The 57,671-nt window shown below is 41.8% G+C and carries 51 protein-coding genes, 1 tRNA gene and 2 pseudogenes (1 of these 54 running past the window's edge); 29 read left to right on the forward strand and 25 right to left on the reverse strand.

Features of this window, described 5'->3' with window-relative positions; translation table 11 throughout:
* Positions 1 to 619: 619 nt before the first annotated feature.
* The 6 genes from HWQ43_RS05040 (at position 620) to namA (ending at position 5,327) form a co-directional block, all read left to right on the forward strand.
* Positions 620 to 868: a helix-turn-helix transcriptional regulator gene (locus tag HWQ43_RS05040; protein ID WP_292730900.1), complete on the forward strand. Its 249-nt coding sequence runs from the start codon at positions 620 to 622 to the stop codon at positions 866 to 868.
* A 275-nt stretch (positions 869 to 1,143) separates the two neighbouring features.
* Entirely contained in the window at positions 1,144 to 2,325 is a 1,182-nt protein-coding gene (locus HWQ43_RS05045; protein ID WP_292730901.1) for a DUF5050 domain-containing protein, read from the forward strand.
* A 593-nt stretch (positions 2,326 to 2,918) separates the two neighbouring features.
* Positions 2,919 to 3,152 carry an FAD-dependent oxidoreductase gene (locus HWQ43_RS05050; protein ID WP_366932784.1) on the forward strand — a complete coding sequence of 78 codons (234 nt, stop codon included), beginning with the start codon at positions 2,919 to 2,921 and terminating at the stop codon, positions 3,150 to 3,152.
* Between the two features lie 136 nt (positions 3,153 to 3,288).
* The gene (locus tag HWQ43_RS05055; protein ID WP_292730902.1) at positions 3,289 to 3,441 is read left to right on the forward strand and encodes a hypothetical protein; all 153 of its coding nucleotides are present in this window, start codon (positions 3,289 to 3,291) and stop codon (positions 3,439 to 3,441) included.
* Positions 3,442 to 3,562: 121 nt separating this feature from the next.
* Entirely contained in the window at positions 3,563 to 3,769 is a 207-nt protein-coding gene (locus tag HWQ43_RS05060; protein WP_292730903.1) for a hypothetical protein, read from the forward strand.
* A gap of 487 nt (positions 3,770 to 4,256) precedes the next feature.
* Positions 4,257 to 5,327 carry an NADPH dehydrogenase NamA gene (gene namA / locus HWQ43_RS05065; RefSeq protein WP_292730904.1) on the forward strand — a complete coding sequence of 357 codons (1,071 nt, stop codon included), beginning with the start codon at positions 4,257 to 4,259 and terminating at the stop codon, positions 5,325 to 5,327.
* Between the two features lie 276 nt (positions 5,328 to 5,603).
* Here namA and HWQ43_RS05070 read toward each other — a convergent pair whose 3' ends face one another.
* Positions 5,604 to 7,061 (reverse strand): DUF2252 family protein, encoded by a 1,458-nt coding sequence (locus HWQ43_RS05070; protein ID WP_292730905.1) that lies wholly within the window; start codon positions 7,059 to 7,061, stop codon positions 5,604 to 5,606.
* A gap of 101 nt (positions 7,062 to 7,162) precedes the next feature.
* Between HWQ43_RS05070 and HWQ43_RS05075 the strand changes: the two genes are divergently transcribed.
* On the forward strand, positions 7,163 to 7,843 hold the full coding sequence (locus HWQ43_RS05075) for a RibD family protein (RefSeq protein WP_292730906.1): 681 nt from the start codon (positions 7,163 to 7,165) through the stop codon (positions 7,841 to 7,843).
* A 124-nt stretch (positions 7,844 to 7,967) separates the two neighbouring features.
* Here HWQ43_RS05075 and HWQ43_RS05080 read toward each other — a convergent pair whose 3' ends face one another.
* The 5 genes from HWQ43_RS05080 to HWQ43_RS05100 all read right to left on the reverse strand — a co-directional run bounded on the left by HWQ43_RS05080 (position 7,968) and on the right by HWQ43_RS05100 (position 10,123).
* Positions 7,968 to 8,318: a histidine triad nucleotide-binding protein gene (locus HWQ43_RS05080; RefSeq protein WP_094351513.1), complete on the reverse strand. Its 351-nt coding sequence runs from the start codon at positions 8,316 to 8,318 to the stop codon at positions 7,968 to 7,970.
* 283 nt (positions 8,319 to 8,601) lie between these two features.
* Positions 8,602 to 8,675, reverse strand: a tRNA-Pro gene (locus HWQ43_RS05085).
* Between the two features lie 50 nt (positions 8,676 to 8,725).
* A complete protein-coding gene (locus HWQ43_RS05090; RefSeq protein WP_292730907.1) occupies positions 8,726 to 9,091 on the reverse strand; it encodes a DUF1818 family protein in 366 nt (121 codons plus the stop codon).
* Positions 9,092 to 9,156: 65 nt separating this feature from the next.
* Positions 9,157 to 9,696, reverse strand: a complete 540-nt coding sequence (locus HWQ43_RS05095) for a hypothetical protein (RefSeq protein WP_292730908.1) — start codon at positions 9,694 to 9,696, stop codon at positions 9,157 to 9,159.
* 190 nt (positions 9,697 to 9,886) lie between these two features.
* The gene (locus HWQ43_RS05100; RefSeq protein ID WP_094351515.1) at positions 9,887 to 10,123 is read right to left on the reverse strand and encodes a DNA-directed RNA polymerase subunit omega; all 237 of its coding nucleotides are present in this window, start codon (positions 10,121 to 10,123) and stop codon (positions 9,887 to 9,889) included.
* A 150-nt stretch (positions 10,124 to 10,273) separates the two neighbouring features.
* Here HWQ43_RS05100 and HWQ43_RS05105 point away from each other — a divergent pair, with 150 nt between their 5' ends.
* A complete protein-coding gene (locus HWQ43_RS05105; RefSeq protein WP_292730910.1) occupies positions 10,274 to 10,693 on the forward strand; it encodes a fasciclin domain-containing protein in 420 nt (139 codons plus the stop codon).
* Between the two features lie 98 nt (positions 10,694 to 10,791).
* Here the strand turns inward: HWQ43_RS05105 and HWQ43_RS05110 are convergent, their stop codons facing one another.
* Entirely contained in the window at positions 10,792 to 12,258 is a 1,467-nt protein-coding gene (locus HWQ43_RS05110) for a glycoside hydrolase family 13 protein (protein ID WP_292730912.1), read from the reverse strand.
* Between the two features lie 643 nt (positions 12,259 to 12,901).
* Between HWQ43_RS05110 and HWQ43_RS05115 the strand changes: the two genes are divergently transcribed.
* The 5 genes from HWQ43_RS05115 to HWQ43_RS05135 all read left to right on the forward strand — a co-directional run bounded on the left by HWQ43_RS05115 (position 12,902) and on the right by HWQ43_RS05135 (position 18,360).
* Positions 12,902 to 14,629 carry a S8 family peptidase gene (locus HWQ43_RS05115; RefSeq protein ID WP_292730914.1) on the forward strand — a complete coding sequence of 576 codons (1,728 nt, stop codon included), beginning with the start codon at positions 12,902 to 12,904 and terminating at the stop codon, positions 14,627 to 14,629.
* A gap of 114 nt (positions 14,630 to 14,743) precedes the next feature.
* Complete coding sequence (locus tag HWQ43_RS05120; protein ID WP_292730916.1) at positions 14,744 to 15,043, forward strand: hypothetical protein; 300 nt, start codon at positions 14,744 to 14,746, stop codon at positions 15,041 to 15,043.
* A 235-nt stretch (positions 15,044 to 15,278) separates the two neighbouring features.
* Positions 15,279 to 16,568, forward strand: coding sequence for a glucose-1-phosphate adenylyltransferase (locus HWQ43_RS05125; protein WP_292730918.1), 1,290 nt, complete (start codon positions 15,279 to 15,281; stop codon positions 16,566 to 16,568).
* 40 nt (positions 16,569 to 16,608) lie between these two features.
* Entirely contained in the window at positions 16,609 to 17,226 is a 618-nt protein-coding gene (locus tag HWQ43_RS05130) for an AAA family ATPase (protein WP_292730919.1), read from the forward strand.
* A gap of 120 nt (positions 17,227 to 17,346) precedes the next feature.
* Entirely contained in the window at positions 17,347 to 18,360 is a 1,014-nt protein-coding gene (locus HWQ43_RS05135) for a DnaJ C-terminal domain-containing protein (protein WP_292730921.1), read from the forward strand.
* A gap of 467 nt (positions 18,361 to 18,827) precedes the next feature.
* Here HWQ43_RS05135 and HWQ43_RS05140 read toward each other — a convergent pair whose 3' ends face one another.
* Together HWQ43_RS05140 and HWQ43_RS05145 are read right to left on the reverse strand one after the other, a co-directional pair.
* Entirely contained in the window at positions 18,828 to 19,364 is a 537-nt protein-coding gene (locus HWQ43_RS05140) for a peroxiredoxin (RefSeq protein WP_292730923.1), read from the reverse strand.
* A 157-nt stretch (positions 19,365 to 19,521) separates the two neighbouring features.
* Positions 19,522 to 20,133 carry a peroxiredoxin gene (locus tag HWQ43_RS05145; RefSeq protein WP_069068387.1) on the reverse strand — a complete coding sequence of 204 codons (612 nt, stop codon included), beginning with the start codon at positions 20,131 to 20,133 and terminating at the stop codon, positions 19,522 to 19,524.
* A 131-nt stretch (positions 20,134 to 20,264) separates the two neighbouring features.
* Between HWQ43_RS05145 and HWQ43_RS05150 the strand changes: the two genes are divergently transcribed.
* The 3 genes from HWQ43_RS05150 (at position 20,265) to HWQ43_RS05160 (ending at position 25,495) form a co-directional block, all read left to right on the forward strand.
* A complete protein-coding gene (locus HWQ43_RS05150) occupies positions 20,265 to 22,544 on the forward strand; it encodes an amylo-alpha-1,6-glucosidase (protein WP_292730926.1) in 2,280 nt (759 codons plus the stop codon).
* A 469-nt stretch (positions 22,545 to 23,013) separates the two neighbouring features.
* Entirely contained in the window at positions 23,014 to 24,498 is a 1,485-nt protein-coding gene (locus HWQ43_RS05155) for a galactose oxidase-like domain-containing protein (protein ID WP_292730927.1), read from the forward strand.
* 61 nt (positions 24,499 to 24,559) lie between these two features.
* Positions 24,560 to 25,495, forward strand: a complete 936-nt coding sequence (locus HWQ43_RS05160; protein ID WP_292730929.1) for a hypothetical protein — start codon at positions 24,560 to 24,562, stop codon at positions 25,493 to 25,495.
* A 497-nt stretch (positions 25,496 to 25,992) separates the two neighbouring features.
* On the opposite strand, the gene rpsU is transcribed toward HWQ43_RS05160, so the two are convergent.
* Together rpsU and HWQ43_RS05170 are read right to left on the reverse strand one after the other, a co-directional pair.
* The gene (rpsU, locus tag HWQ43_RS05165; protein ID WP_069073774.1) at positions 25,993 to 26,184 is read right to left on the reverse strand and encodes a 30S ribosomal protein S21; all 192 of its coding nucleotides are present in this window, start codon (positions 26,182 to 26,184) and stop codon (positions 25,993 to 25,995) included.
* 120 nt (positions 26,185 to 26,304) lie between these two features.
* Complete coding sequence (locus HWQ43_RS05170) at positions 26,305 to 26,631, reverse strand: RNA-binding protein (RefSeq protein ID WP_292730931.1); 327 nt, start codon at positions 26,629 to 26,631, stop codon at positions 26,305 to 26,307.
* A 463-nt stretch (positions 26,632 to 27,094) separates the two neighbouring features.
* On the opposite strand from HWQ43_RS05170, the gene HWQ43_RS05175 reads away from it, so the two are divergent.
* The 4 genes and pseudogenes from HWQ43_RS05175 (at position 27,095) to HWQ43_RS05190 (ending at position 32,784) form a co-directional block, all read left to right on the forward strand.
* A complete protein-coding gene (locus tag HWQ43_RS05175) occupies positions 27,095 to 28,489 on the forward strand; it encodes a TldD/PmbA family protein (protein WP_292730932.1) in 1,395 nt (464 codons plus the stop codon).
* Positions 28,490 to 28,892: 403 nt separating this feature from the next.
* The gene (locus HWQ43_RS05180; RefSeq protein WP_292730934.1) at positions 28,893 to 29,423 is read left to right on the forward strand and encodes a pentapeptide repeat-containing protein; all 531 of its coding nucleotides are present in this window, start codon (positions 28,893 to 28,895) and stop codon (positions 29,421 to 29,423) included.
* A gap of 901 nt (positions 29,424 to 30,324) precedes the next feature.
* A pseudogene (locus HWQ43_RS05185) lies at positions 30,325 to 31,888 on the forward strand (DUF1565 domain-containing protein).
* A gap of 119 nt (positions 31,889 to 32,007) precedes the next feature.
* Entirely contained in the window at positions 32,008 to 32,784 is a 777-nt protein-coding gene (locus HWQ43_RS05190) for a hypothetical protein (RefSeq protein WP_292730936.1), read from the forward strand.
* A 25-nt stretch (positions 32,785 to 32,809) separates the two neighbouring features.
* Here HWQ43_RS05190 and HWQ43_RS05195 read toward each other — a convergent pair whose 3' ends face one another.
* Positions 32,810 to 34,879, reverse strand: coding sequence for a tetratricopeptide repeat protein (locus tag HWQ43_RS05195; RefSeq protein WP_292730938.1), 2,070 nt, complete (start codon positions 34,877 to 34,879; stop codon positions 32,810 to 32,812).
* A gap of 483 nt (positions 34,880 to 35,362) precedes the next feature.
* Between HWQ43_RS05195 and HWQ43_RS05200 the strand changes: the two genes are divergently transcribed.
* Both HWQ43_RS05200 and HWQ43_RS05205 read left to right on the forward strand, forming a co-directional pair.
* On the forward strand, positions 35,363 to 35,623 hold the full coding sequence (locus HWQ43_RS05200; protein WP_194043036.1) for a hypothetical protein: 261 nt from the start codon (positions 35,363 to 35,365) through the stop codon (positions 35,621 to 35,623).
* Positions 35,624 to 36,029: 406 nt separating this feature from the next.
* Positions 36,030 to 36,266, forward strand: a complete 237-nt coding sequence (locus tag HWQ43_RS05205) for a type II toxin-antitoxin system Phd/YefM family antitoxin (RefSeq protein WP_292730943.1) — start codon at positions 36,030 to 36,032, stop codon at positions 36,264 to 36,266.
* Here the strand turns inward: HWQ43_RS05205 and HWQ43_RS33715 are convergent.
* A complete protein-coding gene (locus HWQ43_RS33715) occupies positions 36,180 to 36,701 on the reverse strand; it encodes a hypothetical protein (RefSeq protein WP_366932786.1) in 522 nt (173 codons plus the stop codon). The genes HWQ43_RS05205 and HWQ43_RS33715 overlap by 87 nt on opposite strands.
* A 68-nt stretch (positions 36,702 to 36,769) precedes the next feature.
* Positions 36,770 to 36,928, reverse strand: coding sequence for a hypothetical protein (locus HWQ43_RS05210; RefSeq protein ID WP_292730945.1), 159 nt, complete (start codon positions 36,926 to 36,928; stop codon positions 36,770 to 36,772).
* Positions 36,929 to 37,056: 128 nt separating this feature from the next.
* Between HWQ43_RS05210 and HWQ43_RS05215 the strand changes: the two genes are divergently transcribed.
* From HWQ43_RS05215 to HWQ43_RS05230, 4 genes are all read left to right on the forward strand, one after another.
* Entirely contained in the window at positions 37,057 to 38,079 is a 1,023-nt protein-coding gene (locus HWQ43_RS05215; RefSeq protein ID WP_292730946.1) for an aromatic ring-hydroxylating dioxygenase subunit alpha, read from the forward strand.
* A gap of 195 nt (positions 38,080 to 38,274) precedes the next feature.
* Positions 38,275 to 39,024, forward strand: coding sequence for a sterol desaturase family protein (locus tag HWQ43_RS05220; protein WP_292730948.1), 750 nt, complete (start codon positions 38,275 to 38,277; stop codon positions 39,022 to 39,024).
* Complete coding sequence (locus tag HWQ43_RS05225; protein WP_292730950.1) at positions 39,024 to 39,632, forward strand: DapH/DapD/GlmU-related protein; 609 nt, start codon at positions 39,024 to 39,026, stop codon at positions 39,630 to 39,632. The genes HWQ43_RS05220 and HWQ43_RS05225 overlap by 1 nt, the downstream gene beginning before the upstream one ends.
* Complete coding sequence (locus HWQ43_RS05230) at positions 39,632 to 41,155, forward strand: GH3 auxin-responsive promoter family protein (protein ID WP_292730952.1); 1,524 nt, start codon at positions 39,632 to 39,634, stop codon at positions 41,153 to 41,155. The genes HWQ43_RS05225 and HWQ43_RS05230 overlap by 1 nt, the downstream gene beginning before the upstream one ends.
* A 104-nt stretch (positions 41,156 to 41,259) precedes the next feature.
* On the opposite strand, the gene HWQ43_RS05235 is transcribed toward HWQ43_RS05230, so the two are convergent.
* Positions 41,260 to 41,607 carry a hypothetical protein gene (locus HWQ43_RS05235; protein ID WP_194045492.1) on the reverse strand — a complete coding sequence of 116 codons (348 nt, stop codon included), beginning with the start codon at positions 41,605 to 41,607 and terminating at the stop codon, positions 41,260 to 41,262.
* Positions 41,608 to 41,687: 80 nt separating this feature from the next.
* Complete coding sequence (locus tag HWQ43_RS05240) at positions 41,688 to 43,172, reverse strand: CIA30 family protein (protein ID WP_292730956.1); 1,485 nt, start codon at positions 43,170 to 43,172, stop codon at positions 41,688 to 41,690.
* Between the two features lie 229 nt (positions 43,173 to 43,401).
* Here HWQ43_RS05240 and HWQ43_RS05245 point away from each other — a divergent pair, with 229 nt between their 5' ends.
* Complete coding sequence (locus HWQ43_RS05245; RefSeq protein ID WP_292730958.1) at positions 43,402 to 44,202, forward strand: RMD1 family protein; 801 nt, start codon at positions 43,402 to 43,404, stop codon at positions 44,200 to 44,202.
* 135 nt (positions 44,203 to 44,337) lie between these two features.
* On the opposite strand, the gene HWQ43_RS05250 is transcribed toward HWQ43_RS05245, so the two are convergent.
* Both HWQ43_RS05250 and HWQ43_RS05255 read right to left on the reverse strand, forming a co-directional pair.
* Positions 44,338 to 45,429 (reverse strand): aromatic acid exporter family protein, encoded by a 1,092-nt coding sequence (locus HWQ43_RS05250; protein WP_292730960.1) that lies wholly within the window; start codon positions 45,427 to 45,429, stop codon positions 44,338 to 44,340.
* Between the two features lie 120 nt (positions 45,430 to 45,549).
* The gene (locus HWQ43_RS05255; protein WP_292730962.1) at positions 45,550 to 46,500 is read right to left on the reverse strand and encodes an L-lactate dehydrogenase; all 951 of its coding nucleotides are present in this window, start codon (positions 46,498 to 46,500) and stop codon (positions 45,550 to 45,552) included.
* A 107-nt stretch (positions 46,501 to 46,607) separates the two neighbouring features.
* Here HWQ43_RS05255 and HWQ43_RS05260 point away from each other — a divergent pair.
* Positions 46,608 to 46,920: pseudogene (locus HWQ43_RS05260) on the forward strand (transposase); the annotation flags it as partial.
* Positions 46,921 to 46,948: 28 nt separating this feature from the next.
* Here the strand turns inward: HWQ43_RS05260 and HWQ43_RS05265 are convergent.
* The 7 genes from HWQ43_RS05265 to HWQ43_RS05295 form a co-directional block, all read right to left on the reverse strand.
* Positions 46,949 to 48,670 (reverse strand): tetratricopeptide repeat protein, encoded by a 1,722-nt coding sequence (locus HWQ43_RS05265; protein WP_292730964.1) that lies wholly within the window; start codon positions 48,668 to 48,670, stop codon positions 46,949 to 46,951.
* 190 nt (positions 48,671 to 48,860) lie between these two features.
* Positions 48,861 to 49,160 carry a hypothetical protein gene (locus tag HWQ43_RS05270; RefSeq protein WP_292730966.1) on the reverse strand — a complete coding sequence of 100 codons (300 nt, stop codon included), beginning with the start codon at positions 49,158 to 49,160 and terminating at the stop codon, positions 48,861 to 48,863.
* A gap of 190 nt (positions 49,161 to 49,350) precedes the next feature.
* A complete protein-coding gene (locus HWQ43_RS05275) occupies positions 49,351 to 49,584 on the reverse strand; it encodes an EF-hand domain-containing protein (RefSeq protein ID WP_292717504.1) in 234 nt (77 codons plus the stop codon).
* 532 nt (positions 49,585 to 50,116) lie between these two features.
* A complete protein-coding gene (locus HWQ43_RS05280) occupies positions 50,117 to 50,275 on the reverse strand; it encodes an amidohydrolase family protein (protein ID WP_292730968.1) in 159 nt (52 codons plus the stop codon).
* 25 nt (positions 50,276 to 50,300) lie between these two features.
* A complete protein-coding gene (locus HWQ43_RS05285) occupies positions 50,301 to 51,029 on the reverse strand; it encodes a gamma-glutamyl-gamma-aminobutyrate hydrolase family protein (protein ID WP_292730970.1) in 729 nt (242 codons plus the stop codon).
* Positions 51,030 to 51,075: 46 nt separating this feature from the next.
* Positions 51,076 to 52,422, reverse strand: coding sequence for a glutamate-cysteine ligase family protein (locus HWQ43_RS05290; protein WP_292730972.1), 1,347 nt, complete (start codon positions 52,420 to 52,422; stop codon positions 51,076 to 51,078).
* A gap of 338 nt (positions 52,423 to 52,760) precedes the next feature.
* On the reverse strand, positions 52,761 to 54,095 hold the full coding sequence (locus HWQ43_RS05295) for an alcohol acetyltransferase (RefSeq protein WP_292730974.1): 1,335 nt from the start codon (positions 54,093 to 54,095) through the stop codon (positions 52,761 to 52,763).
* An 808-nt stretch (positions 54,096 to 54,903) separates the two neighbouring features.
* Here HWQ43_RS05295 and HWQ43_RS05300 point away from each other — a divergent pair.
* Positions 54,904 to 57,671, forward strand: the 5' portion of a protein-coding gene (locus tag HWQ43_RS05300; RefSeq protein ID WP_292730976.1) for a CHAT domain-containing protein. It continues 2,047 nt past the right edge of the window; 2,768 of the gene's 4,815 nt are visible here — the first part of the coding sequence; its start codon is at positions 54,904 to 54,906; its stop codon lies off the right edge, out of view.

The following is a 57,671-nucleotide window of genomic DNA, read 5'->3' on the forward strand; positions in this document are numbered from 1 at the left end:
TTGGAGTAGTTATGCCCGGACTGGATACCGGAATTCGCTACTCAACGAATCGCACAAGTCCGCTCGCTTACCATCACTATCCGTGTCACCCCACCCCGGTTTTGTCTAAAGCTAAAACCGGGGTGGGGTGACGCGTATGTGGGACATGCATTTGAGCTTAAGTTGACATCAATGCGACAAGCCGTGTCCTTACGGATATACCTTACGTAAACGAGAACCGCTATATTTAATTTTTGTCGAACTTATGTATTAAATTTTGGAAAAAAAGTGTTCGTGTAAATTATTCGCGAACTAAAAATCTAGGCATCATAAATTATCCCAGTTATTTTGCAATATGAGTTTAATACTTCAAGTCTCAGAACATTTACGCAGCTTTTTATTTATCAGATATTGATTTTTAAATGTTTCTTGACAACAGGATGCTTATTTCATTGCGTAACTTATTTCTTGGAAGCCTCATTAGTAAATATTGTATCTACGGACGTGTAATTACTTGTTAGGAAATTCAAGAAAATATAAAAAATCTAGTATATTTTCGCCTATCAATTCAGCATTAACCGCAATAGGATGTAGCAAAAGACATATCACTCACCAGATTAACAGGTGCGTTCTGAGCTAAATGACCATTAAGAAACTTTTGCTAATCAAGCAACCGGAAGTTGGAAAGCTCATCCGTGAAGTTCGTGGCATAACTGGTCTTATCCAAGAACAGTTTGCAGGATTTTTAGGTATAACTTATTCGACGGTAAACCGTTGGGAGAAAGGATATGCCAAGGCTTCATCTCTAGCTATGCAAAAGATTGAGGGTATGTTAGAGGAGATGGGTAAACTGGGACAGAAAGTGTCGGTGAAGTATTTGTCGAATTAGAAAGCAGGCTGAGAGGCAAATTAATTGAAGTTACTTTCCCCAAATTAACAGGTTATCGCTACGACATAACCACAAACAATTCAATTTTAATTTTAGCGATGTTTGCAGACATGCATATTTTGCGGATTACTCAACCTTTGAGTTTGAGTTTACCGTAGCCAATATTTTCTTCAATTTTCAAGACAAGTTTAGCTTAAAAACGCGCAAAAACTCCTAAAAGTTTTTTCTTAATTGAGCGCCAATCTTTTCCAGCCAACCTTATCTAGGACTATACAATGTTTAATTACTCTACTCCCGCTTTAGCTACATATCTTAATATTTCTTCGCCAAGAGCAGCTTGCACTAACGGCAGCAAAGTTGCGGTCATCAATACTGAAGGTGTATGGGAAGTAGAAGGTAATGGTACGAAAAAACTAATCCCAAACTCTAATTACGATGCTCGTGACATTGTAGCAATTGACGGCAAAACTTATGTCTTAGCTGTTCCAACGGGGCTAGTAAAAATAAAAAATGACGGAACTAGGCAAAAAATAGTTAGCAACACTGCTAATTCAAAGACACGGGTAAAATTTTTGCAAGATTGGATTATTTACCAGTCTGCAAATACTTTATCAATTTATGACAAAAACCTCAACTTTAAAGCCAAACAGAGTTATGGCGTAACTGAGGTAATGGATTTTGAGTATAAAAACGGGTATCTCTACACTAGTGGCTACCAGCAACAAAAGAGGTTAGGTATTCCCGTCCAGATAGCTTTTCTTTACCGGATGGTTTTCGACGGAGCAAAAATATTTGCTTTGGCAAATTTAGCAGGAAATAACCAAGGCAAGCTTTGGGGCTACAATTCTGCCGATCTTGCTCACGACATGGCAGACACAAGACTTAACCGATTACATATTTTTGAAGACAAGCTTTATGTCCTTGGTTCAGTTTATGGAGGTAACTCAATCTACAGGTGGAATGGCAAAGACTTATTAACAAAGACTTTGATCACCACAGACAGCTATACCAATGCTGCACAAACCCGTGATGAAACAAAGGTATATATAGGAACTATTAACCTGACTAATTTTAGTGTCGAGCGTGGACAGCTAAGTGTTCCAAGAAGGCCTACAACTGCGGGGATGGGAGACGGCAGTAGCAATTTTCCTAAAACTATTTACTCAGATGGGAGTAAAATTTTCGTGGGTTCCTCTGCTGCTTATGCGATCGCTAATAGAGATAATCAAACCTTCATGGGTAAACCCATCTCGCCTTACCGTGGAGATGCGTCTCTTTTAGTTGTCTCTAAAAACCTAATGACTCGCCACGCTTGGGTAACACCGGGAAATGGTGAAGTATTGCTATTTACTGATAAGTTTGCAGTCATCAAAACAGATAATAAAATAAATGACTTGGCTACAAATGTAGGAACTGCCCAAAAATTACCAACAAATACTTATTTCGTTAAATTTTAATTGAGCAACGAGATTATCTACAATCTCATTGCTCAATTCTTTTGTGCAGAAAACTATAAGCCAATACAGTTCAGAATGAACAACAAAACCCAGATGTAGAGACGCGATTTATCGCGTCTGGAAAGACCAATTATCTACACCAATAACCTTTAAGCCAGGCTTATTGAACTATAAGCAAGATTAATTATTAGTTTTGTCCGCATATATTTTCCGCGAACAAGTTACTTTTTTATCCAAAGTATAATACGTACTTTACATAACTATAATATGCATAGCAAGCTTGTTAAGCTAAAAGTTTTGCCCTGTCTCATCTAACTCTTATTCGATGCATTACCTGTTATTTTAACCATTGAGGACAAGTGTAGTTCTTGTCCTTTACTTTTGTGAGAAAGTTTTCGCCACAGACTGCATTTTATTAAAGAGTAATATCTAGAAATTTTAATAGCCTCTTGTTTTTTTGCACAATCTATGTAAATCTCATAATTATATAATACGGTAATTTGATAGATTTATAGTACTTTAGCAGTAAATTAGGTAGGTTAGCCAATAAACTCAAAATTTAGTGCCAAGTAAAGTTTTTAGGAGATGTAATCGTGAGTACATATCAATCTGAGCCAGGCAATAGTTCGACTTCGCAACTGAATTTAGAGACTGATCTTCTAGTCATAGGTGGTGGCCCATCAGCAACTTGGGCAGCTTGGAATGCTGCTGCTGCTCAAGGGGTAAGAGTGGTACTTGTAGATAAAGGCTACTGCGGTACGAGTGGAGCAACAGCACTTTCTGGTACTGGTTGGCGTCCTAATCGTCGCGCTACAACAAGCTCATGATTATATGCGCTTGATGCACAAAAAGATCACTAGAGCAGGCGTGAAAATACTTAAGCATATTCCAGCCTTAGAACTGCTGGTAGACACAGAAGGTTTAGTAGCAGGTTGATTCCTGCTCCTGGATTTGCATTTAATTTTGAGTAGAGAAATTGGTGATGATGATGCTCATACCATCGCCTTTTTTCAACAGATTATCGCCCTTACAGGAAGCGATCCCAGCGACTATATCTGTAATGAAAAGTTACTTAACGATGCACAAGTTAGAGATTTTATTAACAAGCAGTATTAAGGGCGAATACTACCTGTATTTTAAAGATAGCGAAAGAATGAAGAATGACAAATTTGTTACTTCGTCTTTCCTAAATTAGGAGTTACTAAACTTAAAATTGAACATTCGTGGAGGTCAAATCATGTTTTCTGGAAAAATTGAAAAAGAATTATTTGATGGAGAAATTTGGTCAATTTGGCAAACAACTAAATTACCAGATCATCTACAGTTATTAGTGGATCAAGAACTAGGAAAACGCGATATCTGGGAATTGCAGTCTCAAAAGCCTGACAATCAGCCTATTTATCCAAATCTTTATGATGACTCTAGTCATTCAACAAATATTTAACGAAAGAGGCAGTTCTTGCGTAGGGCAGGATAGCGTAGCGGTAGCGAGTCCGCGTTCGCATAGCGTCTCGCAGAGAGCGTCGGCTAGAGTAATACTATCCTACTCAAGAACTACCGTGGTAAATTACGGTCTGAAAGGGCTGGGTTTAAGTCCCCTATCAAAATCTTTTCTTATTCCCACTCTTAAGCAAACTGGCTATGCAGTAAGACTATTATTATTAGTTACTTTGGGCGTAAGATGGCACTCCGTTGCTTAATTTTAACTATGCTAAATTGAGTTCTGTGTGACTGGTAGAGGGATAAACGGGTTTAAGTCTCCCAGCAAATTCAAAATTTGGTGGGAGACTATAAAGTAAAGTGGTGGGTCTAAATTATCCACTGATTGCATTCTGAATTTTGACTTCTCTATTTAATTAATGCAAAATCGAATTCATCCTGTAAATCCCTCCCTAATTTATTTTACTTAGCAAGAGAAGGAATCAATATTAATGGCACATCTATTTGAACCATTCAAGATTCGTGAAGTTGTTTTTCGCAACCGCATCGCCGTTTCACCGATGTGTCAATATTCCAGTACAAATGGATATGCTAATGATTGGCACGTTATTCATCTAGCTTCTCGCGCAGTTGGCGGTGCAGGTATAGTGTTCACAGAAGCAGCAGCTGTAGAGCCGCGTGGACGCATTAGCCCGCAAGATTTGGGAATTTGGTCAGATTCACACATCGAAACTTTAGCCAAAACTGTGGCATTAATTCATAACTTTGGCGCTGTCGCAGGTATTCAACTTGCTCATGCAGGTAGAAAGGCCAGCACTGCCAAACCGAGTAAAGGAGGGAAAACACTAGATGAATCTCAGGAAGGTTGGCGTCCCTTAGTTTCGAGTAGTGCGATCGCTTTTAGCAAAGATAGCCCAGTTCCAGAAGCTCTCAGCCTTGAGGGAATTCAAGAAATTATTGACGCCTTTGCTCAAGCTGCCAAACGTTCTCTCCAAGCTGGTTTCAAGGTAGTGGAAATCCATGCTGCCCACGGTTATTTACTGCACCAATTTCTCTCCCCCCTCTCTAACAATCGTCAAGATGATTATGGTGGCAGCTTTGAAAACCGGACTCGTCTGCTCAGAGAAGTAGTTCAAGCAGTCCGAGAGGTTTGGCCTCAGACACATCCACTGTGGGTACGCATCTCCGCCACTGATTGGGTAGATAATGATGGCTGGGACATTGAGCAAAGTATTGCTTTAAGCGACAAACTCAAGTCTTTAGGAGTCGATCTGATCGACACTTCATCAGGCGGTATCATACCGGGCGTTCATATCCCAATTAAACCTGGTTATCAGACTCAGTTTGCCGAACGCATCCGCCGCGAAGCTAGTATTCCTACAGGAGCCGTGGGCTTAATTACATCCCCTGAACAAGCTGACGAGATTATTCGTACAGAAGTCGCTGATATAGTCCTGTTAGGACGTGAACTACTCCGCAATCCTTACTGGTCGCATCTGGCAGCCAAACAACTGGGACACGATAAACTCTGGCCTGTTCAATACGATCGCGCTTGGCTGTAAGCTTTCCTCGTTCCCATGCTCTGATATTGGTGACAACTAAAAGCGATGTCTACGACAATATACACCTGCACCAAGGTGTGAAGATAAGTTCAAAGTGCTTCAGTGTCGGGATTTGGTTGATATTTAACAATGCCCAAATCCCGAATTAAAAAAAGTATGAGTACGAAAAAAACCGAAACCTAGACTAGGTACGATATACATAGAAGGTGAATTCATTAGAGCAATTATTTGATGTTGGTGTAGATTAAAACAATCTCTGAATACTGAATCAATGTTCTAGTAGAGTTTTACCCCTTGTTTATAAGCATCTACAAAACTCGTGTAGTCATATTCAACTTGAGTTGCATAGTCCACTGCAAAGTTAAAAATTTCGTCTTTGAATACAGCTTTATTACCACTCACAATATCAGTCACTTCTTTGTCAACACTGACAGGAATAATCGCAGCATCATAGTCTCGATCGGAGATTGCATGGTTTTTGGCAACCACCTTCCCTGCGTACCCCATCGCATCCATGAATTTTGACTTGCTGGTTAACAACTTATAGTCAAAGTCCACTTGGTAGGGTGATTTTTCACGTACCATAAAGGGGATGCTACTGACAGTAGTATAGCCAACCAAGGGATCGAGATTGGATAACATCGCTTTCGTAGTGATTGTCACCCTTGCCCCTTCTTGCTTCCCGTAGACTGAACTCGGCAACAGACCTGGAACTGCTATCGCAACTGCGCTACTACCTTCCTGCTTCATCTCTAAAATGCGATCGTCATCGGTTGCTGAACTTGGCCCGTCAATCAGCAAGTAATATCGGTACTTCCCAAGACTACCAACACCTGAACCTAATTTAAGCCGAATGTCCTTGAGGATATAGTAACTGTCGTTGTAGCGCTTACTGATAGGAATTGAGGCGATATAGCTGCTCATAGCCCCGGCAATGTCAGAATAGGTGCTGCTGGATACAGGCTGGAGTTTTGAGGTTGTCTTGAAGAGGCGATTGTTACTGTTATTTAGCACTGTATACTTTTTTAAAAACTTAGAACGGCTCTTCTCTGATGCCTTTTGAATTAAATCTTTGACCACACCGTTCGTATTGCTGGATTCTAAACGGTATGACAGTTCATCATTGCTTCCCTTAAAGTCATTCATCTTATTGAAGTAAGCATCTAAGAAATTTCGCACAATATCCTCAGCATCAGTTGAGTTAAGACCATTCTTTTTAGCTACTAACAGAATGGAGACTGCCATCCGTCGCAAGTCCCAAACGTAAGGGCCAAGATAGCCTTCATCAAAGTCGGTGGTGTCAAAAACGTTGTTGTCTTTGCTATCTCTTATCGCTCCAAGATTTTGCAGATGCATATCTCCTTCTAACCAGACGGCTGAGGTTGAAGAGTTTACAAATCCTGAACTTGGTAAGGTCTGGATATCACGATAAAAAATGTGAGCCGTCCCCCGATAAAAGGTGAAAAAGCCATCTTTAGCTGTCATCTTTTGCATCTTCGTTGCCAGTTCTTGAGGCAATTGAGAAGCAAAGGGATGATTATATTGGTAAATTTCATTCACTACCCAAGTTGAACGGGGAGTTGCAGCTTGAACTGGAGATGCAAACCCCAAAATTAAAATTAAGACAAATACGACAATTGCAGATATGTGTTTAGGCATGATAGTTTCTGAGGCGTAAAAAACTCTTGTGTAGAGAGAATCATTCAACAACAGTTTTTTACCACCTTGAGCCATAGTTCACAAAGTAATTTAAAGCACAACGCAACAACTATTCACTCTCAAGTATTGAGGGGATTCAAAAAGGTAAAATTATAAAGAATCGTTACAATATAATCATGTCAGCTATCCAAACAACTGTGGTGCTTGCGATGACGGCCGATGGAAAAATTAGTGCCGTAGATCCGAAAGCGCCCCGTGAACCCGATGTAGTCGATCTAGCACACTTGGAATATCAAGCCTCCCTTGCCGATCTATTGCTGGTAGGGGCAGGGACAATTCGGGCTGAGGGGGGAGCCTTTACAATTCGCGATCGCGAATTGTTAGCAGCGCGTGAGGTTCGGGGTCAGTCTCCCCAACCGATTACTTGCGTTGTTTCAGGTTCCCTTGACCTATCGCCGGACTTGCCTTTTTTGAGTCAGGACATTGAACGATGGATATTTACCACACGGGCTGCTTTACAGCGCAGTTCTGATACAACAACCTTGCAAAAACGGGCTGAATTAATTGATTTGGGAGATACAGACCTGGACTGGGATCGGGCCTACACCTTGATGGCAGAGCGGGGTATTCGCAAAATCGTTGCTTTGGGAGGTGGCTCTTTAACAGCTGCTCTAGTTCAGGCAGGGCGAATTGACGATTGGTGGTTGACCATTTGGCCAATCATTTTTGGAGGAAAGCACGCCGCTAGCCCAGTGGAGGGAGAGGGTTTTCTTCCCAATGCTGCTCCTCATCTCCAACTCATAGAAACTCGTCAGGTTGGAAGTGAGTTGTTTTTACACTACCGCACGGTCAAGTGAAAACGCGCTGCCATAATTAAGTACTATGAGCTTTGATATTAAAAAGTCGGGGAGCAGGGGTACTTTCGCCCACAATTCCACTCAGTTTGTACCTTTTACCCTACCCCTTGCCTCCTACCTCTCATCAACCAGGGGGCCAATCCAACTGCCGTCCTCCCAAAATATGCAAATGTAAGTGATGAACTGTTTGACCGCCGTCATCACCAGCATTGATGACGACTCGATAACCATTTTTTAGTCCAGCTTCTTCTGCAACACGTTTAGCAGTTAACAAAAGATGCCCCAGCACAGCATGATCTTCAGATTCAGCTTCAGCTAGTGTCGCAATGGTTTTTTTAGGAATGACGAGGATGTGAACGGGCGCTTGGGGATGGATGTCTTTGAATGCTAGGGCTAAATTATCCTCGTAAACAATATCAGCGGGAATTTCCCGACGAATGATTTTGCTGAAAATCGTTTCTGTACTTTCACTCATGCCAATCTACCTACTAATCTGCTAGAGATTTTATATTAAGTCCGCCAATTACTTATCATTGAGAAAATTTGATTGTGCGGGTAATACCATTTTGGATTTTAGATTTTAGATTTTGGATTGTGAAACATCCATTGGATAAGTGTTTCAGTTTTCCATCTGTCGCAATCATTTTTCAAATTGGTATAACATCCCTATTTACTGTTCGGTTCGGTTTTTTCAGGTAAAACCTATGAAAAAACCTGCTAATCTTTTAAAAAGACTAGCAGGTATGGCTTATCATCAATCGGAGCGGCGGGATTCGAACCCACGACCTCCACTACCCCAAAGTGGCGCGCTACCAAGCTGCGCTACGCCCCGGTCAGAATTCCTATCATATAGCAAAACTATAGGATAATCAAGAGGCAATTTTAAAAAACCTGAAGCATCCCACTAGCTTGCAGTAAATCTGGAACCGCAGAAGCATTCCATTTACCTTCTACACATCGCCCTGTACTCAAGATGAAGCGCAGACTGTAATCATGAGGATAGCCTTCTACTTCCATCCATAATAAATCGCTTTCGGCTTCACAAGTAATTTTTTCCTCTTCCATCAATTCAGTTGCGAGTTGCTTCATGGTGTCTGCTAGCTGTGCTAGTAGTCGACAAAAATCATTTAACTCGGCTTCGGTTAACTCAATTGCCCAATCATCTGTACCAACTAAACCTTTAAACTCAGGTGTATCGGGATTCCAGCCAATACGCCAACCCGATCCGGTTTTGACAACGCGTTCCATAGTTTACTTTTTTAAACGCAGAGGTACGCAGAGTTGTAACGCAGAGGGGCGCAAAGGAAAATTTATCATTTTAGTAGTTCGGCACCTCCTCGTTGCGGTGGCTGTGGGGTAGTTGATGTAGTGGGACTGGGTGCGGTGTTGGGGTTAGGGGGTACGGTGTTTTGGGAAGTAGGATTAAATATATTGACTAAGACTTGTACTAGGGCATCTCGCTGGCTGCGGGTGAGGCTCTTGATGGCTTTGCGATCGCCTTCTATCGGATTTTTCTGTAGTGCATCATTTCCTGGATAGGTAGTATCATACATAATTTCATTTGCACCCAGGTAATCAGCTAAAGTCAGCTTCCAATCTAAGCGATAAATCGGGGCCCGCCCTTTGGTATAAATGTGATATCTAATTAGGCGATTTGCTAAAGTGTTGTTTTCGGCAACTTTCCCATTTTCTTTGCTGATATATTTATTTTCCCGTGGAAAATCTGGCAATTGCTGATAGACTAGCTGCCAAACATCGCTAGGCGTGATTCTCTGGGCAGAAGCAGGTTGGATACTAAATAAATTTCTATGTATTGATTTATCCGCTCCTGAACCTAAAACAATTACACTCACTAGTATTAAGGTAAGCAGTAGTGGTGTTAGCGGGAGCGGGGCGTTTCGCTTGTACTGAGTTGTGAGTTTTGAGAAAATTGATTTAAACAGAAATTTTGTCTTTTTCATAGAACAATATTTTGGGCGTTGCTGAGTGAAAATATGAATTTGTCTTATTCAGAATTCAGAACTCCCACTCAGCACTCAATCTTTATAGTTCGCCGATAATTTCTGGTTGAGTCAATTCATCGGACATTTCGATAATTGCCCTTAGCACCGGCTTCATCATCGCATCTTCGTTACTTTCAAAGTCTTCGTAACGCCGACGTTTAGCACGATTTGCTACCTGAACCGTAATGCGGTATCGATTTGAGGCTGCACTAATCAGATCCTCAGCACGGTGCATAATCTGAGATTGAGTTGTCTCGAACTTAGAGCGCTTTAGCATAATCAGTGGTTCTTGGGGTCATTCTCCAGTGTAACAGTACTAAATCAGTCTACTGCTGTCTGTTAAATCGCCAGCAACCTCTCTATTGATAGAGGCTAAGATATTTTAGTCACTTTATAAGTAACTTGTAGTATTAAATAACGCACCCTCATGGCTGACCTTGTGGAAACTGCGATCGCAGCGGGTAATTTCAATACCCTAATAAAGGCTGCTAAAGCTGTAAATTTCATAGAAACTTTGAAAAGCCCTGGTTCTTTCACGCTCTTTGCACCAACTGACGAAGCTTTTGCTAATCTGCCAGAGGGAACTTTAGACTCGCTACTACAAGATATCCCCAAGCTCCAGAAAATTGTGGCATATCATATCGCTAGTGGGGATGTTAGGTCTGATGATTTGGTACAGATTAATGAGGCAGAGACGCTTGAAGGTTCAATTGTAGCTATTGAATCTGCCGACGGTAAATTTAAGGTAAATAACGCCAATGTCATCAAAACAGATATTCTGGCAGACAATGGCGTGATCCATATCATTGATGCGGTGTTGATGCCTGCAATGGTGGCGGGGAAATAATGTATTGGGGCATTGGGCATTGGGCATTGGGCATTGGGCATTGATTATTCTCCTTGTCCCCCCTCAGTCCCCAGTCCCCAATCACCAATCCCCAGTCCCTAGCCCCCAGTCCCCAGGATGCACCCACTCCGTTCGGGAATAGTCAATGACAACTGCTGAGTTTCTCCTTCACTATTCCACTCAACTTCAGCAGTGCCATATAAAAGCTTGTTGGGTTGAGTATGCAAACTGGCGACATCTGCATGCGCTGTTGCCGAACTTGTGCCGGCGTTGATGGCAATTATCAATTCCTCTGTCCCCAAAGTTCGCGCAAAAATATAAAGTTGCCCTTGAGCAAAGAGAACTTCGTAATCACCTGTACGCAAGGCTGGGTAAGTATGGCGGAGGGCAATTAACTGGCGGTGAGTATTGAAAATTTCTTGATTCCACTTAGTCTCTAGAGGAAAACCACGACGTGAGTCTGGGTCTATTCCTCCAGGTAAGCCAACTTCGTCACCATAGTATATGCTGGCAGCACCGGGAAAGGTGAGCAACAGTAGAGTTGACAATTCTATACTGGCTATATCGCCGCCTGCAATGGTCATCAATCGGGCTGTATCGTGACTTGCAAGCAAATTGAGTTGAGTTAGCTGAATCTCCCAAGGGTAAAGTTGCAGTACTTCTTGGATTTTGGTGGCGTACTCGGCAGCAAATAAAGGTGGGTAGGGTTGATAGTCGCGGCTTTGGACTTGTTCTAAGACTACGCGATCGCCTGCTGCAAAGGCAATTGTTGGCCCGGCAAATAGATAATTCATCACGCCGTCAAATTGCGTCCCATCTAGCCACTCGCGGGAATCTCCCCACACTTCGCCCACAATGTAAGCTTCGGGATTGACTGCCTTAACGCGATCGCGAAATTCCTGCCAAAAACCAGGAGTTTTTATTTCAAATGGTACATCCAATCGCCACCCATCGATGCCGAATTTAATCCAATATTCGGCAATTTCCATAATGTATTCTCGTACTTCTGGATTATCGTGGTTAAATTCTGGTAAGGCGCGATTCCCAGCCCAACCCGCGTAGTTGGCAGGAAATTCCCCATTATATGGTGAAAGGGGCCAGCCTTCTATTTTGAACCAATTTACCCAAGGTGAATGGGGGCCATTTTCTAAAACGTCGTGGAAAAAGAAAAAGCCCCGGCTGGAATGGTTAAACACCCCATCCAGAACGACTTTGATATTCCGTTGATGGGCTGCATCGAGTAATTCCTTAAAAGCTTCGTTGCCCCCTAACATCGGGTCAACTTGATAATAATCGTGGGTATGATAGCGATGATTACTGGCGGATTGAAAAATGGGCGTGAAGTAAATCGCGTTAATCCCTAAATTCTGGATGTAGTCTAAATCCTCCATAATGCCCCATAAATCTCCGCCTTTATAGCCCTGGAGGGTTGGCATAGAATCCCAATCTTCCCAACGGGCTTCCTGCAATAACCGTTTGCGCGGCTGTTTGCTCCTGGCAAAACGATCTGGGAAGATTTGGTAGAAAACAGCGTGCTTCACCCAGTCTGGTGTTTGAATTTGCATGAATAACTTTTTGTATGTTTAGAAGCGATCGTTGCAAATATTCGCTTCTTTATGGCTCTTACTTATGATAGAGAATCTGTCATTTCTCAGTATTCATTAGTGATTTAGCCTTTTTCATCCTGTTTCATACGCAAATGTTATCAGTCTTAACTATTTTGAGTACAATTTGTTTTAGTTTTTAACAATTCAACTAGATAGACTCGTCATTGATTGCATTCTGACTCCTGAATTCTTATTTAATCAATTTATTTATTACTTAATTATTCTTAATTTTATTTTCCTCGCTTTGTCCGAAATGATTTAGGCAGACAATGGATTAGTTTAATAGCTTTAGAAAAATTACCTGTTACCTCAGATTTCGGTAATTTTTAGATGCAAGCAATCAAAGATGTCTCAGGAAGTACAGAAAATCACGATGAGGGATACGTAATTCAAGAATATGAGTTATTAATTAGCTATTATCTTAGGAAGAACTTACCATTTCCTAAGCTTATTTGATGTTATCTAGGAAAAAAATAGATAACTATAGTCGCATCAAATAATCAAGGCCAAAAAACTACATAGACTGCATTAATGTGAGAGCGACTTATCCTGCTAGAATCACTACTTTGTTGACGGCGACTCAATTTAATTTAAGGTAAAAATGAGACACGAAAAACTTTCTCCGGGACTACTTTTGGCATATCAAGACTATCAAAATGAAGGAGATCAAGCTTTAGTTACACACAAGCGATCGCTTGGCATCATTGCCCACAAAAGCCCGGTCAAGCCCACTAAAAGCGTCGTTTTTATCTACTGCGACCATGATGCAGACTTAAGTTATCTATCACAATATAATATTGAAGTCAATCAAAACTCGGGGAGTGTGCGGACAGCATTCTTACCGATAGATAGTTTAGATGTCTTATCTGAAGAAGATGTGATTCAGCGAATTAAGCCATCACGCAAACTTCATTTGAGGATGGACACTGCAATGGGAGCAGTCAAACTACCGGAATTTAAGAATCAAACCGGATTGACTGGTAAAGGAGTAATTATCGGCATTATAGACAGTGGCATCGATCCGAAACACCCCGCCTTTGCTGGACGAATTTTACACATTTGGGATCAAACACTGCCAGGACCAGGAGTCACAGAGGGCAGCTATGGGGCGGAATTTAGCGGAGCGCAACTGACAGTTTCTCAGGATACTGGCGGTCATGGTACTCACGTCGCTGGCATTGCAGCTGGTGCTGATGCTAGTTATGGCGGTGTCGCACCAGAAGCAGAATTAGTTGTCGTCAGGTCAGATTTACAGGATGCCCACATTGCTGATGGTGTGCGTTATATTTTCCGAGTTGCTAGGGAGTTGGGACGCCCAGCAGTGGTAAATCTCAGCTTGGGCGGACACGCTGATGCCCATGATGGTAGCGACTCCCTATCCAAAGTTATTGATGCCGAAACTGGCCCTGGAAGAATTGTTTGCTGTGCTGCGGGTAACGAAGGAAACGATAACATTCATGGACAAGCGACCATACCCAGTGGACGCACTCGTGGTATGCGCTTTAATGTTCCTTTGAATCAAGTAGGCATCGTTTGGTTAAACGCTTGGTATGCCAAAGATAGCGAATTGGAAGTATCTGTGCGGAGTCCTAACGGTTTCGTCACTCCCTTTCAAAAAATCATTACTGATGGTAATGCCGCCCAAGATTATCAATTACCAGATGCACGGGTACAATTAGCGACACCAGCGCCAGACCAAGCCAACGGCGACCATAATTTCTTTGTGCAAATACGCGGTATCGGACCCTCGCAAGTCATGGGAGGTGTTTGGCAACTGCGAGTCCGCAACACTTCTTCAACTGACACATGTTTAAATGTGTGGACATTAGATGATAGTTCATCAGTGTTTTTTACAGGTAAAAGTGTTAAGGATGCCTTGAAAATTGGTTCGCCGGGAGCCGCCAGCAGTGCAATTACAGTTGCTGCCTATACTACTAAAACCAAATACACCGATATTGATGGCCAAGTGCGAGAAATGGGCTTAGAATTGGATACTATTTCAGAATTCAGTAGTGAAGGGCCTCTACGCACTGATGGACAGAAGCCCGATGTAGCAGCACCAGGAGCGATGATTATTTCCACGCTTTCCGCCGATGCAAGTTTTGACCGCTCATCGATGATTAATTCCAAGTTTGTGGTTCAGGCTGGTACGAGTATGGCGACACCGTTTGTAAGTGGGTTAGTAGCACTACTATTGCAGCGAGATCCTCAACTCGATCCGGCTGCTGTGAAAGACTTGCTACGTAAAAATAGTGCAATTCCTGGAAAACCCGCAGGCACATTTGATGACAAATGGGGTTATGGAGTGATTAACGCAGCTAATCTGTAATTAGACTGAGAAAGGTGGATATTATTTCTCTACAAGGGTAGGCAATAATAACCTATAAATTTGATAGGTTAGGTTAGGCAGAAATTGTCTACCCTCTTTACCAAGGAATTGCTGATGAATTATCAAAAGCTAGATGCTGCCCTTGCTACAGCGCTAAATGATGTTCAAAACTTAGAGGAACCCAGTTTGGCGGTTTTTATACATACCGAATCAGTTTTAGACTCGGCTGCAACTGCTGTTTTAGAAAGTTTTGGTGTCAGTGGTGTTAGCAGTGGCAAAGATATTTTCACAGCAACACTTTCACCAAATGCCATTTCCCAGTTGTCAGAGGAACCTTGGGTAAAATATTTGAAGCGATCGCAGCAATTGCGTTTGGTAAATCAAAGGAAAAGTTTAGGTAGCTTCATTGCTTGACAGAATGCGATCTTCCAAAAACAATTCTCTGTGAATTTTTCGGGTATAGCGATCGCCCCAATTCTTCATCCCAATTAATACAAATGTTCTATATTTCTACTGATAAGCCACAGCATCCATACACTACCAGCATTCTGTAAAATTCATCCCAAAGAATCAGACGATCCCCCTTACCTGTGGTGGCAGACAGTCCTAAACTGAAGATGAGAGTTGAAAGGCAGTCGGGAGAAATTTTGTGAAAAAAGTATTATCAATCATTCTTGGTGGTGGCGCGGGTACTCGACTTTACCCACTAACCAAACTACGCGCTAAACCAGCAGTACCAGTAGCCGGGAAGTATCGCCTAATCGATATCCCTGTTAGTAACTGCATAAATTCCGAAATATTCAAAATCTACGTCCTGACACAATTCAACTCAGCTTCTCTGAATCGCCATATTGCACGTACTTACAACTTTACTGGCTTCAACGAAGGGTTTGTGGAAGTGCTAGCGGCACAACAAACGCCAGAAAACCCTAACTGGTTCCAAGGTACAGCCGATGCTGTACGTCAGTATCTATGGTTAATGGAAGAATGGGATGTAGAAGAATATCTAATTCTCTCAGGCGATCACCTCTACCGCATGGATTATCGCCACTTTATCCAGCGCCATAGGGAAACGGGGGCTGATATTACTCTCTCAGTCATCCCCATCGATGAGCGCCGCGCCTCAGATTTTGGTTTGATGAAAATCGATGACTCCGGTAGGGTAATTGATTTTAGCGAAAAACCTAAAGGCGAAGCGTTAACCCAAATGCAAGTTGATACAAGTGTACTGGGATTATCAAAAGAACAAGCCCAGCAACAGCCTTACATCGCCTCAATGGGGATTTATGTCTTTAAAAAAGATGTTTTGTTCAAGTTGTTGAGAGAAGGTATAGAAAGGACTGATTTCGGTAAAGAAATTATTCCAGATGCCTCTAAAGATTACAACGTTCAAGCTTACCTTTTTGATGATTACTGGGAAGATATTGGAACAATTGAGGCCTTTTATCATGCAAATCTAGCCCTGACTCAGCAGCCCCAACCACCTTTTAGCTTCTACGATGAAAAAGCACCAATTTATACCCGCGCTCGGTACTTACCTCCGAGTAAACTATTAGATTGTCAGGTAACAGAATCAATTATCGGTGAAGGTTGCATTTTGAAAAATTGCCGCATTCAACATTCAGTTTTAGGAGTGCGATCGCGAATTGAATCTGGTTGTGTCATCGAAGAGTCCCTACTCATGGGTGCAGATTTTTACCAAGCTTCTGTAGAACGCCAATGCAACGTAGAAAAAGGTGATATCCCTGTAGGTATTGGTACTGACTCGATTATTCGCGGTGCCATTATCGATAAAAACGCTAGTATCGGTCACGATGTCAAAATTATCAATAAAGATAACGTGCAAGAAGCTGACCGAGAAAGTCAAGGTTTCTACATCCGTAGTGGCATCGTTGTCGTGATGAAAAATGCTGTAATTCCTGATGGAACGATCATTTAATAGTGCTGAGTTGTGAGTGCTGAGTTATGAGTTATGAGTTATGAATAAAACTTCTAATCACTCTTCACTCCTAACTTCTTACTCAGCACGGGCTGAACGCCCCGCTACCGCTAACAGCACTCAGCACGGGCTGAACGCCCCGCTACCGCTAACAGCACTCATTTTGCTGATTGGTCTTCCAGGAAGCGGGAAGTCAACTTTGGCAAAACAATTACTGACAGAATCCCCCCAAATGGCGCTAATTTCTACAGATGCCATTCGGGGGCAATTGTTCGGTTCCCAAGCCGTTCAAGGGTCGTGGCTACTGATTTGGCGCGAAATTGAGCGGCAATTTCAGCAAGCTATTTCCACAACTAATACAGCTATTTTTGATGCCACCAATGCCCAGCGCCGCCATCGTCGTGAAGTCATTGCTTTAGCCCGTAACTTGGGCTTTATCGACATTAGAGGAATTTGGGTGGATACACCAGTTTGGCTGTGTTTGGCACGGAATAAAAAGCGATCGCGCCAAGTTCCAGAAGAAATTATTTTGCGGATGCACCGTCAACTCCGGGATGCTCCCCCAAGCCGAGAAGAAGGATTAGACAGCCTAAGCCGCTTATCAGAAAAATCGGAGTACGGGAATTGCGATTCCTTGGTGAGCGAGAACCACACTTGATTTTCTATATTTTTTGTTAATTTAAAATCATATTCTTTTTGTTTGGCACTATACCAGGCAAACTAAACATCTCTCATCTTCAAAACAAACATAACGGGAATTTCTATAGGAGGCTGGTAGATGGCTGCAACCGACTTCAAGGACTATTACGCTATTTTGGGAGTCAGTAAGACTGCCAGTTCAGAGGAAATTAAACAAGCCTTTCGTAAACTAGCCCGCAAATACCATCCTGATGTCAACCCAAACAACAAACAGGCAGAGGCACGCTTCAAAGAAGTTAGCGAAGCCTACGAAGTTGTATCAGACCCAGATAAACGCAAAAAATACGACCAATTCGGTCAATATTGGAGACAAGCTGGTGAAGGTTTCCCATCTGGCGGCGCTGGCCCAGATATGGGTAACTTTGACTTCAGTCAATACGGCAATTTTGATGAGTTCATTAATGAGTTGCTAGGACGCTTTGGTGCTCCTCCCCCTCATGGTGCGGGGCGCCAAAGTCACGCACGAAGTCACTCTTTCCGCAATTCTCCAGGTACCTCAACTAATTTTAGCAACAGCTTTAACGATTTTGGGTTTCAAGATGGAGGTGCGCGTAGTACCCAGGATAGTGAAGCTGCGATCGCTCTAACTTTTGCTGAAGCATTTAATGGTGTGAAAAAGCGCTTCAGTTTAGGTAATGAAACAATAGATGTCAACATCCCATCTGGGGCTAAAACTGGTACTCGTCTACGGGTGCGGGGCAAAGGTCAGATCAACCCCATGACTCAACAACGGGGAGATTTATACTTAAAAGTCGAACTTCAGCCACATACGTTCTTCCAAATGGAAGGCGATAACTTGGTATGCGAAGTGCCAATCACACCAGATGAAGCTACTCTGGGAGCGTCTATTGATGTACCCACTCCCGATGGTTCAGTGAATGTCAAACTACCAGCAGGAGTGCGTTCTGGTCAATCTCTACGTTTACGCGGCAAAGGTTGGCCCCTCCCCAAAGGTGGACGCGGCGACCAGTTAGTGAAAGTGGCGATCGTGCCACCAAAAGACCTCAGCCAACAAGAGCGGGAATATTATGAAAAAATCCGGGCTATACGTACTTATAATCCCCGTAGTCATTTGAACCAATTCAGGCTTTAACAACCAAAAAGAGAATCCCCATAATTAAAATCTCGTCATTACCCACATTTTGGTAAAAGTCAAAGTATTATGCTAAACCACATCCTATCTAGAACTTAAGTTCTGCGTCTTGGAGCTACTGTTCACTCAAGTGGACTTGAATCATGTTCGGGTGAATGTTTAACCAAACTTGAGATAAATTGTTGTTTAGTCCAGTTAAGTATCTAGGCATAAATAAATTTAAAGTTTGTAGTAAGGACTTTAGTCCTGATAATCCTTGCTCTGAGCGATAAATCGCTCACTAGAAACTAGGAGTTTATTTATTTAATTATGTCTAACCTACTTAAGAGAACTTGAACTATTAGCCTTGGAATACAATTCCAAGGCACAATAGTAACGAAGCTAAAGATAAAAAAGATGTGGGTAACGAGAAATAATCAGAATTAAGGGATTTTTGTTGCGATCGCTAAAAAGTTGAATATTTATAGTCAATTGAATTGTTCTAACAATGTCTCAACACTAGCATTGTGATCCAAAAAAGAAAATAAATGCCAATAGCGCAGTTTTCCTTCTTTATCTAATACAAACTGTGCTGGTAAAGGCGCTCCCAGTGCTTGTCCTGCTTGATATGTACGAAATACTCGACAACTAGGATCGCTCAATAGTGGCATTTTTAAGCCTAAATCTTTGACAACTATTTGACTCTGCCTTTCATCGGTACTAGTAATCATTAAAACTTCTATACCGCGATTTTTAAATTGTTCATAATTTTCATTCAAAGCTTTGATATGAGGAAAACAAAAAGGGCAATATTGCTTTTCGGTAAAAATACGAGTCAAGGCGAGTAACACTGGTTGTTTGCCTTTATAATTAGACAATCTTACTAAAGTTCCGTTGGTAATATCTGGCAATTGAAAGTCTGGTGTTCCCACTCCCAATCTGAGTTGATTGCTAGCTGGAACTGGTAAAAAATTACGGAAGAATCTTTCATTTAATAAGCCACTAAAGTCAGTTGAAGTCAGCATATTTTTAACCTTGATTATTTAAATACTATTTTATAAAAAACCACAGATATTTACGGAGGTTAACATTGTTTAATGTGTCTCTCTGTTTATCTGTGGTTTTCATTGATTTTGCTTTCAACTCCAAAAAGCTGGATTAGAGTTTTTTGGCTAGCGAAATTTAGACAGCAGAGAAGTAGACTTTAGACTTCACTGGGTCAGGATTCATTGTTTTGTCACCAGGTTGCCAACCAGCGGGGCAAACTTCATCGGGGTGAGACTGAACATACTGAATTGCTTGTAATGTCCGCAGCGTTTCATCAACACTACGACCAAAAGCTAGATTGTTAATGGTGGCGTGCTGTATGATACCATCTTTATCGATGATGAACAGACCACGCAAGGCAATGCCTGCTGCTGGGTCAAGAACGTTGTAAGCGGCGCTAATTTCTTTCTTGATGTCGGAGACTAGAGGATAATTCAGGTCGCCGACGCCACCAGATTTACGATCTGTTTGAATCCAAGCGAGGTGAGAGAATTCACTATCAACGGAAGCCCCAAGGACTTCAGTATTGATTTTCTTGAATTCTTCGTAGCGATCGCTAAATGCTGTGATTTCAGTAGGACAAACAAAGGTAAAGTCTAATGGGTAGAAAAACAGGACGACATACTTACCGCGATAATCGGAAAGTTTGATTGTCTTAAATTCCTGATCTACCACAGCCGTTGCTGTGAAATCGGGAGCTTGTTGACCAACGCGGAGGCTTCCTTCGGTTCCGTAAGTAAGGGACATTAACCTAATTCTCCTTTATCGGTTTAGTAGCGTTGGAATTTGGGTCAAATAAAATTTACCCATCCACGCTCTCACAGTTTAATTACGATCTGTTACGACTATATCATACTCATAACGATTTTGAGTAGCAAATGCCTGATTTAGATACAAGAGAATGGTTGCTTACCAATGGCTTAGGAAGTTTTGCCAGTGGTACAGTTTCTGATGTCCGTACACGTACTTATCATGGTTGGCTGTTTGCCGCGACAAAACCACCTTCTGAAAGGACTCTGCTGTTTTCGCACCTAGAAGCTAGCTTGGAAATATTAGGGAGCGTTGTGGCACTGGGGACAAATGTTTGGGGTAACGGTCAGATTGAGCGAACAGGCTACGAACAGCTACGCCGTTTTGATATTAACCCAGTTCCTAAATGGACTTGGGGTCAAGATAACTGGCAATTAACCAGGCAATTGGTGATGCCCTATGGTTTGGTGGGGATTGAGGATTGGGGATTAGGGATTGGGGACAAGGGGACAAGGAGACAAGGTGGCAGGGGAGCAGGGGAGCAGGGGAGCAGGGGAGAATTTGCAGAAAGTTTTTCCCCTCTGCCCCTCTGCCCGTCCGCCCCTCTGCCTCTTATACCCAATGCCCAATTTTGCCATCGAATTTTAATCCAGTATCGCTACGAGGGAACTGAAACAGCGATTTTACGGTTGCGACTGTTGATAGCAGAACGTGACTTTCACCACCAGCAGACAGCTCAAAAATTACAGTTTTCACAATTGCTAGGGGAACAACAAGTCTGTTTACAAGCAATCAATTCTGGGCGCTTCGGCATACCTTGGCACTTGCGCTGGACACAAGGAAATTATCAACCAGATGCAGTTTGGTATTGGGATTATAGATTGTCTGAGGAGACAAAACGGGGATTAGGTGACAAGGAAGACCTCCACAGTCCTGGTTACTTGATAGTCACACTTCAACCAGGAGATACGGTGACTTTAGAAGCACGAGTTGGTTTTCCTGACTCAGTGCCTGGTGTTCTCACCGTCAAAACCTTCGCAGAAGCTGTGGAGGCAGAGCAAGAAAGGCTCTCACAGATTTTTGGATGGAGAGAGGGAGGCAGAGGAGCAGAGGAGCAGAGGGGCAGGGGAGCAGGGGAGCAGGGGAGCAGAGGGGCAGGGGAGCAGAGGGGCAGGGGAGCAGGGGAGCAGGGGAATAACTACAAATATCCAATGCCCAATGCCCCATGCCCAATTCCCAATGTCCAATTCCCGATCTGGCAACAACTACTTAAAGCAAGCGATCAGTTTATCGTCTATCGAGCCTCAATTGCAGGCCCCACGGTCATTGCTGGTTATCACTGGTTTAATGACTGGGGACGCGATACATTAATCGCTTTACCGGGGTTGGCACTAGTTACACAGCGCTTTGAGCTAGCAAAAGGAGTATTGCGAACTTTTGGGCATTATTGTCGCCACGGTTTGATTGCGAATGCATTTCCCGATCTCAATGGCGAACCAATTTATAACAGTATTGATGCGGCATTGTGGTGGATTGAAACTTTAGGACTTTATTTAGAAGCTACCCAAGACTGGGATTTTTTGGCAGAGCAATTCCCTGTAGTACAGCAAATCTATAAAGCTTTTGTCGGTGGTACACGTTTCAATATCCAGGTCGATGCTACCGATGGGCTAGTTAGTTGGGATGCTCGTGGTGTAGCTCTCACCTGGATGGATGTGGTAATTGGGGCACAACCCGTCACACCCCGTTACGGGAAGCCAGTGGAAATCAATGCGCTGTGGTATTCTACTTTATGTTGGCTGAGTCAGTGGGCAGAGCGCTTGAGCCAAATGGAGTATGGCTCACCAGTGCGTCTCACTAAGCAAGCACAGCGTTATGCTAACCAAGCACAACACGTGAAAACCTCACTGCAAAAATTCTGGAATCCTCAGTTAGGTTATCTGTACGATACTATTGAGCCGGACGATCGCCGGAATTTTCAAATACGTCCGAATGCCGTTTTGGCGCTGTCGCTACACCATTGTGGGTTTTCCGAACAGCAAGGGTGTCAGATATTAGATTTGGCAACTACCAGCTTGCTCACACCTTATGGTCTTCGCAGTCTCGATCCAGGAGATCCCGAATACAAAGGTAAATATGAGGGCAATCAACAGCAACGCGATCGCGCTTATCATCAAGGCACTGTTTGGACTTGGCTAATTGGGCCATATATTCGGGCTTGGCAACGTTTTTATCCACAACAACCACTGCCTTTTAATTGGCAACCCTTGCTAGATCACTTTTTCTTTGACGCTTGTCTTGGTTCTATTTCTGAGATTTTTGATGGCGATTCACCTCACACACCCAGAGGAGCGATCGCTCAAGCTTGGTCAGTTGCCGAAGTAATCCGCCACATTAAGCCACATTAAATAGTTGTAGGCATACAGATGGTCTTGGATAATTATTCTTGATTAATATCTGTTCACAAATTAATTTTGCTAGTTTTAACCTAGAAAGCCCTTACTATACAAGCATTTTATTAATTTAGATGATTATCCAAAAGGGAATAGAGATTTTCGATGATTTTCACAAATTGAGGCCGCAAAATCAAAAATTTTGATTTTCTTCTATGAGAAAATATGCTATGAGAAAACTTCATGAACGAGATGTAGTATTATTGATATCAGCAATGTATTTAAGGCTTAATTAGATACTTTACAGGATGGATGATTGACAGCACAATTACTATTGATAAAACTGATTTTACATTTCCTTATTATGAAACACATCATATCTTAACGCTAAATAAGCCTAAAGAAGTATAGATATAAATGGAGAAATAAATTAATAAAATAAAGTGCAAAACATCAAGTTCACGTAGAAAGAATTGTAAATAAAGTGACTCAGCCTAATAACAAGACCAACCTTCAAGAGGAAACAGATTTAGGGACTTTCATAGCTCTAGCTACTACTACAGATAAATGGCAAATATTGTCGTACAATGCTCCAATCCTACCTATACATGCCGCTGTACTTCGTACTGGTAAGGTATTCTTTTTCTGTGGCTCAGGTAACGATCCCAATCGGTTAAATACTCCTTATGACAGTGTGGTCTGGGATGTAAAAAAGGGAACCTTTTCGCGTCAAGCGCCTCCATTGGATAGTAACAATCAACCTATGGATCTTTTTTGCGCTGGTCACTCCTTCCGCCCTGATGGTCAGTTGCTGGTTGCAGGTGGAACTTTGCGCTATGACCCATTTTATGGTTCACCCTATGCTCTGATGTTTGATCCCATTGCTGAGAAATGGGTCAAGATACTATCAATGAATAATGGTCGCTGGTATCCTACTGTGTTAACACTAGGCAGCGGTCGAGTCTTAGCAGTGTCTGGGCCGGATAAAGATGGCAAGCTCAATAGACAACCAGAAATTTATTCTGCTTTCTTTCCAAATGGTTGGAACGCTTTTCCAACAACTAGTGCCTTACCAGCATACGCACATTTGTTTTTACTAAGTAGTGGAAAAATTTTTTATTCAGGTGCGCAGATGGGTGGCACTGGAGTGACACCAAGGATATTAACTCTGCCAGAGAAATTTACACAATCCATTACAGAAACAGTCGTGACAGGGCTACAAGACATAGCTTTTGGCGATCAAGCTGCCAGTCTCCTTTTACCACCTGCACAAGATCAAAAGGTGATGATTATCGGTGGGGGTAGTGGTAAGACAGCAACAAAGAGGGTAAATATTGTCGATTTAAAAGCTAGTAATCCAACTTACGTAGCAGCAAAGCCTTTAAACTATGCCCGGATGCATCACAGCGCAGTTTTATTGCCCGATCGCACAGTGTTTGTTTGCAATGGTAGCAAAATGAATGAGGACACAACACAATCAATGCTGCCAGCAGAAATCTACAATCCAGCTACAAATACCTGGACAGTAGTAGCTAAACAAAATGTCCCCCGCGTATATCACTCGGTGGCCTTGCTGCTACCAGATGGTAGGGTCGTCACAGCTGGGGGGAACCCTCAACGCAGGGTCAATGAACTGCGATTAGAAATCTACAGTCCTGCATATATGTCGCGATCGCGACCAGTTATTCAGAGCGCTCCTCAAACTGTTACCTACGGGCAGCAATTTACGATTCAGACACCCCAAGCTGCGAATATTAAATGGGTGAGTCTGATTAGACCAATGGCAACTACCCATTCTTGCGATACAGAACAAAGGTTAGTGGATGCACCCATTATTTCTAGAAATGCTACTTCTCTTAAGGTCACGGTCATAAACAATCGAAACATCGCACCTCCAGGCTGGTACATGCTTTTTATTAGTGACAAAAATGGAACACCTTCAGTAGCAACCTGGACGCAAATATATTAGCCTGATCTGTTTACGTTCACACTGCTACCTAATAAAAGTCATTCATTCTAAGAAGGAAAATATGAATTACAAGGTATCACGTCGACGGTTTGGACAGTTGGCACTTGCTGGAACTGTAGTATCTGGACTTAGTTATCTAACCAAGAAAGCCTTGGCAGAAACACCAAGTTTAAATATTGTAGGTATAGGTTCTAGCCCGCTCGTTAATATTGACCAAACGGCTATTACAGAGGTAAACACCACTGAATTAGTAGAGAACACTGCCTTAAACAGTGTAAGTACAGATATTAAGCCTGTAGGACTAGTTTTGCAATCCTTAATGACAGGAAAGGCTCAGGTACTTACGGATAAAAGTACACCTCTATTAGAGCCTAATGAGATATTGAGTGGTTTTACCTCTTTAAGCGATGGCACACTTGTTGTAGCCATTACTCCGGTTGCGCTTAGTCGGAGACAGCCGACACCTACTCGCATTACATTTTTGGGTCCGCCTGTAAAAACTTTGACAGTCTCAGGACTTAAACAAAATCAACAGCTTGGGAGCTTGCTAGGTACTAATGATGGGCGACTCATTGGACTAGTAGGAAAGAAGAACGGTACACCACCGATCAGATTGGTAGATATTAACCTTCAAACAGGAGAGATAAGTTTTATTAGTAAGATTAAATTCCTGGAAGATGAGCGGGTCAGCAATCTAGCTGAGTGCCCAGATGGAATACTTTATACCTCTATAGTTGGTGCGTATGGTGATACAACTCTGGTGCGGCTAAATTCAAATCAAAAAAAGCCCATCAGACTAGGACAATTGAAAGTTAATGGTCAAGCATGGAATAATGGCTTACAAAGCTTAGTTTGCTCTGCAACAGGTCAACTACTCGCCTTTGGAGCTATGAGATATGAGACACCTAATGCTGTGTATATTGTTGATAAGGACAGTGGAAATATGACTCGGCTGCAAGACTTTGATACTACTCAGATTACGCGTACTCGTACTTAGAAGGAATTGATGTCTGGTTTTGGGGGAAAGGGAAAAGGTTAAAGGGGAAATAAAAACCTTATATATCGACCCTTCCACTCCTTTTACCCTTAACCGAGCAGTATTGGGTACAGCCTATTATTAAGAATATTTTTGACCTAAAATTAAAAGGATACAGAGCAACTAAATTTATTTATGAGGATCAAAAATTATTGAATTTTGAATTTTGAATTCGGAGCGTACCCCTCCGAGGAAGCAAGCTACGCGTAGTGTCTCGTAGAGAAGCGACGTGACTTATTTTCTAATTAGTTACGCTTAGAAATTCTGATTAATACAGAACAGCAGTAACTTAAACAAATTTATAATAATTTTGATAGATAGCTTATATCAGGAAAGGTTTTCTAAGTTCAAAACTTACTCATTAGATTCTCCTTTGGAGTACAGCGATCGCCTTTTCGACAGCTAAGAATCTAATGAGAGAGCGTGTTAGCATAGCTAACCGGAGGTATCGCTAATAGTTAATTACGACGGAAATTTCTCTTGCGTTGTTTGTGTCTAGCAACTTCTTTGCGCTTGTGTTTTTCCAAAGGCGTTTCAAAGTGACGATTCTTTCTCATGTCTGGAAAAATACCTGCTTTGGAAACTTCCCTCTTAAATCGGCGTAAGGCTGACTCAATTCCTTCATTTTCGCCCACAAATACTTGGGTCATTTATCATCTCCTACTTAATTGGTACTGGGCAATTTAAGCCATCCAGTAGACCGGAGCGCAAAAAGGGCAGATAATGATTCTGCCCTTTAGACGTTAAAACTTAATTTTTGATCTTAAAGCTTAGTAGCGTGATCTATTGTATCCACCACCACCACCACCACCGCGGCGATCGCCACCACCACCACCAAAAGAACCACCTCTATCTTCCTTTGGTTTAGCCTTATTCACTTTGAGGTCGCGTCCCATCCATTCAGCTCCATCAAGAGCATCAATGGCAGCTGTTTCTTCAGCTTCTGTGCCCATCTCTACAAAGGCAAAGCCGCGTGGACGTCCGGTTTCACGGTCAGTAGGTAACTGAACCCGCTTTACAGTACCGTGTTCGGCAAACACAGAATTGAGGTCATCTTGTGTGACCTCGTAGGATAGATTACCTACATAAATTGACATGCATTATCTCCAAAATCATAGGTGTGTAGAGATTTAGATTTCGGAGGCAAGCTTGTTAAGACCAAAAGGGAAAAGCCTGTCAATACTAAAAACAAAGAATGTAACCGAATTTTATTCTCACTTGATTATCTTAGCACATCATTGAGTTCTTACCCACAGTAACTTAAGATTGGGGATTGGAGATTGGGCACAAGAGGCAGAGTTGCAAAGGGGCACAGAGGAAAAATTTACTGTAACTTCTCGCCTGTTTTTCCACTCACTCATACCAATTTGAAAAATGATTGCGACAGATGGATTCACACCAAGCCAGACGCACCAAGGCAATTCCCAATCCAAAATCTAAAATCCAAAATCTAAAATGGTATCATCTCCCCCAGTACCTAGTCCCCTCATAATATTGATTAGCAGAAATTCCCCAAATAATTGCAAAATAAATGCAGTTCGTCATTGTTACTAATTGGAAATGCCGACTACACTTGCTGACGCACAAAATTTACTTTCTGACCTGATCGCCCGCTACCGTGAGCGTGTAGATTATCTGATGATTCGCCTTGAAGAAGCAGAAGGGACTGATATCTTGTTGCGTGGCGACAAGGTAGAAACCCTCAGTGAAGGCATCTCCATTGGTGGGCATATTCGCGCTTGTTATAAAGGCGGATGGGGGTTGAGCTGCTTTAACCAGCTAGCAACAATCAAAGATCGCATAGAAGAAGCGATCGCTGCTGCGCGGATGGTTGGTGATGAAGAAACTTTACTTGCACCCATTGACCCGGTGCAAGCAGTATGCATTCTACCCCTAAAAGGTACTGACCCCCGAAATGTCTCACTCTCGCAGAAAAAACAATTGTGCGATCGCTATGCCCAATTGCTTAAAAGCGTCGATCGCCGAATTACCACTACCTCGGTGCGTTACGGTGACAGTGCCCAAAAAGTAATCATTGCTACTTCCGAAGGTACTTTGATCGAGCAATCTTGGGTGGATATGGAAATGCGCTTTGCCGCCACCGCCAGAAATGGCGAAACCGTACAAACTGGACGGGAAACTACTGGCTCTCGCAAAGCTTACGAAGATTTAACTAGTTTGGATGAACAGGTAAAAGGGGCTGCTCAAAGAGCGATCGCCGCTTTATCTCTACCACCAGTCAAAGGCAATACTTACACTGTAGTCATTGACCCAATTCTGACGGGTTTATTCGTCCACGAAGCCTTCGGACATCTTTCTGAGGCTGATATGGCTTACGAAAACCCCGATCTCCTGGAAGTTATGACCATCGGACGGCGGTTTGGCCCAGAAGAACTGCAAATTTTTGATGGTGCGGCTCCAGAGGGACATCGCGGTAGCTATTTTTACGATGATGAAGGCACACCTGCCACTACTACTCAACTAATTAAAGATGGAGTTTTAGTGGGACGTTTACATTCTCGTGAAACTGCTGGCAAATTGGAAGAAGCGCCTACGGGTAACGCCCGCTGTCTTAACTATCACTTTACTCCCATTGTGCGGATGACAAATACCTGGATTGAACGGGGTAAAACGCCAGTCGCAGACTTATTCACCGATATCAAAGAAGGAGTTTATGCCCGTAATTGGTTGGGTGGGATGACGAATGGGGAAATGTTCACCTTTAGCGCTGGGGAAGCGTGGATGATTAGGAACGGCAAAATTGCTGAACCTGTCAGGGATGTGACGCTTTCGGGAAATGTATTCCAAACTTTAGCGGATATTGAGGCACTTGGTGATGATTTTTACTGGGATGAATCTGGTGGTTGTGGTAAGGGAGGGCAAAATGGCCTGTCAGTGGGTTGTGGTGGCCCTAGCCTCCGAATTCGAGATGTAGTGGTTGGCGGGGAAACATGAATTATCCGCTGCGATACCGAAAATACTTAGTATCGCAGTGGACTTCCGATTGACTAATGACTAATGACTTCAAATAAGGAGTTTCCTGCTTCATCCTAAATAATCCAATGCGCTTGGGTTAAGGGTTATTGGTGTAGATAATTGGTCTTTTGAGTATAGCGATCGCTTTGCACTAATGCTGAAATTTTTCAGGTGGGCAACATCCCTCCTAAGTATGAAATTAACTCACAACTCTAGGTAGTAGCGTCAGTAGTTAAGAATAGCTAATCTAGATTGAAGCGATTCAAAATTTACTCTGGTTTAATTCATCACAATAATTCTCAGTTGCGCGTGCTGAGAATTTACTGCCTGTCTGGGTAAGCTGGATAGCCTCAATTAAACGTTCCTTAGCACAGCGACAGATATGAAAGCAGATCAACTCCTGAAAAACTATGCCGCAGGTGTCAGAGACTTTACTGGTGTCAACCTGAGCGAGGCCAACTTAAGAGAAGCCGATCTCAGTGGCGTAATTTTAGATCGAGCAATTTTAGATGGAGCTAATTTAAGTCACGCTAATTTAGCCCACGCCAGTTTGATTGAAGCAGACTTAAATGGAGCAGATTTGAGCAATGCGGATCTCAGTGGTAGCAACTTAAGCGGAGCAATTTTGGATGGAGCAATTTTGGATGGAGCAGATTTGGATGGAGCTAATTTGAGTCACGCTGATTTGACGGTTGCTAAATTGATTGAAACTAATTTGAGTGAGGCGGATTTGCAGGAAGCAAACTTGATAGCGGCGAATCTAGATGGAGCGGATTTAAGTGGTGCAGATTTAAGTGTAGCTGACTTATCCCAGGCAAATCTCACTCAAGCAGATTTGAGCCAGACAAATTTGAGCGGAGCCAATTTGGATGGAGCCAATATAGAAGGAACTATTCTGGATGAGAATGTTTAATCTCATTTTCTTACAGAGCAAGGGTTCTGGGTTGCTGACTCAATACATTAACCAAAACAGTACCTTGGAACACCGAGATTAATCTCCTCTCCGCAGGCGCAACAGCTTACACACAAGTTTTTTAGAGGTGCAATGGCATTGTTTTGACTGACAATGCGATTGTTCCGGCTGACAATGCCATTGTTTTGGCTGACAATGCGATTGTTTCGACTAACAATGCGATTGTTTCGGGTGACAATGCGATTGTTTCGACAACAATGCCATTGTTTTGGCTAAGGGACTTTCAGCTAAACAAATATTCTATTGTCGGGACGCAAGTCCTTCATAGATGTCAATTTAACGCTAAACCCGCTTGGTGACACAACGTTTTGCCCTCACCCCCAGCCCCTCTCCCTTGGGGAGCTACGGTGTATACACAAGTCTGAAGTAGTTCAAGAAGCTGGTTTTTACCCCACCCTAACCCTCCCCGTATGTATTGGGGAGGGAACTAGATTTCTGGCTTCCCCCCTTTCCAAGGGGGGATTGAGGGGGGTAATTTGACTTGTCTGTACACCGTAGCCCTTGGGGAGAGGGGAGCTAGACATTACAATTCCCCTTCTCCCTTGGGAGAAGGGGTTAGGGGATGAGGGGCTTAAGTTGACACCAATGAAGGCCTTGCGCCCCTGCAAATATACAAATAATTTGGGATAATTTATTTTTTGCAAGTCCCTAACAATGCCATTGAGATGAGAACTTGGAATGTTGCGCAAGAGTTTATAACTTTTGTGTACATACGATCTGCTTGTCAGAAAAACTCAAGTGGATATATTTTCTATACACAAGGATATTACTGTGAAAAAGTTTGCTACAAGTATTGTTATTTACGATTGTCATAATTAAAACAATTGACTCTCAACTATCAATGGTGAACTCTACCCTCGTCGTCACACTCTATGTCAACCCTATGACAGGGAATGATACCAATACTGGGTCACGGTTGAGTCCTTTTAAAAGCCTCACCCGTGCTTTAAAAGTAACCAAAATCTTGACGATAATTCATCTGGAGTCGGGGACTTACAACGCCGCTAGTGGTGAAGTGTTTCCACTAATCGTCCCTGGAGGGGTGACAGTGGTGGGTAATGAAGCTAACAAAGGTGCAGGAATTGTAATTTCCGGGAGTGGTGAGTATCGAAGTCCCAGTTTTGGTATACAAAATATTACGCTGCTCTTGGTAGATAATGCCAGTCTTTTAGGTGTAACTGTTACCAATCCCTCAGCCAAAGGTACTGGTATCTGGATTGAATCTGCTGCACCTACTTTAAGTAACAATACTCTGAGCAACTGTGGGCGGGAAGGTGTGTTTACCACTGGTGCTGCCAAATCCACAATTTTAGATAACTTATTTGTGCAAAATACTGCTAGCGGGTTAGTGATGGCAGGTCATAGCGAGGGAGAAGTACTGCGGAATGTATTTCAAAGAAACCCTTTAGGCATAGCAATTAGTGACTTTGCCACTCCGACGATCGCCAATAATAAATTATCAGAAAATCGCACGGCGACTTTCTCGCAATGCCCAACCGGTGCTACGTCAAAATCTCATTGCTAAAAATACCCAAGGTGGTTTATTAGTCAATGGCAATGCACTCCCTGATTTAGGTAATACCAAAGATCCAGGTGATAATATTTTTCGCGATCATGGTGAATTTGATTTATATAATGCCACTACACAAAAGCTAGTTTCCGTAGGTAATCAATTAAATTCGTCTCTAGTCAAGGGTTTGGTAGAATTACTCCCAAACAGTTTAGTAACATTTAACACCAGTTTCTCTGATACCTCGACAGAATACCCACCTCAAAAACCCCCCTTGTCCCCTTATCCCTTTGTCCCAGCGTCTTCCGAACTAGATGGACATTGGGCAGAACCATTTATTCAGGCATTAGTGAGCATGGATTTAACTCATGCTTTTGCCAATGGTAGCTATCAGCCAGATAAACCTATGACTCGCGCCCAGTATGCAGCTTTGGTGGCGATCGCTTTTAACCCATTTCCTAAAATCCCGGCACCTGATTTTACAGATGTACCCAAGGATTTTTGGGCTTATAGCGCTATCCAAATCGCAGCTAGCGGTGGCTTTGTTGGCGGATTTAGCGATCGCACTTTCCGCCCCGATCAAAGTGTGCAGCGGCTACAGGTGATTGTCTCCCTAGTAAACGGACTGGGATTACCAGCTGTTGATAGCGGTGTTTTAGAACTATATAGCGATCGTCATACTATTCCCGACTACGCCCGGACAGCCGTTGCCACTGCCACACAACGGGGAATCGCTGTCAACTATCCAGATCCGAAAGTGCTTGCACCTTTACGTTTGGCAACACGCGCCGAAGTTGCAGCGATGGTTTATCAGGCATTAGTCGCCATTCGGCGAACATCTGCGATTAAATCAGTCTATGTGGGGTTGCATTCTAGAAGTTGGCAAGTAGAATAAGGAACACTGCCTATCGTCTTGGCAACTCTTGGAAAAATAAACCATGTAGTTAAAAGCACGCTAGGCTAATATGCGATGGGTGACAAATCTAAGACCTATTGCCTAAAGCTAATAGCCCCATGTTAACAACACTTCCAGACACCTCTGCCAACTTGGCGATCGCCTTATTAATTAACTATAGTTTCGATCTCAGTGGGTATAGTGCCAATGAGCTAGTTGAGCGTTGGCAAACGCAATACCCCCTTAATTGGCTACACCTGGCAGTGATTGAGGCACTATATCAAGGTCGTTATAAAGCGGTTTCCGTGCAGCAAATTTTAGTATTTTGGCAGCGCCGGGATCAGGCTACATATCATTTCAACATGGAATTTGAACGGATGATTTGTAGCAAATTTCCCCAAAGCTTAACGTCATCGGCTGCACCAGTTCTACCGCCAGCCAAGAAAAAACCCACTCTAGAGCAAGTGACGAGTCCTGAATTACCTCCAGCTAGGATTCGCAATGGCTATCAACACAGCAATACTGCGACTCTCCAACTGAAAAGTTATGAACCAAAGACATCTTTGAGTGAAGAAGATGGAAAGCAGGAAGATAGAGATAATAAAACTGTCTTAAAGTCTCCGCTTTCTGGGAAATTTACCTCTTCGGCAACCCTTGAGCGATTATCTGCTGTCAGCCAGAGGCAAACTTCACAAGAAGGTCCAGCGCCTTCCCCATCACCAAACCATCATCAACGACAGCCAAAACTGCTCCCACCTGCTCCTATTCATGCCCCAATCGGACAATTTACACCCGAAAAAAGCGATCACTCTGATTCTTTTACATCTAAACTCAAAGCCATGTCTGGGGAGCAGGGGAGCAGAGGAGCAGAGGGGAGAATGACGAATGACAAATGACAAATGACAAATGACAAATGACATTTTATTCTGCAACTAACAGCTTAAATCGCTCATCGTCGGCAATATCATCAAAATCTAGGTCAGTTGCTGCGTCTTCTTTATACCTGGGATTAAGTTCAATCGCTTGTTGTAGAGTTAACAGAGATCGGTCAACTTGTCTTTGCAGTGCGTAACAGGCTGCTTTGTTGTAATAGGCACTAGCATAATCTGGCTTAATTTCTAAGGCTTTGTTAAAACTAGCGATCGCTTCATCATCGCGTCCCAATCTTACCAATGTATAACCGTATTTATCCCAGATTTTGGGAGAATTTGGTTGGAATTCTAGCGCTTTCTCAAAGGAGATTATTGCCTCTTCGTATTGTTCTAATGCTACTAGGGAAAGACCGCGATTTAACCAGGCAACGGCATCATCAGGTTTGATTTGTGTAGCTTTATCAAATGAGGCAAAGGCTTGCTGATGTTGTTGTAAGTTTCCAAAAGCAACGCCGCGATCGCACCAAGCTTGATGATAATCTGGCTGAATCGCAATCGCTTGATCATAAGATGCGATCGCATCTTGGTAGCGTTTCAATCTTCCCAGAGTTAAACCACGTTTTAACCAACTCACAGGTTCATCAGGTTGGATTTTCACTGCTTGGTTGTAAGCTGCGATCGCATCTTCATAACGCCTTACAGAAAACAGATCATCTCCCTGTTTTACATACTCATCAGCAGTGAATTCCGGTTGTTGTGGCTGTTCCTGTATTTCTTGCTCAACTTCAAAATTCACCACTTCTAGAATCGATTTTGGCGTAATTTCAGTTAGTTCTTGAAGAATCAGATCCTTTCTTTCTTGGGCATCCAATTGTAACTCAGAGAGTTGAGAGACAAACTCAGTTTCTAGTCTTTCTAACTTCTCTAAAATGAGAATCTTTTGTTGTTGAGCATTCCATTGTAATTCTGAAAACTGCGAAGTAAACTCAGAGCCAGATTTTTCTAAATCCTCAATAATTAGCTCTTTGGATTTTTGAGCATCGACTTGTAATTCCGATAATTGCAATTTAAATTCTGACTGCAATGCTGCTAAACTCGCAAGAATTTTATTTTTTTGTTCTTGAGCATCTATCTGTAATTCCGATAATTGAGATTTAAGTTCTTGCTCAAATATACCTAAACTATCAACGGCAATCTCTTTTTGCTTTTGAGCATCAACCTGTAATTCGGATAACTTTTCTACAAATTCTGACTGTAATTTTGTTAAAATTTCAAAGATTATATCTTTTTGTTGTTGAGCATCAGACTTCCATCCAGAAAGTTGAGATGTGAACTCAGACTTTGATATTTCTAAATCAGTAACGGCTACTTCTTGCTGTTGTTGTACACCTAACTTTAACTTAGACAATTCTTCTGCGATCGCAGATGCTAATTTTCCTAAATTATCCAGCGCTATATCTTTTTGTTGTTGAGCATCAAACTCTAACTTAGATAACCCCGAAGCAAATTTTGACTCTAAATTTTCTATATTTCCTTGAGATTTTTTTATTTCCGCTTCTAATCTACTTAATACCTGTGCTTTAGCTAAATCTAGATCGGATCTCAGAATAGATACATTTTCTTGTTCATTTTTAATTTTTTGTTGTAAAGCAGTCGTTTCCTGTTCTAATTCAGAATTTATTTTTTTCGCATCTTGAATAACATTTTCAGCCTCTTGTTTAACGGTGGTTAGCTGATTTTGTAATTTTTCCATTCCCTGGACTTGTTGCATTGCCCTATCAACAATTTCCCGGATTATCACCCGTCGCAACAGCCATAACAAAGCAATGACTGCGACTGGAAAGAGACTTAGGATAACTAGCCAAATATCGAGTAATATAGTTGTGCGGCTAAAAGTGCTTTTAAAATCAGATTGAACTTGCTGTTGAATTCGTTTTTCTGCTCGTAGTCGTGCTAATTCTTCCCGTTCTGAATTCGATAACACCGGAGTCGGAATTAGTCCTGGGTTGGGTGATGGTGCAGATTGTCCACTGGCGATTCCAATGGATAACAATAAGGGTAAAAATACAATAGTACTTTTTCCAATTAAAGCGAAAACAGCTTGATTTTTGGTCTGCATAACAACCATCTGAGTCTGTTGGTCAGTTTTCGAAGCGGCTTGCCTCTCTCCAATCTATAACAGAATTAAGTGGTTAAATGTTGTAGAGGCAGTGTAAAATTCTGAGCAATCCTTAACTAATCCGTTTCCTCGTCCTGAGTGTACCTACAACTTTAGTTATAGAGCGCAGTCAAATTTGTAACAAACTTTGGTGATCTACTACTAGAACATAACTACGTTGTAGATACTGCTAAAGATGGTGAAAGTCAAGCAGTAAAATAATAATTTATCAACTAGTGGAAGACAAATTGCGAAAGCATTGGCACTTTCTTAGACAATCCACCGAACAAGGTTCGGACTTTGTTTTTATAGATAACAAGGCGTTGAAATTGGAAGTTCTACCTGTATGGGAAGTGTCAGGTGTGGTTACTTCGCATTAACATTAGATTATCTACGGTAAGTAGATTACTTGTCCTCAAATTAACTTAACAAAGGCGGTAGAAAATGGGTCGCATAAATCCTTACACACTGCAATTACAGATTACCCGAATGTTTGAGCAAGGGCAATCATTTTTTGCCACAACCAAAGTACAGGAATGGTTGAAAGAACGTAAACATAATCCAGAAGATTATGACATTATTTTCCATAAAAAACCTGCACCTCCTGGTTCCAAAGAAGTGATGGTTGTGGAAATTGAATTACGCCGCAAAGATGGACAACCTGTAGATCCGTGGTTGCAGGAACAAGCAAATCTCCATGCCTGATTTTCGCAACTATAGCAGTCCTAAATTAGATGTGAAAACTTCTTTTTCTCTTCTTGGCATTTCGCAGAAAAAGTGGTTTGTTCATTTTCACAACTTAGATAGGATTGCTATGTGTGAGGGCCACGCCTACGCCCAAACTCAAAACATAACCTGCTGTAAATATTGAAATAAGTTTACACAAAATTTATATATACCTAACAACCTTAAAGATTTAACAAAGATCATCTTTTGTTGGTTATTTCTTCACCTATATACATTGGTTAAAAGTTTATTTAAGTGAAATTACAGAATTATTCATTTGTACCAGCGAAAAGCGAATTAAGAAACCTTATTTTGCGGTAATGTTGAAATTTGCAGACTGGAAGGATGAATTGGTTAAACTCAATTTAGAGACTTAGATAAAATCATGGAAACTGTAAATATCCATCAAGCTGAAACGAATCTCTCACAGCTTTTATTGCGGGTAGAGCATGGAGAAGAAATCATTATTTCTGACAGAGGCATTCCTGTTGCCAAATTAGTTCCGTTTCGCACTTCATCAAATCGCCGCGATAGTTTAGGACAGGATAAAGGGCGTTTTGTAGTGCCAGAGGACTTTAACGCCCCTTTGCTCCCCATCGAATTTGTTATTATCGCTCTTTAAAGCTAGTCGTGTTACTCCATAATGTCTAACAATATCTCCTTGTGGCGATCTATATTCAGATAAATATTCATAATTAAGATTAAAACAGATAGGATCAACCATTTCAAAAGCTGCCATAAGTGACAAGCTTCTTGCATATTGGGTTTCTAGCCGAATACGGATATTAGAGTAAGTTTGATATATCGTAATTGTAGCTGTAATCTTTTGTTGTGGTTGTTTAGAACTGATTATGTAGCCATTCCACTTCCCACTTAAGTTTGGTATTTTCACAATTCCGATTTTGTAAAAAAGGCTCCATTTCCATAGCCAATGATCAAATACTAGAAATAGTAAACCGAATATAGCGAAACCTGATAGTGTTATCAATGGAATGCTTATTACATTTGAAACTTGACTGAGCCAAGTAGCAATAACTGGACTTAATAAACCGCTCAAAAATGCTAGGAAATAATATACCTTTTTCCTGTCATGACCGATGACGCTTCAACATCTTCACTTGATATTTATGTATCTTTTGCAATTCCTCGCAGTCGAGACAAGTTACCCTTTTTCAATTCAGAATTAGTTTCTCGCTGTAGCGACTCCAAAAGGATCTGCACTAATGTCCAGCGATCGCTAATTGGTAACTCTAATACCTGCTTTTGCAATTGTTGTAATGTCACGCTCGTTTTCCCATCTCAGGCTATCTCACTTTTAATTGTAAATTAGCTCTTTTGGAATTCGATAGTTACAGCAATGCAGTTCTACTCAAGACATTGCCATAATTTATATACGATCGCTCCCACCCACTATGCAATTTGCAGATTTCTGGTACATTGTCGCACTCAGCAAACAGTTACAACCTAACAAAGTATTATCACGCACTGTTTTAGGAGAATGGTTGGCGATATTTCGCGGCGAAGATGGACAACCCGTAGTTTTACGCGATCGCTGTTTACACCGCAATAGCCGTCTATCATCAGGTAAAATCTGTAACGGTGCTTTACAATGTCCCTATCATGGTTGGGTATATGACGGGGTTGGAAACGTGATTGCTGTTCCAGCCGAAGGTGATGATTTCAAACCTTCCCCACAGCGTCGAGCCAAGTGTTACGCTACCAAAGAACAGGATGGCTATGTTTATGTGCGGTTAGCTGATACCCCAAGTGTTGATCTTGAACCCTTTTCTATGCCTCACTACGGGCAAACAGGATGGGAGACGGTACGGGTAATTAACCGTTTTGCTAACAATGTTACTAATTGTGCGGAAAACTTTATTGATATTCCCCATACGGCTTTTGTTCATCCTGGTGTTTTCCGTACTTCCCGCCAACAAAAGTTAGAGATGACTGTTGAACGCTGTCATGGTTCGGTTTTGGTGGAGTATCGCAACGAAAACAATAATTTGGGATGGTACAGCCGTTTTCTAAATTTGCAGGGTGCAGAGATTAAACATAGCGATCGCTTTTATATGCCAAACATTACCTCTGTAGAGTATAAGATGGCACATAATCGCCATTTGTTCATTACCAGTCAATCTATTCCAGAAACCGATAATTCAACTCTGGTTTACACCGATGTCACCTATAACTATGGTATTTGGAATAAGTTAGCACGTCCCTTTGTGCGGTGGACTGCTCAACACATTATCCGCCAAGATGTGGAAATTTTGGGTATTCAGGGGGAAGCGATCGCTAAATACGGGACACAATTTTATAATACGCCTGCGGACACAACTCATATATTTGTAGAGTCAATTATGGCAGCTATATCTCGTGGAGAAGATCCGCGTTTATTGCCAAATCAATCAGTAAAAATTACATTTTGGGTTTGAAAAATAATATCATCTCCGCATAAATTAGTCATGATTTCCACAGTCATTACACCCCACCCCTTAATCCCCTCCCCTTGCTAAGGGGAGGGTAGACAAAGCGTAGCTTTGGCGGGGTGGGGTTCTTCGGGTTTAATAAGTAATCAAGCAGACATGATGTAATTCGTAATTAATCAATATCAGTGTGAGCAATCAAAAGTGGGAATACAAAACTTTTCACAACTACTAATTTTTGGCTCTTTTATCGGATTAGTTGGTTGGACTATTACCAATCAAGCTGGACGAACTCAACTTAAAGTTAAAAGTTGTGAAGATTGGTTTCTAGATGGCATTGGATTAACGATTCAAGGAATTTTGATTCCCTTACTACAAGCTACTTTAGTTTATTGGCTTTATCAACATTTATTACCCACTCAACAAGGATATTTAGAAGTATCATTAATCCCGGCTTTTATTATTAGTTTTGTTGTGGTTGATTATTTATATTATTGGAATCATCGTTTATTACATACTAAATTATTGTGGAAAGTTCATCAAGTCCATCATACTGCTACTCAGATGGATGTATTAGGAACTTCTCGCAACACACTTTGGACAAGTTTATTAATTATTTATTTATGGATACACACTTTGTTTTTGTATCTGTTAGCCGATCCAACAGGTTATTTACTCGGAGTAAGTCTAACTTCTGCCTTAGATTTATGGCGACATAGCAGCTTGATAATTCCTGAAAGTAGCTGGCTTTATCAATTTTTATCTTCTTGGCTAATCTTACCACAGGATCATACTTGGCATCATTGCCGTGAAGTCCACAATTATAACTATGGGGCTAATCTGAAAATTTGGGATAAGTTACATGGAACATATTATGAAAGCACAAAATTGCCGTCTACAATAGGAATTACTAGCTCATTAAACTTGTTCCAAAAACTTTTCTTCCCATTTTAATGACAGTTCTAAGTAAAATTATTTCGTTTTTTCCCGCCTTTATATTATTGCTAACTGGGGCAGCAATAGTCTACCTCGCCTATTCACCTAACATCTTCAGCATTCTGGCGGTGTTACTTTCTATTTATGGGCTACCAGTGCTAGTTTATCGCTTGCATGAATGGGTTTATCCTGTGCGGGAAGGTATTAGTTATTTACAAAATAAAGAATATAATCCCTGGTGGGGTAGTCATCAAATCCAGGTAATTTATATTGCTATTCCAGCCTTAGAAGCAATGCTGCGGTTGATTCCGGGGGTGTTTTCTTGTTGGTTGCGATTGTGGGGTGCTAAAGTGGGGCGAGATGTTTACTGGACACCAGGTTTAGAGATTGCCGATCGCAGTTTATTAGAAATTGGCGATCGCGTCGTTATCGGGCATGGTGTCGGTATCTATTCTCACATCATTAAACCCCGCAAGCAAAATTTAATGTTGTATGTCAAAAAAGTCAAGATTGGCAGCAATGTTTTTGTGGGAGCCGGATCTAATCTTGCTCCTGGTGTAGTCATTGGCGATGGTTCTTATTTACCAGCAGCCACCAAGCTTTATCCTAATCAAAAGGTGCAATAATGCGTCCGATTATTCAGCTTTTTGGGCAAATCCTCGCACCAACTGCGAGGCGATTTTATCAAGCTTTGGATAACCCAGAGTTAATGCAGACATCTGTACAAAGGGAGATTTGCGATCGCCTAATCAAGAGTGAGTATGGTAAAACTTTGGGGATTCATTCTGTAGACGATTGGCAGCGTGTGCCAATTGTAGATTATGATGCGCTCGAACCCTACTTAAATCAAAAACCTCAACAAATTTCCCTCACTCCCGAACCCATTTTATTCTATGAAAAAACCTCTGGTAGTAGTGGGGCGGTAAAATGGATTCCTTATACTCAATCTTTGCGGCGATCGTTTAATCAGATGTTTTGTGTATGGGCGCATGATTTGATTGTACATGGCCCGAAATTCTCCACAGGGAAGATTTATGCTTGTATCTCGCCGCAATTAAATATAGCTGATAGCCAAAGTTTACAGAACGATCTAGATTACTTAGATGGCTGGTTGCGTTGGTTTTTGCGTCCTTGGTTGGTGATGCCAAATAAACTTAATCGCCTGCATGATGCGAACTTGTTTAAACATCAACTGGCTTTGGCATTATTAGAGGCTGAAAAACTAGAAATTATTTCTATTTGGAGTCCTAGTTTTCTACAAGTACATTTAAAATATATTCAAGAAAATCAGGATTTATTGCGAAAAGAATTACACAATCAAATTTCACATCATCGTCTGCAACAACTGTGCGAAAGTAATATTCCCTGGATGCAACTTTGGCCAAATTTGAAGCTGATTTCTTGCTGGGATAGCGCCAATGCAGCAGATCAAGCTCAGGGATTAAGATTAAAATTTCCAGATGTATTAATTCAAGGTAAAGGACTACTAGCAACGGAAGCCCCAATAACGATTCCCTTGATTGTAGCTGGGGGATGTGTGCCGATTCTGGATGAAGTTTTTTTCGAGTTCGAGGATGAGACTGGTTCCTCGCATGGTTTACACGAACTCAACATTGGCAAGGAATACACGATTATTTTATCCCAGAAAGGCGGATTATATCGTTATCGAATTGGCGATCGCATCCGGGTAACTCATTACTATCGCCACACTCCCTGTTTAGAGTTTCTCGGACGACATCAAGCTGTGAGCGATTTGGTGGGCGAAAAGTTGCAAGAAACCTTTGTAAATAATGCTCTGACTCTATTGAACTTGCAAGAAACTAATTTTAAAAGTTTGATGCCCATTGCCGATCCTCCACACTATATTTTATTACTAGATTCGGCAAAAGAAAGCTCAGAAATCATCGCTCAACAACTGGATCTGGCTCTATCAGAATCATATCATTACAAGAGAGCGCGATCGCTCGGCCAACTTGCACCACCAAAGGTTTTAATCTCTAGTCAAATTCCTGAAATATTAGTTTCCCATCGTATCCGTACTGGAAGTGTCTGGGGAGGTATTAAGCATCCAATTCTAGCAAAATCACCCATTAGCACTGAACTTTTACAACAATTGAAGTTGAAAATTGCTGTCAAGACGAAAGACTGATTATTGTAGAGACGGCGATTCATCGCGTCTCTCGCCTTAATGTGTTCATTTTTAATTTTTAATTTTGCCTTACGATACTACCCTTTTGAAATTTGATTAAATATTTAGCGTGATTCTAATTTAGCAACTCGCTGCTCTAATTTATTAACTTGTTGCTTCAATTCAACCACCAAAGTTGCAAGCCGATCAAACATCGGATCTTGCTGTGATAAGTTACCTCTAGAACGAGTTGATTGTCGTGGGGTAAGTGTTGTTCTTGAGGATGGAGACTGTCGAGTTTTACCTAGCTGAGACTCTAGCTGATTTAACCGCGACTCAACACGATTCAAATCCGCTTCCAGATTGTAGATGCGGGACTCTACTTGTTGCGATGAGGCAGTTTTAGAAAAAAAACTGCCCCATATAATTGTTACTAAAATCCCGGCGATTACTAGCACCTTGATTTTTTTCATCCCAATAGCTGACTTGCTAGAACAGTCTATCTAACCAGACTTGGTTGAGATAATTTACAGACTAAAAATCTGTAGATATTTCATCTTTCATCAGGTTGTAAGTTAGAAAATAAACTCTGCCAATCGATATTGACAGTATTTTCTCCCTGTTTAACCTCAAATGTGACGTTAGACGCTTTTTCTACTTTTAGCGCTTGTATGCAAAGTTCTGCCACATCCTCACGGCTGATTTTGCCTCTAATATTGTCACCTTGCTCAAATATTAATTCCTTACCCCCTGCGTCTTCAGTTAAAGCACAAGGTCTAATAATTGTATAAGGAATTCCGCTTTCTCTTAAACTATCTTCTCCCTTCAACTTCCAAGTTAGAATTCCTCCCAATTGGTCATTTAATTTCACTGCTGGGGGTTCTTCATCTAAATTAATGCCAGGGCGGCCGGGACGAGTCACACCTGCTGAACTGACGAGAATAAATTGTGGTAAAGCTGTCCCCCCATAAGCTTTAATTGATTCCAACTCCAAAGCAAAACCACCTGGGGAAAATTTGGGATTTAAAGCGCCATCATGTTCAAATTTGCTCAACATCAGTTGGAATGAGCGAATTCTACTTTCTTCAAGTGGCGGTGCATCTTTAACAACTTTTGCTCGAAATACGGGAATCAAATCTGCAAAGGGAATCTGAATATCTATCCAGGTATTAGCTACAGTATCGAAAGAATAGCTATAGCCAATACCATCCCATGTTGTATCTGTCCGCAGAAATATTTTATAACGCTGACCGTCACCTTTGACGCGCAATTTCACTCCTTCATAACCAGATAAGTTGAAGGGTGGATCAAAATTCTTCGTTCTGACAGAAGCAAATCCGCCAGAGTTAGCGGTGGAGACATTACCAGCAAATAAAGCTGTATTTTCTACTAATTGGATATTACTAGCACTCACGCCACCCATGACGACATCATCCAGCGCTCCCCAGTTATCCTTTAATTCTGCTGATGGCTTGGTGAAATCAAATATTAGTTTTTCTTTTGCTTGGGGCAAATATTTTGCCGCCGCTTCGACTAAGTTTTTGACTCCTTGATATTCTACATTTTCGGGAGTGTCGCCAACAATTTCTGGCTGGTAAAATTTAACACCTTGATAATATTTGGCTCTGTCTGCTGTATCTCCCTCAACTGGTTGTACGCGCACTGCTGTGCAACAAATTACAGCTTGAATATCAGCCATAACTAAAGGAGTTAAAGTTTCTGGTTGCGTGATATCCGCAACTACTAAATCAATATCATTACCAAGAATTGACCGCGCTTTGTCAATATCTCGAACTAGGGCGCGAACTTTATAACCTTGTTGGAGCGATCGCTGCACGACTCGTTTACCGACACCACCTGTTGCACCTGCTACTAATATTACACCCACGTTGCTTCCTCCATTGGGTCTATATTGATTATCCTTAGGACGACCTTGGATTAATTGCTGTACCCAGTTAAGGAAAGGAATTACCTCAAAGTAAGTCAGGGTTTCGATAAACCTGCCTAAGTCCCATTGAGAACGATTTTTGTCAGTCATATTTGCGTCCTCATAACTTTATTTACTCTAACAATTTTGGAGGGAGTGTCGTTCAATTACTTGAAAAGCGCTGTAATTTATTCAGGGCGCAAGAGTATCTAAAACAGGGTATGGGGTGTAGGGGAAAGACGAAATGGTAAGCTGAGATTGTAGTTATTTCTGACAACAGGCATAAATTACTATCGCTACCAGAGCAGTAAAGCAGGCAGAATATAGCTTCCGGGCAACAATGCAAAAACTCCTTTTTAATGACAAAGATAGATTTAGAGCGCAGGCCCTATTCCTTGGTAAAGGTATTAATTTACAGACGCTGGAGAATTACGTTTGCTTGGCGAGTATGCCAGTATTGGTTAAAGCCGGTGAAGAAGGGTACGCAGTACTCTTGGGCTATGGTGCAGTTGTCCTGTTTAATCTTGAGCCTGTAGAAAAGGTAGCCTTTTTGAGCAAACTATCTTCTCAAATTAGCGGCCCTTTTGCCGACCCGGAAACAGAAGAGGTGGAAGTCCATCTCAGTATTAGTGAGAGTGAACGAGCTAAGGAAGGAAAAATTTTACTGCATGAATTGAGTATAGAACGCTTGCAGATAGTGGCTGATATTCTTGCTAAGAGTGTTGTGCTGTCTCACTATGAAACCAGCCTAGCAACCGTATTTGATCAAATTGAACCGTTTGCAGCTAGTCTCCAGCGTGAAAACAGGAGTAGACAACAAAGCCGGGAATTACTGCGTCAACTTGGGACTACCCTATTAGTTCAACATAAGATTGTAGGTCAAGTAGAGATTATCGATAAGCCAGAGTTGCTCTGGGAATCTCCACAGCTAGAAAACTTATATCTGCGCTTGGAAGATGAATACGAAATCCGTGAGCGTCACCATGCCCTGGAACGTAAACTAGAGCTAATTGCCCAAACTGCCCAAACGGTGCTGGAGTTCATGCAGCATAGTAGTAGTCAGCGAGTAGAGTGGTATGTGGTGATTTTGATTGTGGTAGAGGTTTTACTGTCACTTTATGACATCCTTTTCAAACGCTAATGCTAAATTTGGGGTTGTGAGGGAGCGATCGCAAATGCTGTGCCCCTACCCCCCCGATCTATTTACCTGAAAATAGCTGTAGTGGTAAATATGTAGTGAAAACTGATATTTACCACTACCCGGCAATGTTCATGTTCATACCCTATTATGCAACGCCGAATAATTTAGCATGGTTGCCATTTTTTGCAACTTTCTACCTATCTCTTCTATCGTGTAAAAGAATGTGAAAAACCGCAGTAATTCATCCATTGAATAATCTGCTTGCTGAACTTCTTTTAGCTGGTTCAATTCTTCCGTTGCATTAGCGATCGCCACTTCTATATCTGGCAAAGCTAAATGAGACTGGTAAGATTCAACTGCTGTTGCTAAAATCAGCATCGTGTTTTGAGTTTCTAGTGCCAGTTGGTTAATTTGGGGCGAGAGAATCTGCCAGAAAGTATCCTGTTGCCTAGCAAGTACGGTATGTTCCATAGTTAAGATATGTTCCCAAATTCTCCGAATCAGGAACTCCCAAGCCTCATTCACTCGCGTTTCTATTGGTTCGTTTGTTCGTCCTTGTCTGACTTCTTGCCATAACTCTCGTTCTGCTACCAATGAATTAATAATAGTTAGTTTCAATACATCTACACTGGGGCGATTGTAGTTGCCTGTAAAGGCGCAGTCTATGACTAATCTGTAAAATTGCTCTAAATGAACTAGCGTTTGAGATAGGTAACGCCTCAATTCTGTGTCCGCACGAGCCGGAAAAATAAAGTTGTTCACCAATAAAGCCACAGCAATACCCAAAAAGGTTTCTAAATATCTATGCCAAGCATAGAGCCAAGGAGACTGGCTGTGGCTTAAAATCACGATCGCTGCAACATACCCTGCTAGTTTCGCTGCTTCATTTAATTTCCAGTAAGAAGTGAAAAAGATGGTCAGGAAAACACATAGTCCTAGTGACCATGAATTGCTACCTAATGCGATCGCAAAGATAGCTCCAGCTATCGCACCAATAGCCGTCCCAATTAATCGCTGAATACCTAGCTTGAGTGTACTACCGTGGGTAGATGACATCACAATAATTGCTGCTATGACCGCATAAAACGGATATTCCCATTGCAACCCCTGAGCAATAATTAAAGAGATGGCTGATGCGATCGCCATTTTGAGTGCCATCTTGCCTAGCAGAATCGTTGACATTCCTTTGGGCGTAGTAGCCCACCTGATTAATTGTGATAACACCACTTAGTTTGGTTTTTATGCCTATTTACTTAGTAGTAATCATAAGTGATTAACCAGACTTGATATAATTTGTTAATGTGACAGCCACAGGTATGAAATCAGGCAAGTTTCGGTCGGTTTATTTTAATTATGCAAAGAATTGTAGGCTTCATTCAGTTTGGTAGCTGACTCTTCTAATAAGCTTTGTTCATGAGCATTTCTTGGTAACAACAGTTGGCGCTCAATACCTTGCGAACCAATGATACATGGAAGTCCAAGAACAACTTGATTGCCAACTCCATAGTTAGAATCTGCTCTGGCCGATACTGGAAATATTTGCTTTTCATCTCGCAGAATAGTATCAACTAACTGACAAACTACTGTTGATATGCCATAGCTAGTATTTCCTTTACGTTCAGAAATGTTATAGCCTCGCTTACGGGTTAACTCTGCGTACTCTTCCTGAATTTGTTCCAGCATTGCTCCTTGTGGTATGGGAAATTCAGCTAATGGAGTTCCCCCAATAAATGCACTAGACCAAACGACAAATTCACTGTCTCCATGCTCTGCAATCACATAAACATGAACGTCAAGTTTTGCAACATTCAGTCGCTTACCAAGTTGATATCTTAGTCTAGCAGTATCAAGAACGGTTCCTGAACCGAAAATTAGATTTTCTACTCTAGTGGAACTGTCCATCGCAATGCGTGTTAGTATATCAACTGGATTGCTAACAATAAGTATGATTGAATTCGGTGCAACTCGATCCAATTCTTTCATCGTCGAACGTATGATCTGTGCATTGTCGCTCAACATATCTAATCGGGTCTGTCCTTGTTTATACTGCACTCCAACAGTCACGACAATGACATCAGAATCAGCTAAATCTTCATACTGATTTGATGGTGTAATCTCCATTTCTTTCAGTAGGGGAATGGTGTCTTCAATATCCCATGCTTGCCCCTCAGCTTTTGATAAGGTTCGGTCAAAAAGGACAACTGTTACACATTTATGGAGTAGCACTAAAGCATTTGCTACATTTGCACCTACATTTCCCGCGCCAACGACCCCGACCTTAGATGTTTTGCTACTCATGTCATACTCTATCCAAAAAATTTAGTGTATTAACCATCACAAGTCTATTGCAGCTTTGCATAAATATGCGATGATTTAGGCAAATACAAGTATGGTTTTGGGACAAGAGTGGTTTCAGTTTACGCGTAATTCGTCGCAAAAATTGGGATAAGTGAGGACGGCACAAAAATTTTACAGGACAACGGCGACGTGGACGGGTCAATGTCATGGGAGGAATTCGGGAAGGAGATCGAAAACGAGTATATTTTTTTATTAAAAAAGGTGAGGGAGATATCTTTTATGAACAGTTACAACAACTCAATAAATTAATAAATTAATAAATTAATAAGAGAAGAGTAGATAAGCTCTGGATTCAGCAGCGAAGATTTTCAGGAATGTGGCCCCAAGATTATTTTAATTTTAGATAATGCTAGTTTTCATATTGAAGGTTACTTAATATAGTATTTATCTAGAAGTTTAAAATATCTAATGATTCTTCTATTTCTAAATCTAATATTATTTCTCGTGTATCTTTAAGTGCTTCTAGTTTACCTTCTTTACGATAGATGTCTGCTGCTTTTTGAAAATCTTCAATTGCTCCCTGCTTATCTGCAATTTCTAAACGAGCATTCCCACGATTATAATAAGCATCAGCATAATTAAAATTAATCTGAATTGCCTGAGAATAATCTTCAATTGCGCCCTCAAAATCTCCTAAATCTGAACGAGCATTCCCACGGTTGTAGTAAGCATCAGCATAACTAGGATTAATCTGGATTGCCTGAGAATAATCTTCAATTGCGCCCTCAAAATCTCCTAAATCTGAACGAGCATTCCCACGGTTGTAGTAAGCATCAGCATAACTAGGATTAATCTGGATTGCCTGAGAATAATCTTCAATTGCGCCCTCAAAATCTCCTAAATCTGAACGAGCATTCCCACGTTTTTTATAAGCTATGGCATCTTGAGGATTAATCTTGATTGCTTGAGGAAATCCTGGCTGAGAACCTAATAAATAACGAGCAATACCACGGTTTTTATAAGCATCAGCATAATGAGGATTAATTTTAATAGCCTGGGTATAATCCTCAATTGCTCCTTGGTTATCTCCAACATGAGAACGAGCTTCAGCCCGATTTTTATAGGTTACGGCAACATTAGGATTAATTCTAATAGCTTGAGTATAATCATTAATCGCTTCCTCTAATCGCCCCAGTTGATAGAGAGATAAACCTCGTTTATTGTAAGATTTAGCATCATGAAGATTAATCTGGATTGCCTGAGAATAATCTGCGATCGCAGCTTCGTAATCTCCTATTTGATAGTGAGCTAAACCTCGTTTATAATATAAAATATCAATGTCGCTCTGATTAACTTGTAGTGCTTGATTATACTTATTAATGGCATTTGTATATTCTCCTTTTTGAAAGCATTCATCACCCAGCTTTACATAAAGTATATTTAAATCTTCATTATGAGATGGCTGAAAAGAAGATTTGAGTACATGATAATTAGTTGGCTTAGATATAATTTCCTGTTTCGGAAGATATTTATAAATAGGTGGTTGTTGGCGAGAAGAATTATTTATAGAAGATTGTAACTGTTCTAGATAGCACCATAAACCACCACCATATAGTAATTGTTCTATTCCAAAAGAGATTTTACCAGTCTTCAACTTAATCATCCGAGTTGGGAGAAAGCCAGCCAAAAAAAGGTGATACTCAGATTGTGCTTCACTCACATCTTCTTGAATTAAAATGCAAACTACAACTGCATTTTTTTCAACTTCTTCAGAACTAATTGACCATCTAACTCTGTCAATGCGACCATGACGAGATTTAACCTCAATACCAATAGATGGGTCAGAAGTCAAGGTAAAATCTATATTGCCATCGCCGCCAAATCGCTTTTCATAATCGACTTCGGTAATAAAATCAGCTAAACGTTCTTTGACAACTTCCTCACCTAACTTCCCTTTGAGATAGCTAAGAAAAACATCACGCACTGGTAAAACACGCTTATATTTTTCAGCCATCTGCCAGCAAAATTCCCGTAGTGTCTTTAATCTCTCTCCAGAAATTATAGTTAATTCACTATATTGACCTTCTGTTTCACAATGAAGCAGACAACCAGATGCTAACCTTTTAATAAAATCAGACTGTAGCGATCGCAGTAGTGTAATCCAGTCCATTTATATTTCTGCGAATCTTTTGATGAGATTATTCTATTAAAATATCCATTCGGCGTAAAGCTTTTAATTAGCTCTTTAGGCGCAGCCATGTCTGATTATGCCAGAGTTTTGAAGAGTTGGAAGAGTGCGATCGCTGGGAATAATACATGAAACCACGTAGGGTACCGACTGATATAGGCTCTCCTTGATTTCAATCGGCGTTACTCCGACATTGAGCGCAGCTGCTACCATAACCCTGTATTCGCTTACTGCCCGTCAGGAAGCCTTTACCCAAAGGACTAAACGGCACAAGCCCGATTCCCAGTTCTTCCAGGGCCGGCAGTACGATTAGATCGCGACGCTTTATCTTGGTGGAGGAGAGTGGTGATGTTGCACTGGCTGCGGCATAAGCTTTCGTGTTGTACATGAATTGATGACTAGCTCGCTGTAGAACTTGCCAACACTGTCCAGCCCAAGCTGCATTTTCAGCTTCAGCCCTTTCCCTTTCCAACCTTGAATAGTAGCACTTTCCACCTGGGTGAGTATTTGGGGAATGTCAAAGGATATTGTGTCAATTACTTGTGTGGTCATCTCTTTTGTGCTAGTGAGTTACCAATGACCATGAAAATTGCAAATCCCTCAAAGCGTGTACTAGAGAGGGATTTTTGGGTATTGGGTATTGGGTGTTAGGGATTGGGTTGCTAGTTTAAATTATTTGCTTTCTCAACTGCTTCCTTTAACTCTTCAAAGGTAATACTGCCGTCTTTGTCTGAATCATAATTTACTAGCAATTCCTGGGGACTAGTAGTATTTGTTTCTGATGAAATGATTGCACTTAAGCCAGGACTTAAAAAAAGATCATTAATGGATACTTTGCCGTCTTGATCGCTATCTAAGGTATTAAAAAGAGATTGAAGCTCTTGCTCGGTTGTCATAAGTTTCTATCTGAATTAGTTTTTCAACTTAATATCTCATTAATCTGTGATTAATCTCTCAAAATTAAATAAACTTGTATCTTTAGACGTAGAAACGGCTATCGCTGGGGCTTAGATCGGGTGTACCCTGTGGGTTACAGGGTTTACAGTCTGACGATGTAAATAAATCGACATGGACCCGCCTTCTTTCTAACGTAGTCAGATATACAGCTAATCATTTGGCATCCAATGTCTTTGGGTTGCAGTTTCAATGGAGTTAGCAACGCAACGGGACAGCAAAGAAGTTGTACGCGGGATAAGATAAAACTTTCCGCTTCTGGTGTCCCGTGCTATGCCAGTTGTAAGCGTGAGTGCTGTAGAATCGCTCTACATAATTGATACAGCGCTCAACGGAGTTCAGTTAATGCTCTACAACTGGCTAGAAATGAACAAAACCAAATAGAACCTCAAAAGATGAAAGATGTAGATAGCTGGCATTGCTCTAGAAGCAATTGTAAGCATAAAGGTTACATTTATATGTAATATTTTTAACTTAAGAAATACGATCGCCTCGGCAGATAGTTGCACTCAGACGGGGTATGATACCATGATCATGAACAGCGATCGCATCAGCTCTTTTTCCTACCTCCAAACTACCGCGATCGCAAAATACATTAATCGCTTTGGTTGGGTTACTGGTAAATAATTGCATAGCTTGGTAAATAGGCTTGCCAGTCTTATTGTTTTGTATGTGCAGCCTGAACGAGAGCTAGAAAAACTCTTTGATGATTGGGATCGAGAATTGAAAGCTCAGGATGCCATTGCACACCAATTGCCCAAGGATGGTGTTCATGCTCCACAGCTTCAATGACTCCATCATCCGAAGCATGAGCAACAACCCGCCAACCAGGTGGTACTTTATCTACCGCTTGATGATGCCAAGAAACTACAGATATGTGAGAATTCTGTAAACAGTTAGCTAAAAGACTTTCTACATCTATCCTGACGAGATGTTCTGTAGGTAAACGTCGTCCAGGTTCAGGTTCTAGACGATGTAATGCAGATGTACCGTAAACATCTGGAATGTGAGGAATTAGAGTACCCCCACAGGCGACGATGAGAATTTGTAAACCCCGGCAAATACCCAATATCGGCAGATGACGTTCAAGAGCAAACTTGCCAAGCTGCAATTCAAAAGCATCACGTTCGCGATCGACAGAATAAATAGTAGGATGAGCAAAACCGTTGTAGCAAGCAGGGTCAATATCTCCACCACCAGAGATGATTAAACCATCCAAAGAATCTAGAAGTATGGCAGGCTCAACTTCTCCTGGTGGTAATAATATGGGAATGCCACCTGCTTTACGGACTGCATCTATATATTCACTTGGCAGAGAAAATGGTAATGCTGCAAGGCGACCGTAAGTTGTAATCCCAATCAATGGTTTTCGAGATTTTCTACTCATCTTGATGCTATTTCACTATTTCGTCTAGCAGTTTTGTCAGATTCGATTAATGCTGCTGTAGCAACAATCCTTCATCAGTATCCAAAGCTGCGAGGGGATTTTCTATATCTATCGATGAAACCTGTGCTTCTAGCTTGTCACAACTTGAGCGCACTAAACGCAAACCGGCATCTAATGAAAGTTGAGTAGTTGTTGGGGTAAGCTCTTGCAAGATGCTGGCTTCTATCGTCTGATACCGATCGAGGTTTCTGCTGAGTTTTGCCAGAAAATTTGCTCCTTCCCCACCAACAGCGCTGGCAAACTGCAAAATGGAATCGACGTAAGCTCTAACTTTGGGGTTTTTAATTCCTTCTGTAGCTGAGGCTAAGAGCAATTCCCCATTAAGATATTCAAAATCTGGTATATACAAGCGATTGCCAACTAGTTCAAATATCTGCATTCCTTTAGATGGTCTTACTGTTAACTTCTCGTGCCTGACTCGATCAGCCAATTTTTCCAGCAAAGTCATTATAGGTAAAATTACAGAGGGAAAGTTGCTATCTATACACTTAGTTTCTACTGTGCCGAGTTTGTTGAGTCGAACTGGATTCCAAGCTGACTTGAGTAAGCTAACTCCCGATTCCTTGAACAGGTTCGGTTGAATTTCGGCTTTTTCCATCGCTTGCAGCCAAGCATAATAACGAGCGAACTGCTGCTCAACTAAACCCTCAACACTTTCGGCATAAGGCATGAGTCCACCGACAGCTTGTAAATTAGTATAAACTCCCTCCCAACCGAAGGTTTCGCTACCTCGATAACGAATTGTATGTGCGGCTAGTCCTAACGCCTGTCCTTCATAAAAGGGACACGCCCGCGTCAGAGAAATAAGTGCCGAGTCGCAAGCTGTAGCTAAATTATAGATATTTAATAGTTCTTCTCGCTCAATTGATGTTGAGTTGTAAGATACTGCAACACGAGGGTCAATTACCCCAGGCGGGACTTCCAAATGCAGGTGTGTACCTGTACATTTTCCGGCGTGCAAAAATTTTGAAATGCCGACAGTCCGCGCTTGGATATGGTAATTAGGGTGATCTCGCATAATTGGCATAGTAGGCAAAGGATAGCTAGACAGAGGGTAAAGGCGTAAACCCATCTGTTGCGCTACAGAGATCGCCAATTTGAGATTTTTGAGATAAACTCTCGCTAGTTCCTTGGCAGTGTCGGCAGGAGGTGTGTTAATTTCTACCATACTTTTAACGAACTCTGCCACAAAGTAATTGGGGTTTAAACCTTGTGCTTGAGCTTTGAAGTGACAACTCTTTAAAAACTCATCGGCGCGATCGCTCAAGCTACCAGCTTCGTCTACCAGAAAAAATTCTTGCTCCAGACCGATACGACGCTTGACTATCGCCATCTAGACCTCCACAAGGGTAATCAATATATGTAGCTTAAAGGATAAAGTTACCGCAAGACAAAACCTGTTTGAGTCAATCGACTTGGAGAATCGTAGTATCAGATTGTTAGGGATTTTGTAACCAAAAGGGACGCTAAAAGAAGGAGATAAATATAAAACTAAAATAGAATTAGCATCAGACTCTAAAAAGCCAAAACACAGAGGTACTAGACAACAAGTCGAAGCTCCGAAATTTAACCTCATTCATAAGCTTTTGAGCCTTAACTGAACCTTATTGAGTTTTAGGGATATTAATTTTTAATTTTTAATTCCCTGAAGGGGGCACACTGGCAAAAACTTTAATCCGAACAAGCATCAGCTAGGTAGGCAGTAGCATCGTCTGCGAGTGCGACGATCGTTTCCTGACTGAGTGAAGGCTCAGAAAATAGAAAATTCAAAAACATCTTTTTCTGAAACCTTAATGCCTCAACCACAAAAACACCTGGAAACGCCGATGCTGAAGCTACAGCATTAATTTCTTCAAGTTCAAATACCCCATACTGATGAGAAATATTAACTAAACCAAGCTTAGTGACTCCAACGCTAGCCATTACTTGATTTAGGAGTATCCCCTTCGTTGCCACTGCCAGTCCAGATGCTAGCATCATGCTAAATAGATCGTTGCGCTGGATATTCGTAGCGATTTCTTGTTTCACATCGCGTGCTAAATCCCAAAAGGACATACTTGGTTTTAAGGTGTGAAATGTAACAGTGGATGAAGCTAAGGACCCCATCTGCTCATCACTAATTATTGGTTGGATGCGGCGACGCAGGTCTGCAAATGACTGACAACTCAAACAGATATCTCGCTTTTTTCCACCTGTTATTTTATTCGCGGCTGCAAGCATCATAGCAGCACACAAAGCACTCTGTTCGCTCGCTTTCTCCTTTCTGTAAACTTCATTGAACCGTTGGGTGAAAGTTTCATCAAGCTGGCGATAAACCACGTTAGCACGACGTAATTCCGGTGTTTGATACTGCTCAAAACCTAAAGTTTCGGGACGATGGGCGACATATTGGCTGACAAGCCGCAACAGACAATCGATCGTATTTACCACACCACTGTATCCTCGCATTGAGGGAGGGAAAAGCTTTGGCAATGCAGGCAGCACAGGTAAACGCACCACTGCTTCGACAAGTTCGCCTGCTGCTATCTTTTGACAGTACGTCAAGATATCTGCTTGCAGTCGGATGCAGAATGTGCCATCTGCAACACCATGATGTAAGGTGACAATCAAAAAGCTGACTGTTGATTCCTTGGGTTCGCCGACAGGCTGAACCAACACAGCACGCATGAGATATTTGTCGCTTTCAATTTTTTGATTTAGTTCTTGCAAAACAATATTTTGCCACTGATTATCATCTTGGCTATTTACTAGTTGCAACGGGATCGTCACGCCTCCCTCTTCAAAGCGTGGGGAATCGGTAGAACCAACGATCCGACAATTTAGACGTGGGTGGCAACGTTGGGTCAAGTCAATTGCCTGTCTCACAATGGCTGCACTCAGGGGTCCTCTAATACGGTTAATGACAACGTTCGTTAATGCGCCCCCAAGCTGATTTGCAATTTCAAACACGCGTTCGTCAGGAGACAGTATTCTATTTACATTCAAAGTGGAAGAATTTATCTGCATTATAATTTACTCAAATACAATGTTAATATGTGGGCAATTGAGTGCTTAAATAGTTGAACCAACGACTGAGAGCGATCGCCCCATCAACTGTTCCTAAAATGCGATCCTTACTTTCGAGCTAGAAATCTTATTATTGGTTAAATAGTCTTCTATATTTCTGCCTAGAGACCATTTATAAAGTAAATCTTTAAACTACAAGACGACGCAGTATGTATTCGTAAGAGGTTAAGATCGAGCCTCTTAAAAGGATTTGTTCTTTAATAGATAGTTTTGGTTTACGACCTCCTCATATAACAATAATTTTCACTTTTTTCAATTCTAATAAAGCTTGTTTCTCATGATACAATCGCTGTGTATTTAAGATTAATTGTTGTAATTGTTCATATTCCAAACCAATCAAAGGCTTTGTTTTTTAGGATTGTCTTCAATATAATTAAGCATGTCGCTCATATTTCTGTGTAAAAAAAGCTCTATAATGTTCTTCTATCACAAAATGATACTATTTTAGAGATATCTACTGTTTGGACTTTGGACAAAAAGAAGATAGTTCGCAAGTGTTCTTTTCCCTCTGCTCGCTACGAGGCAAAGTTTGTGTGGCGCACCACTAGAATTATGGCGATCGCACATAGCAGTAACGCTCAAGATGATGGCTTTTATTTCCAAGTGAATTATCAACTTTAAGCTTGGGGAATTGGCAGTGAACAGAAAAAATCAAAAGTCAAAAAGAAATAGTAGGTTGGCAAGGCAGTACATTGGCAAGGCAGTTGCGCACTTCTTCTTACAGCGTCTTTGCCAGCAGAAGCAACTGGTGTTTAAAAGTCAGGATGCTCCATTGCCAATTGCCCTTACCCTATGCTTCTGGTTAGGGAGCATTGCTGCCAAACCCGTACTTGGACAATCTATTGTTCCAGCTAATGATGGGACAGGGACAGTTGTCACTCAAGAGGGAAATCGCATTGATATCCAAGGGGGTCAGCTTTCTGGCGATCGAGCGAACCTATTTCACAGCTTGGAGAAATTTGGACTCAATCAGGAGCAGATTGCCAATTTTCTCTCGAATCCCGATATTCATAATATTCTCACACGAGTTGTCGGCGGAGATCCTTCAACCATCAATGGACTGATTCAGGTAACTGGAGGAAATCCCAACTTATTCATCATGAATCCAGCTGGAGTCATCTTTGGGCCGAATGCCCAAATTAACCTTCCAGCTGACTTTACGGTAACGACTGCTACAGCAATTGGCTTTGACAATCGCCTTTGGTTTAATGCAGTCGGTAAAAATGATTACTCAAATTTAAATAGTAATCCCTCTGGGTTTGCCTTTGATTTCACCAATCCTGGGACTATTATCAATGCTGGTAGTTTGTCAGTTTTAGAAGGACACAATCTGACTTTAATCGGTGGGAGTATCATCAATACGGCTACATTGAGCGCACCCGGCGGCAATATCACTCTTGCAGCAGTGCCGGGGACAAACCTGATTCGGATCTCTCAAGCGGGAAACCTGCTGAGTTTAGAGCTAGAACTGCCAAGAAATACAACAGACCAACACCAAGCAATTAACCCTCTGGATTTGCCAACGCTGTTAACCCAAGGGGCTAAGGGACTAAATCTTGGTGTGATCGCAAATTTAGATGCGGGCACAGTGCAGTTAACAAATGGTACAACTATCCCAACTGCCGCAGGAACTACGATCGCTTCTGGAACCCTAGATGTTTCCAATACAGGAGTTATGCAGACAGGCGGTACAGTAAACGTCTTGGGCGATCGCGTCGGATTGATTGGTGCTAATATCAATGCCTCTGGGACAACTGGTGGCGGCATCGTTCGGATTGGGGGAGATTACAAAGGTCAAGGTATCTTGCCCAATGCCTCACAGACGTTTGTTAGCAGTGATTCGGTAATTAATGCTAACGCGCTACTAAACGGTGATGGCGGTCGGGCGATCGTTTGGTCAGATAATAACACTCAGTTCTTTGGTAAGATCGACGCCATCGGAGGGCTTAACACTGGGAATGGCGGGTTAGTAGAAGTATCTAGCAAAGGATTGCTCTTATTTCAAGGCTTGGTTGATTTGCGATCGCGTAGCGTGTCCGCAGGACTCTCGCCTGCGGGTGAAGTCGGCACGCTCCTGCTAGATCCGACTGATATCACCATCAGCAGCGCGATGGATACCGCCAGTATGACCTTCGGTAGGGGGATATTTGCTGACACCACCACAACCTCTTCTAATCTCAACTCGACTACGCTACAAAATCAACTAGCTTTAAGTAATGTTACCATTTCGACAACATCGGGTTTGGCTGGTAAAGGAGATATTACAGTCAGCAATCCGATTTCATGGAGCAGTGGTTCTTCCTTGAAATTAGCTGCCGATCGCAATCTCAACATCCATGCCAATATCGGCACAACGGGTACTGCCAATACAAATCTAACGCTAGAAGCTAATAACAGTATTTTTATCAACTCAAATGCCAAGCTAACAGCCAGTGGCGCAGGAAAGTTGGATGTCACCCTCAATGCAGATCGAGACGGGATCAATGGAGGAGCGATCGCCCTCAAAAGCGGTGCTGCGATCAATTCTAATGGAGGCAATATAGTTCTGGGTGGTAGTAGTAACCCCTTAAACGAGCCAGCACAAGGAACAGCAGCAAATCCTATTGAAGTCAGCCTTGATAGAGCTACTCTCAATTCTGGTACTGGCAATATTTCAATTAAAGGTCAGGGAAACAATGCTGATGCTAACGAGCAGAAGGGCATTTGGCTGAATAATAGCAGCATCATGGCTATAAATGGAGATATCAGCTTAACAGGCATAGGCTACGGGAATGGAAACAACAACAACGGGATTCAGTTTAACAATAGCCTGGTGAGTTCCAGTGGCACTGGGAGGATTACACTCCAAGGTACTAGTAATGCCAGGGGAGGTAGGGACAACGACGGCATTGAAGTAAACAGTAGCATCATCACCGCGACTAAAACGGGGACAATTAATCTAGAGGGGATTGCCGGAGTCGGGACTGATATTAGTGAGGGGATATATATCGGTCGCAATTCCAGAGTCCGTTCAGCCAATGGAAATATCAGCCTCATGGGTACTGGTGGTAATGGAGAGGGAAATCGTAACTTCGGTATTTTACTGGAAGACGGCGCAGAGATGGAATCGACGGGAACAGGAAATATAACCTTAGAAGGCGCTAGTAGTAACAGTACAGAAGGAATTAGCATTAAGAACAGTTTGATTAACCCCACTGGAACAGGTAGTGGTACGATCGCCCTCACTGCTGATGAAATGAACTTCCTTGGCTCTACCCAAATCAAAGGTACTGGTATCCTTCAGTTGCAGCCTCGTACTTCTAGCTTAGACATTACCTTGGGTGGCAACATTAACGATGCCCGTTTAAATCTAAATGCCAGTAAATTAAACACCTGGCAAAATGGCTTTTCTCAAATATTGATCGGGCGAGATAACAGCAGCGGTGCAATTACCTTAGCTGGTGATGTGACTTTCAATGACCCGGTTACTTTGCGATCGCTCTTTGGCTCAGGTTCCATCAACACTAGTGGATTTCA

Origin of the sequence: Nostoc sp. JL31, assembly GCF_017114965.1 — a bacterium.
In the GTDB taxonomy this organism is placed as follows: Bacteria; Cyanobacteriota; Cyanobacteriia; order Cyanobacteriales; family Nostocaceae; genus Nostoc; species Nostoc punctiforme_A.

Bases quoted from the DNA above. Each gene is read 5' to 3' on its own strand.
- HWQ43_RS05040 (WP_292730900.1), top strand. From the start codon at position 620: ATGACCATTAAGAAACTTTTGCTAATCAAGCAACCGGAAGTTGGAAAG.
- HWQ43_RS05045 (WP_292730901.1), top strand. From the start codon at position 1,144: ATGTTTAATTACTCTACTCCCGCTTTAGCTACATATCTTAATATTTCT.
- HWQ43_RS05060 (WP_292730903.1), top strand. From the start codon at position 3,563: ATGTTTTCTGGAAAAATTGAAAAAGAATTATTTGATGGAGAAATTTGG.
- namA (WP_292730904.1), top strand. From the start codon at position 4,257: ATGGCACATCTATTTGAACCATTCAAGATTCGTGAAGTTGTTTTTCGC.
- HWQ43_RS05070 (WP_292730905.1), bottom strand. From the start codon at position 7,061: ATGGCTCAAGGTGGTAAAAAACTGTTGTTGAATGATTCTCTCTACACA.
- HWQ43_RS05075 (WP_292730906.1), top strand. From the start codon at position 7,163: ATGTCAGCTATCCAAACAACTGTGGTGCTTGCGATGACGGCCGATGGA.
- HWQ43_RS05080 (WP_094351513.1), bottom strand. From the start codon at position 8,318: ATGAGTGAAAGTACAGAAACGATTTTCAGCAAAATCATTCGTCGGGAA.
- HWQ43_RS05090 (WP_292730907.1), bottom strand. From the start codon at position 9,091: ATGGAACGCGTTGTCAAAACCGGATCGGGTTGGCGTATTGGCTGGAAT.
- HWQ43_RS05100 (WP_094351515.1), bottom strand. From the start codon at position 10,123: ATGCTAAAGCGCTCTAAGTTCGAGACAACTCAATCTCAGATTATGCAC.
- HWQ43_RS05105 (WP_292730910.1), top strand. From the start codon at position 10,274: ATGGCTGACCTTGTGGAAACTGCGATCGCAGCGGGTAATTTCAATACC.
- HWQ43_RS05110 (WP_292730912.1), bottom strand. From the start codon at position 12,258: ATGCAAATTCAAACACCAGACTGGGTGAAGCACGCTGTTTTCTACCAA.
- HWQ43_RS05115 (WP_292730914.1), top strand. From the start codon at position 12,902: ATGAGACACGAAAAACTTTCTCCGGGACTACTTTTGGCATATCAAGAC.
- HWQ43_RS05120 (WP_292730916.1), top strand. From the start codon at position 14,744: ATGAATTATCAAAAGCTAGATGCTGCCCTTGCTACAGCGCTAAATGAT.
- HWQ43_RS05130 (WP_292730919.1), top strand. From the start codon at position 16,609: ATGAATAAAACTTCTAATCACTCTTCACTCCTAACTTCTTACTCAGCA.
- HWQ43_RS05135 (WP_292730921.1), top strand. From the start codon at position 17,347: ATGGCTGCAACCGACTTCAAGGACTATTACGCTATTTTGGGAGTCAGT.
- HWQ43_RS05140 (WP_292730923.1), bottom strand. From the start codon at position 19,364: ATGCTGACTTCAACTGACTTTAGTGGCTTATTAAATGAAAGATTCTTC.
- HWQ43_RS05145 (WP_069068387.1), bottom strand. From the start codon at position 20,133: ATGTCCCTTACTTACGGAACCGAAGGAAGCCTCCGCGTTGGTCAACAA.
- HWQ43_RS05150 (WP_292730926.1), top strand. From the start codon at position 20,265: ATGCCTGATTTAGATACAAGAGAATGGTTGCTTACCAATGGCTTAGGA.
- HWQ43_RS05160 (WP_292730929.1), top strand. From the start codon at position 24,560: ATGAATTACAAGGTATCACGTCGACGGTTTGGACAGTTGGCACTTGCT.
- rpsU (WP_069073774.1), bottom strand. From the start codon at position 26,184: ATGACCCAAGTATTTGTGGGCGAAAATGAAGGAATTGAGTCAGCCTTA.
- HWQ43_RS05170 (WP_292730931.1), bottom strand. From the start codon at position 26,631: ATGTCAATTTATGTAGGTAATCTATCCTACGAGGTCACACAAGATGAC.
- HWQ43_RS05175 (WP_292730932.1), top strand. From the start codon at position 27,095: ATGCCGACTACACTTGCTGACGCACAAAATTTACTTTCTGACCTGATC.
- HWQ43_RS05180 (WP_292730934.1), top strand. From the start codon at position 28,893: ATGAAAGCAGATCAACTCCTGAAAAACTATGCCGCAGGTGTCAGAGAC.
- HWQ43_RS05190 (WP_292730936.1), top strand. From the start codon at position 32,008: ATGTTAACAACACTTCCAGACACCTCTGCCAACTTGGCGATCGCCTTA.
- HWQ43_RS05195 (WP_292730938.1), bottom strand. From the start codon at position 34,879: ATGCAGACCAAAAATCAAGCTGTTTTCGCTTTAATTGGAAAAAGTACT.
- HWQ43_RS05200 (WP_194043036.1), top strand. From the start codon at position 35,363: ATGGGTCGCATAAATCCTTACACACTGCAATTACAGATTACCCGAATG.
- HWQ43_RS05205 (WP_292730943.1), top strand. From the start codon at position 36,030: ATGGAAACTGTAAATATCCATCAAGCTGAAACGAATCTCTCACAGCTT.
- HWQ43_RS05215 (WP_292730946.1), top strand. From the start codon at position 37,057: ATGCAATTTGCAGATTTCTGGTACATTGTCGCACTCAGCAAACAGTTA.
- HWQ43_RS05225 (WP_292730950.1), top strand. From the start codon at position 39,024: ATGACAGTTCTAAGTAAAATTATTTCGTTTTTTCCCGCCTTTATATTA.
- HWQ43_RS05230 (WP_292730952.1), top strand. From the start codon at position 39,632: ATGCGTCCGATTATTCAGCTTTTTGGGCAAATCCTCGCACCAACTGCG.
- HWQ43_RS05235 (WP_194045492.1), bottom strand. From the start codon at position 41,607: ATGAAAAAAATCAAGGTGCTAGTAATCGCCGGGATTTTAGTAACAATT.
- HWQ43_RS05240 (WP_292730956.1), bottom strand. From the start codon at position 43,172: ATGACTGACAAAAATCGTTCTCAATGGGACTTAGGCAGGTTTATCGAA.
- HWQ43_RS05245 (WP_292730958.1), top strand. From the start codon at position 43,402: ATGCAAAAACTCCTTTTTAATGACAAAGATAGATTTAGAGCGCAGGCC.
- HWQ43_RS05255 (WP_292730962.1), bottom strand. From the start codon at position 46,500: ATGAGTAGCAAAACATCTAAGGTCGGGGTCGTTGGCGCGGGAAATGTA.
- HWQ43_RS05265 (WP_292730964.1), bottom strand. From the start codon at position 48,670: ATGGACTGGATTACACTACTGCGATCGCTACAGTCTGATTTTATTAAA.
- HWQ43_RS05275 (WP_292717504.1), bottom strand. From the start codon at position 49,584: ATGACAACCGAGCAAGAGCTTCAATCTCTTTTTAATACCTTAGATAGC.
- HWQ43_RS05280 (WP_292730968.1), bottom strand. From the start codon at position 50,275: ATGCAATTATTTACCAGTAACCCAACCAAAGCGATTAATGTATTTTGC.
- HWQ43_RS05285 (WP_292730970.1), bottom strand. From the start codon at position 51,029: ATGAGTAGAAAATCTCGAAAACCATTGATTGGGATTACAACTTACGGT.
- HWQ43_RS05290 (WP_292730972.1), bottom strand. From the start codon at position 52,422: ATGGCGATAGTCAAGCGTCGTATCGGTCTGGAGCAAGAATTTTTTCTG.
- HWQ43_RS05295 (WP_292730974.1), bottom strand. From the start codon at position 54,095: ATGCAGATAAATTCTTCCACTTTGAATGTAAATAGAATACTGTCTCCT.